We start from the raw sequence: 44677 nt of genomic DNA on the forward strand, positions 1-44677 counted from the left end.
GGATGCATGTTGATGAATTGCCCCGCCGAACTGCAATTGACCCGAACCAGAGATTAACACTTTCAACTACGCCTACTGAAGTCTCGATGCGAATCATGGATTTGTTTTGTCCGGTAGGAAAAGGACAACGAGCGCTGATTGTCGCTCCGCCGAAGACAGGGAAAACAATTTTAATGCAACAGATGGCAAATGCAATCAGTATTAATCATCCAGAAGTTCATCTGATTGTCCTCCTCGTTGATGAACGGCCTGAGGAAGTGACCGACATGCGACGAAGCATCAAGGGAGAAGTATTTGCAAGTTCGAACGATAGCGAGAGAGAAAGTCATGCTCGGCTTTCGAGGTTTGTCCTTGAATATGCAAAGCGAAAAGTCGAGGTGGGCAAAGACGTTGTCATTCTGCTCGATTCGTTGACACGGTTAGGAAGAGCATTTAATCTCGTTCAGCAAAGTAGCGGAAGAACATTATCGGGAGGAATAGATGCGCGTGCGCTTGAAATTCCAAAACGAATATTCGGTGCGGCACGTGCGCTTGAAGGAGGCGGTTCACTTACAATCGTTGCAACTGCACTCATCGAAACAAATTCGAGAATGGATGAATTGATATTTCAGGAGTTTAAGGGGACGGGAAACATGGAAGTTGTACTTGACCGTGATTTGGCAAACGAACGTATCTTCCCGGCGATTAACATTCCTGAATCGGGAACACGGCGTGAAGAACTTCTCTTTGGAAGAGACACCGGGAAACATCAGGCATTACGTCGGGCATTACATCGTATGAAACCGAAAGAAGCGATGTTGAACATGCTTAAGGCGATGGAATCATATCCGACCAACAGAAAATTACTCGCCAAACTTACCAACACCCGCGAAGACGAATGACGTTTTCGTTTTCCGTTCCGTCTGATTTCAATCTCAAGAGTACGATTCAAAGCCATGGATGGAGTGATTTGCCGCCGTTTGAAGTTCAGAACGATGGCAATCAGTTTTCCCGATGCTTCGAGATGCTCTCCGGAAAGATACTTCCTGCAACAATAAAGATTGCAAAGAAAGAAAAACGGCTTACCATCATAACGGAAAAAGATTGTGCTTCCAATGAGAAAAGAGAATTGACAAATCAAATACAAGCGTGCCTGCGGCTTGATGAAGACTATTCTGATTTTTATTCTGAAGTAACGAAGTACAAGCCGTTTCAATGGGTACTTACATTTGGTGCGGGAAGGTTGATGCGCGCTCCAACTGTGTGGGAAGACGTTGTAAAAATGCTCTTCACAACAAATTGCAGTTGGGCGTTGACGAAGATAATGGTACAGAATTTATGTGAGAAACTCGGCACAGAGGTTTTCAGTCTTCAGCCTACGGCTCGTAGAGTTTCCAGTTATTCTTTTCCAAAACCGGAGGCGATTGCTGATTGTTCAGAAAAATATTTAAGGAAGGAAATTCGTGTCGGTTACCGCGCTCCGTATTTACTCGAACTGGCGAACCGAGTTACTAAAAATGAAATTGATTTGGAGAGTTGGAGAACGACACACCTCCCGACAAAGGACTTGTTTGATGAAGTTCGTTCTGTCAAAGGAATCGGACCGTACGCGGCGGGAAATATTCTCAAACTGCTTGGTCATTACGATTACCTCGCGATTGACAGTTGGTGCAACAAGCAATTCTTCGAGAAGCATCGGAACGGACGGAGAGTTTCTGACAAAACGATTGAGAAATTCTATAAGCCATTTGGAAAGTGGCGGGGCTTATTTTTCTGGCTTGATGTAACGGAACACTGGTACAAAACAGAGCGAATATTTTAAGACAATCATAAACTACTCAATCATCTTTGTGCCACTTTGTGTTCCCTTCGTGTACTTCGTGGTAATAATAATTTGAAACTACATTACATCTCTTCCAAAAAGTAACTCTAAAATCACACATGTTAGAAACGTATCGTCGTTCTTTGAAAATGCCGGAGGCGGAAGAGTTGTTCGATTTGATGTTCTATCGCACACTTGCGTACTTGCTTGTTGTTCCGCTTTCTAAAACTCCAATCACTCCGAATCAGGTAACGGTACTATCTCTCGTTGCAGGACTTATCGCTGCATATTATTTTTCGACTGGAGTACCGACGGCGTTAATGCTGGGAGCGATTTGGTACGCGCTCGCCAACATCTTAGATTGCGCAGACGGACAACTTGCACGTATCAACAAAAGCGGAACACCGCTTGGCCGAGTTGTTGATGGAGTTGCTGATTACATTTCAAGCGTGGCAATTTTTCTTGGAATCGGCTTCGGTTTGGAAGCGCAAGGGAATCCTCAATGGTTGCTTGTTATCGCCGCTGGAATCAGTAGTGCCATTCATGCAATCAAGTTTGATGAAGTTCAAAGCGCTTATATTGCATATGCGAAAGGGGAGACTGGGGTAACAGGGAAAGAAATTGAAAAGTATTCTGCTCAATTAGAAGTTCCAAGTATTTCACCTGTGAAACGACTTACCCTGACGTTATATTTGATGTACCTGAAACTCCAACGAAACACTCAAACCTCAAAACCCGAAACTCAAACTTCAGTCAGGTTTTGGAGTTGGCTCGGACCGACGACAAACAGAACATTGCTCATTGTTGCCGCGCTGTTCGGAAATATTTATGTGTTCCTTTACGGAGTCACCTTAGTAGGGAATGTGTACTTCTTTTTACTTTCAACATTCATGCGAAGACGATGAACGCGTGGGCGCAGGGTGTAGAGTGCTGGGGCGAATAATAATTCTCCCATGCACTCAACAAATGAACAGAAAATGAACCGTCCAAGTCCAATACAGTTTTTCAGAGAGACACTCAAGTCAGACAAATACTACGCTGATGAACTCATCAACATTTATCTGCTGAGACCGCTTGCCGCGATGTTTGTCTGGTTGATTTATCCTACCGCAATCACTCCAAATCAAGTTACTCTGCTTGCGATTGTTGTTGGGTTTGCCTCAGCATATACTTACACATTCAATACACCGACTGCCATTGCGAATGCCGGCTTGCTCGTTGTGGCGAAAGATATTATTGATGATGCTGACGGACAACTTGCACGTGCAAAACAAATGTATTCACGGCGTGGTCGCTTCCTCGATTCCATCGGTGATTTTGTTGTTGATGTGGCAATCTTTTCTGCAATTACATTTGTTGTGTATCGGAGCGAGCCATCGTTAGGCACGATTCTCTTGGGTTTGCTTTCGCTTGCGGGAATTACGCTGAGAGTTTCTTACCACGTCTTTTATCAGGTTTCGTTTCTCCATCTCGAAGAGCGATACAAACTGAATCGTATCACTGAGGAAATTACCGAGGAAGACAGAAGGGGAGACCAAATTGCGTTTCGGTTACAACAACTCTTTGTTTTGATTTACGGGTGGCAGGACCGACTCATGTACAAGTTGGATGCGTGGTGTAGAGGAAATATTTCCTCTAATGAGGAACTCCAACGATGGTACTGCGATAAATTCGGGTTGCGACTCTCAGGATTGTTGGGATTCGGGACGGAGTTGACGTTGTTGGGTGTTTGCTCGCTTTTCAATCAGTTGTATTTGTACTTTCTTTTGAATGTATTTTTGATGAACGGGATTTTGTTGTTCAGTGTGATGTACCGGAGGGTTGTTATCAGGAAGCAAGTATCTCTGATGCACTGAGAGGAAGCCAGCCACCTATCTGTTTAGAAAATATGTTCTGAATTCAGCAATTTCTTTATTTTCGATTTCAACATATTTATTGAATATTTTATCGCCTACTTGTTTCTGAAGCGCCGAGATGCCTACATCAATCAATCGTAATCCTTGTTGAGTGAGTAAAATATTATCGAATGGCAGTCCGCTTATGTTTGAAGGTCTTTGTAAATCACGGTGAACAAATCCTGCACGATGCAATTCCTGTAAATCATTTTCAAAGACCTCGAGCCACAGTTCCCGTATCTCTACTTCATACGACCTGAAATCCAGAGGGTAGAGGCGTTCCATGACCAACATTTCTGCTTGTAGTGATTCATTAAAATCCAACCGGATAAATTTTACAACCAGATTATTGATGCTGTTAGCAAATTGCATTTTCTCTGCTTCGCTCCCAATCTCAGAACGGGTGTCGCCAAGGAATAATTTCCCTACCTCTGTTTCACTTAATACGATGACAGTGTTATTAGCACCGGAAGATAATTTACGTGGGTATTTCATAGAACTGTACTATTGCTGTTTAAAATATATTCGTTTGTTTCAATCTATTATATCTGCATCAACATACTGTGTGTGTTGGTGAATGTTTCAAGTTGTTGAGCGGTTAACGTTTTTTGGGGTGCGATGGCTAGGATTATTTGCACTCGTGTTTATACAAGATACGACACCGATACTATTGTAAACCCAATGTTAACGGCAACTACGGATTGCAGGACGCGGAGCGTCTGTTTTGGCATTGCTACGCAGGAGCGTAGCAACGAGAAGAACCACTGTCCGCCCGCTATCGCTAAGCCCTTGTTAGCGGCTGCCATACTTCTCGTCTGAATACTATTGATTGTCATTTTGGTTTATCAGTGTCTTGGCAAATTCCATTTCTGTGTCAATCCCTTTTGCTTTGTCGGTTATGCTAATTGCTACGATTTTATCAGGGATAATTCCTTTGTTCCAATCTGTTCCGCACGGACAATAGTTTACCTGATTGGCTACAAGAAATCTCAATCCGCTATTTGATAACTTAAATTCAATTGGTTCGTCAAAAAAAAATTGAGTGCCGCCTGTTTCTTGTCCAATGAGAGTTCCCAAATTATAACACTGAAATGTGGCAGCCATTACACTAGCTGAAGAAAAAGTATTTCGGTTCACAAGCATATAAACATTGCCTTTAAAAATATTTGAGTTGGTGTGTGATTGTTCAAGATTGTCCGAAAATGTTTGCGTATAAACTGTATCGGATTTTGGAGTTGAATAAGGAGAATACTTAACACTCCGTTTTGCATATTGAGTAAATTTATTTGTAGTGAGATACGCAAGCAATGTGTCACCATGAAATGTTGAGCCACCCGGATTATCTCTTAAATCAATAACAAGCGATTTTATTTTTTTGTCATTGATTGATTTGAAAACTGTGTCGCAGAAAACAGCAAACTGCTCTTTGTCCTCACAGGCATTTATATCTATTACAACAGTTGAATTGTCAAGATACTTTGAAGTAAAATAAGGTTGATTATTTTGCGGAAAGCTGTCTAATGCTATTCCCAAAAGTTCAACTTGCTTTGGCAAATTGTCTGGAGTTCTAAGTTCAAGAGTAAATGTTTTGTCGAAACCGTAAACAGGATACAGTATGCGATGAAAGAAGAAAGCCATATAATCACTTTCGCTTTCTTGCAGTTCCCTGTTAATCATCAAATGCAAAGTGTTTACTATTTCTGTTGCCGATACTCCATTGACAGAAATTATTTCGGAATACAAAGGGAAAGGAGTGGATGATAGATTTTCGGAAGCATAAATTTTATTGTCCTTAATAAACACTTTTAATGGAATGAATAAACCACCCTGTTTTGAAAATTCTTTGCTATAAGAAAACGGAAATCCAAGCATTGAATGTGCGTCCTGTAACAGGTTGAAAAGCGGAAGCAGTCGGAAATAAAACTCCACAGCGTTCAATGGATTGTCTATACTGTTATAAATGTTTTGGTAAACCAAGTCAAATTCTGCTTTAGTGTGTAAGTGATACAAATTGTAGTGAGCAGTGTCTAACTTTCCGTAAAGAGATTTTAAGTCAGATTTCAAGTCAGATGGCGAAATTGTTTGAAAGGCATAGTTGTGTTGTTGCCGGCAGCCGAAACAGACAGTCAAAAAAGAAATTATGATTAAAATGTTAATTCGTTTCATACTGTCAAAGTTTGATAGGTCGGTTCATCGTTGCACTGTCTCCGAATGGTTGCCGCTAACAATTAAATATACGCTATCTGTGCATCCCAAAGTAGGCAAATCCAAAACACATAGCGCAGGAATGCGCAGGTTTACGATGAAGTGAATAGCGGTTATTATCATACATTATTTACTGGGTGATTTAGTTCTGTCTTCTGAATAGAGTTTGTCGTAAAGTAATATTGGTTCCGTTTTATTTCCCGTAAATATACATCATTCGTTTTGTCAATCAAATTTGCTCTTGGTAATTATGAAGCGCTTTCATGATACTCTTTGCCGTACTGCCATGGTGTAGACATGACAGCAGAGTAAGTAACGCAACTATTTGATGTGCGACGCGGAACGTCTATTTTGGTATTCCTACGCTGGCGTAGCAACGTGAAGAAATCTTCAAAAGGCAACGCCAATACTTGTTGTAAATAAATCATAAGTTAGGTTTGAAGTTGTATAAGGGGAGATTACTTCAGTTTTTTGGTTCTTGTATCCAATATCAACTACAATAGATATTGTGTTGTAGATGGAAACTCTTAATCCAGTTCCAAGATGTAACATCATTCCGCCAGATTGTATGTCACCTTTTTTGTCAGCAGTAGAAGAGTAACCAACATCCAAAAAGATAAGAGGACCAACATCACCAGATAAAAAGTATGTTCGTATATCAAAAAAAGTTGGAATCATTGTGATATTCGGATAGCGTTCCACACCAAAACCAACACCTATAGCGAGGTAATCGTTTTCTTGAAGTCCATGAATTGTTTTGATGGAGAAAATACTTTTTGCACTACCATCAATCATTGGACCTGACATTAGTCCTAAACTAACAATGCCAAAATAACTTCTTTTATTATTTCGTTCATTATTAATTGAATCAAGATTAGGTGTGTTATCCGCGTTAATGACATGATAAGTTTGGCGTTTATATATAGGTGATGCTTCCTTGTGAGTTGCGACTAGATTATTAACAGTAAAAATATTCTTATTAGCAGATTCATTTTGAGCAATATTGTCTTGTGCTGAAATCGAGCAGGTGAGAAGTACTACAATAATGAGAGAGAAAATTGATTTCATTGTGGTTTCATTTATTAATTAGTCTCGTTTATTAGTTACTTATTTCATTTCATGTAAATATACATCATTCATTTTGTCAATCAAATTTGGTTTTGGTAGTGATGGGGTGTTTCAGGTTTTAAATTCATTTCGAGAAACATCCCCCTTGGTCCCCCTTCAAAGGGGGAATACTTTTTACAGTTGTTCAGGGTTCATGATTACTATTAACGTTGAGGGATATCTCCCTTGTTCCATCCCGAAATAAATTCGGGACTAGTTCTTCAACAAGGGAGCATGTTTAGTTCTGAATTCCGTTGAGGGGCTGTTTCAAAGGTGCGAACTCCTTGGGTGTCATTCATACGAGAGCAGGAATCCATGTCACTTTCGACGATTCCGGATTCCCGTTGGCACGGGAATGACAAGTATAAAGACTTTTTAGATAGCCTTTTATCAGAGGAAGTTGATTATTTCTATGGATTGGAGTGGGCGGAGTTTTTGAACCGGTGCAGCTAATATAGCAGACTATACTGGCGGTTTCGATTGTGTGTCTCGCCAAGTCGATTGTATGTCTGGCGAAGTCGATTGTATGCTTTGCCAAGTCAATTGTATGCCTCGCCAAGTCGATTGTATGTCTCGCTAAGTCGATTGTACGTCTCGCCAAGTCGATTGTTTGTCTTGCCAAGTCGATTGTACGTCTCGCCAAGTCGATTGTACGTCTAGCGAAGTCGATTGTATGCCTCGCCAAGTCGATTGTATGTCTGGCTAAGTCGATTGTATGCTTTGCCAAGTCAATTGTACGTCTCGCCAAGTCGATTGTACGCCTCGCCAAGTCGATTGTACGCCTCGCCAAGTCGATTGTTCGTCTCGCGAAGTCGATTGTATGCCTCGCCAAGTTGATTGTATGTCCAGTGAAGTTGGGTTATTTTGTGGAAATGCCTGTATTTTGGTAGTTTTGAGTGGATTTTGGTATTGCGGAGTTTTTTGTAGAACCTTTGACCGCCAAGGTCACGAAGTTGAGACTAAATTTTGAAGAGGGTTGGTTGTATTTTGGGCTGGGAAGATGAATTACGTTTGCGGAGCATATTTTTTCTATGTTGGATAATTAACGTATTAGTTCATTTTGTCAAATCGCTTGTAATGGTCTTGAATAAGATTGTCGGGTTAAAATAATCAATTCATCTTTTTTGGGGTTCGTTCCTTTTCTTATGAGTTTGCAGTCTCACACGTTACATTTACATTTTTTTTCTTTCAGGATTCGTTTCTGTTCCATCGTCGAATGAACGAACGTGCGTTGGATTGCTTCTCCCGTTGCTAATTTGCTATCGAGCGGAGTGCGGTGGAGGTAGCCGCGACGTTTCATCTCTTTCACCAACGCTTCGTGCCGGTTGAAGAGCGCTTTTGTTTTTCCAATCCATCGTAGTGTTTCGGGATGGTCGGCATATCCTTTTTTATTTTTTGTGATGATTGTCCAGACAGCATGGAGTTCGCGATGCTCGCCAAGCAAGTGTTGGCGGCAAAGCATTTTCGGTGGTAGATCCCAGATGCGCATAATCAATGCAAAATTAGAAATTAAAAATTAAAAATGGAAAAAGTAAATCAGTAATCAGTAGTCAGTACGAGTTATTGTTTTACAATTCTGAGTCGGTCGAGGTTGTGTTCGACAAATTCATCGTCGTATTGTTTCGCTAAATCAAAATGTTTTTTTGAAAATTCAATTTTAGACATCGCGTTAATCTTTTCTTCACCAAACTGTTCAAGTAAATCCCGGGTTGCAAGGTTATCAATTAACATATCCCAGAAGTTTTGGATGTTGTATTCATCAATAAAGTCCCTCAACTCCGTATCCATATCAAACGTAGGAAAGAAGCTCAGGAGAGATTCATCAAATTCAATCCACTTCGTTTGTCCGGCGAGAGCAGCGTAACTATACACTTGTTGCTCGATATCTTCAACATCTTGTTCCATTTCCTCATCAGTTGCCGCGTGGCTGTTGACAAGCCACTCTCCGAGAAAGACTGTTTTCAGCAATGCTTTGTACTGGTCTTTTGAGAGTGTTATTGTAATCTCGTCTTTGTTTGTTGGTAGTTTGTGGATGTTCATATCAAAGCAAAATGAAAAATAGTTATTGGTTATCTGTTATTCGTTTTTGATTATTGGTCAATAGTCATTGGTCATTAGTCATTAGTCATCAGTCATTTGTTTGTAACCCGTAACCAGTTATCTTTGACCTATTATAAAAGAATAAATCCGAAATCTCCAATCCGAAATCCGAAATCATTCATTAATGACCCAGGGTTCTAAAAGTTTCTCATCCAATCCTTCGAGGAAGCGGGAAGGTTTGGAGAGGATGACTCCTGTTTCCCGTTCATAAATATTGATTGGATAAGTGATGATGAGATTTTCTTTCGCACGTGTGCATGCAACATACATAAGTCGGCGTTCTTCTTCAAGTTCTTCGGGATTGTTTGCCGAATGGATGGAAGGGAAGCGTCCATCGAGAGCATAGATGATGAAGACGGAGTTCCATTCGAGTCCTTTTGCGCTGTGAATGGTTGAGAGCGTGAGGAGTTCGTCATCGGGCGTGGGCGCGCTCATGTCGTAAATGCTTTCGGTTGGCGGTTCGAGCGCTAAATCGGTGAGGAGTGCACTCGTGTCAGAATATCGGGCGGCGATTTGCTCGAACATCTCAAGGTCTTTTCCACGTTTGATGAAATCATCATAATGATTTTTGAAGATGGGATGATAGTAATTGATGATTCCTGCAACTCGTTCCGATGGTGAATTCTTTTCCGAGAGAAGTTTTTTGAAGGTGCTGAAGAGTGTTCTGACATTTTCGGGATATCCTTGATAGTGTTCCCAAAAGTCGGAGGAGTTTGAAGGAAGTTTTCTTGTGATGATATCGTCAATAACACGCTCTGCAGTACGGGGACCGACGCCATCAACCAACATGAGAATGCGATTCCAAGCGACAACATCGCGGGGATTATCAAGCACACGCAAGTAGGCGATAATATCTTTGATGTGCGCTGTTTCGATGAACTTGAATCCGCCGAACTTTTGAAACGCGATTCCGGCTTTGGTGAGTTCGATTTCCAAATCGAATGAAAGGAAGGAGGAGCGAAATAAAATGGCAATGTCTTTCAATGACAAGCCGTTTTCTCTCAGTTCAAGAACTTTCTGCACAACGAAGCGCGATTGGAGGTTTTCGTTCTCCGCAACGACGAGTTGCGGGAGCGAACCGCCCGGTTTATTTGTGTAGAGGAGTTTGGAGTATTTGTGACGCACTTTACTTGTGAATTACTTCATAGTGAGAGGTACTGGATTTATGGAGTACTGGAGTTATGGATTATTGGGCTAGAATTGTTGTATGATTGAATTCAATGTAATTCTTTTTGCAAGATTTGGTTAGGTGACAAGTTGCGCCGCAAAATGTATTGCGGCTTTAATTTGTTCGGTTGTAAGAAATGGAAATTCTTCTTTGATATCATCAAAAGAAAAACCTTCCTCAAACATTTCAATAATAATGTAAACCGGAAAACGTGTACCGTTAAGTACCGGAAGTCCGTCCATTATTTCTTGATCTATTGTAATGAATTCTGGTTCCAAGTGTCGCACTAAAATTCTTGAAAAATGTATCTATTTATTTCTAGAAAATCAACAATTTGTTAAGGTGTGGGTTTACTAATAAGTTGAAACTCTGCAATTAGTATCAATCCAAGTTCAGACTCACGCACATACGATTGAAGGAGATGAATTTCGCCTGATGAATACCAAAATGGAAATTTCTGAGTTTCGCTTTTTTGTTCGTGTGTGACGATGTTGTACTCGAACGGTTCGGTGACGTCAACAATTTTCTCGAATTGTTTCGGCTTGGTGATGTTTCCGAAAAGCAACATTGGCGCATCATCAAGGCTTCGCTTTGAAACCATGAGTGAATTCAGACAACGTGCTTCGTCTGCCTCAGATGCTTTGTCGGGGATACGTGTGCAAACGGTGATAACATTGCTGATTCCCAAATCAATGATGCCAATGAGCGCAGATTCGAAATTATAAGACTTCAATCCAGAGTATGTGATGTTATCGTGCGAGCGAATCGGGTAACTGCTAAATAACGCATTGCCCGTTTGCCGACCGGAGAGTGTGATGTTTTCTCCGAATGCTTTATACATTCCCATTTCTTTCGCGAGTTCTTCAAACGTATCTGTTCTATCTTTTATTTCCGGATAACGAACGACTTGTTGAACAGCGACGATGTCCACTTTTTCTTTCTTGAGAAGCGCGGCAGTTTTCACAACATCTTTTCGTTCGATTTTTTTTGATAATGTTTTCAAATCAAAACTTGCTGTGCGAAATGTCAGTTCTTGTACCAATGGCTTTTTTGTCAATGGAGGAGGTGGAGGTGGCTGTGTTGTTTCTTCGCGTTTGATTTCTTTCGGGGGGCAACCGGTCAGAATGAAAGTTAAAAGTAAAAAGTTAAAAATTACAACTATATTTTTGAGATTATTCAGTTTCATAGTTACTCAATTCCTGCTTGTAAGATTGCGTTGGCGACGTTTAAGATTGGCTGAGTGCTTCGATAGTTTTCTTCGAGTTTGATGATTTTACAATCGGTAATCTGTTCGGGAAAGTCGAGGATGTTCCGAATGGTCGCGCCGCGGAACGCGTAGATTGCCTGTGAATCATCACCCACGACCATGAGATTATTGTACTTCGATGCAAGTGATTTGACAATTTCCGATTGGAGTTTGTTCGTGTCCTGAAATTCATCAACCATAATGTATTTGCATTGGTCGGCAAGAATTTGTTTGACGCTTTCCTGCGTGTTCAGGAGTTGCAAAAGATTGATGAGTAAATCATCGTAGTCCATGAGATTGTGAGATTTCTTATACAACACATACGCCTTACAAACGTTTCCAATTTCTTCTTCGAGTTCTTTGTAATGTGGATAATCATTGACAAGTAAATCGCCGAGAGGTTGCATCATGTTGACCGAACGACTGTACAAATCGTACAGAGTTTCTTTCTTCGGGAAACGTCTTTGTTTGGTGTCGAGTTTCAATCTTGTACGTATGAGGTTGATGACATCTTCAGCATCTCGTTGGTCGAGAATGGTGAAATTACTATCGTAGCCGAGGAGCGAGCCGTATTTTCTCAAAACAGAATTTGCATACGCATGAAATGTCCCGCCGCTGACATTTTCGCATCGGTCATCAAGTAAAATGGAGGCGCGACGAAGCATTTCCTGTGCGGCTTTCCGTGTAAATGTAAGAAGCAAAATGTGTTTCGGATTCACTCCAAGTTCCACCAAATATGCAACACGGTAAACAATTGTTCGTGTTTTTCCTGTCCCAGCACCTGCAATTATCAGATGCGGACCATTCACGGAAGTAACCGCCTCGTATTGCGACACATTCAACTCGTTCTTGTAATCAATAAGAAAACGATGCGGCGTGATGACGTGGAGTTCTGTCGATTTTTTGAGGGTGAAGGTTTTCAATTGATTTGTTGACGGTTGATAGTTTACAGTTTTCGGTTTCCTGTTTACAGTTAAAAAGTTGGCTTTATTTGAAGTTCACAATGATTTCGATTTGTGGTGCAAAAGTAGAAAAGAGTCTTTGTCTCAACTACTTTGTACTTAATACTCAAATTCTACGGCGAAATATATCAAATGAAGGAGGAATAGACAAGGTTGTCTTGGTTGTTGAGAGTGAATATAGTACATTCATTCCGGTTGAAAAATACTCTTTTTATTGATATACTTTGATGTGAGAATGACCAATTATTCTGAAGTAAACAAGCAAGGGTTTATGTTTGATGATTCAAAAATACGCCAAGCAGATGCCTCGTACAAATCATTTCCTTCTTTCAATGAATGGGCTACCTGTTTTGTGAATAATGAGCGGTGGGAAAAATATTCGACTATTCTAAAAAGAAAGGATGAAATATCAGCCGAGATGTTGGGCCGTGCGCAAGAGATTGTCAAACGAGCGGCGGCGATTGATACGGGTGCAATTGAAGGATTGTATGAAGTTGACAGGGGATTTACTTTTACGGTTGCAACACAAGCGGCAATGTGGGAATCGCTCCTTGAAAGCAAAGGTCAAAATGTGAAAGCGTTGTTTCAATCCCAACTTGAAGCGTATGATTATGTTTTGGATTTCGCTACGAAACGAACTCCGATTGCAGAAGCATGGATAAGAACACTTCACTCTGAAATTTGTAAACCTCAGGCAACCTACCCGGTTTATACTACCGTTGGTATTCAGGAGCAACCTCTTCCAAAAGGAAAATATAAAGTTAATCCGAATCATGTCATGCGTTCGGACGGAAAAATTCACTCGTATTCACCCGTAGATTTAACTCCTGCAGAAATGCACAGGTTTTGTAATGAACTGAACAGTGAAGCATTTCAATCTGCTCACCCAATTTTACAGGCATCATTTGCACATTATGCTTTTGTCGTAATTCATCCTTTCGCAGATGGAAACGGAAGAGTGGCTCGTGCGTTAGCGTCCGCTTTTACGTACAGGGCTTACTCAATTCCTGTTTTAGTTTTGATGGATGAAAGAGAAGCGTATTACGACACTTTAGAAGCGGCTGACAATGGAGACTATCAGAAGTTCATTGATTTTGTTTTGGAGAGAGGGATAGATTCAATAAAGATGATGGAGGAGAGTTTCTCTGCGGCAAAAGCACCGGATGCAAATGGGGCGATTTCAACTATAAAGAGTCTTTATGTTACGAAAGGAGGGTATTCGCATGAGGAAGTGGACAAGATTGGATCTTTATTCTTTCAATCATTTTTAAAAGAACTAAAAGAATTGGCTATTAAATATCAAGTACCTCAACAGATTCGTATTGATGTTCAAACGACAAGTAATGGATATGAAGACAGAAAAAGCATGTACAGAATCCCCATTTCGTCTAAAGTGAACGGAATTTCACTTACATTTCATGCTTCTCCTCCTGCAACCCTAAGTTATTCAGTATCATTTTTATTATTAGTGCCAAAAGATTGTGATAAAGAGGACGAGTTTGTTATAAGGTGGGTATCGTCGAATACTGATTTTAAAGCTCGATTGACAGAGATAGTACCTCAAATTAAAAGTTCACTAACAATCCGCATAAAAATATTTCTAGAAAAAGTATTTGGAGATGTTCTTACAAAGATAGCTATTCAAGCTAAACAAAAAGTAAAGGGTTCAGTCATCTAATTTTTCGAAAATTTGGTCAATTGTAAATCAAGCGAGAATATGCTATATTTGCACAGTTCAAAATAAGAGCAAGAGAGGTAACACGAAAAACAATTCAAAAAGGTCAATAACCTGTAAGGCAGAAATGCCTATCTTGCTGAACTGATGTAGAGCCCGTAGCTCAGTGGTAGAGCATTTGCCTTTTAAGCAAAGGGCCGTTGGTTCGATCCCAACCGGGCTCACTGAAGCAGTTAAAAGTTGAAAATTAGAAGTTAAAAATTTTCATTTTTTACTTTTCACTTTTAATTTTGCATTAATACGCGCGAGTGGTGGAATTGGCAGACACACCATCTTGAGGGGGTGGCGTCCGAAAGGGCATGCGAGTTCAAGTCTCGCCTCGCGCACCAAAGTTTATGAAGTACTTCACACACAACAATCGAACGGTGGGTTTTATGCGTACTATCAGTGTGTTAATTTTTGTATTCATGCTTTCAGTTTCTGCTTTCTCGGATGTGCTAAAAGACGGTTCGTTTCAAGCCACAAGCGATGGTTCAAACGTAACGCTTCGATGGATTACTGAAGATGAATCAAGCGTTGCACGGTTTGAAATTGAGAAACGCTCAGGAACTGACGGAGAATATAAAACGATAGCATCGGTTGAACCGCGTAATCTTTCGATTTATGAATTTGTTGATTATTCGGCGATGAATAAAACAAGTTCGTTGTATCAATATCGAATCAAAGTTGTGTTTACCAATGGAGCGAACCCGTTGTATGTCGGACCGGTGACAGTAACCCATTCGGTTTCCGGCGTAAGAAAAACGTGGGGAAGTATCAAAGCACTTTTCCGGTAATGAATTATTGATGAATTATGAAAGAGCGAGACTGTTGTTTCGCTCTTTTTGTTTTCAAACAAAAGTATGCTCATAAAGAAACCGCTTATCCTCGCCTCTGCCTCTCAGCGTCGTCAGCAATTGTTTCGGCAAATCGGATTGGAGTTTCAAATCCGTGAAAGCGGAGTGGATGAAACATTCGATACAACAAAAAGCGTAAGCGAAAATGTTGAGAGACTTGCAATCGAGAAAGCGCGATTCGTCGGGAATGGTACAGCGAACGCATTCATTGTTGGCGCTGACACTGTTGTTGTCCTTGGTGAAGAAATCCTTGGGAAGCCGAAAGATTTTCAGGAGGCGGTTTCTATGCTTTCAAAGTTAAGCGGACAAACACATCTCGTGTATACCGGGTTTTGTTTATTTGATAAACCTTCGAACAATTACACATCATCTCACGAGATTACAAAAGTTACTTTCAGGAAACTTGGTCAGGAAGAAATTGAAGAATATGTGAAGGCAGGTTCGCCGATGGATAAAGCGGGCGCGTACGGAATTCAGGATGATTATGGCGCGGTGTTCGTTGAGCGGATTGAAGGATGCTACTACAACGTCGTTGGATTTCCGCTTGCCAAGTTTTATCTTGTTATGCAAGATTTTCAAAAACAATTAGGATTACTCTGAATATGGAAAAGAAAATTCGAGTGTTAGTAGCAAAAGCCGGTCTTGACGGGCATGACCGTGGAGCAAAGGTCGTTGCGGCGGCATTACGTGATGCAGGTATGGAAGTAATTTACACAGGACTTCGGAAAACTCCTGAAATGATTGTCGAAGCCGCGTTACAAGAAGATGTTGATGCAATCGGAATCAGTCTTCTTAGCGGCGCACACATGACTATCTTTCCCCGCGTGTTGAACCTGATGAAATCAAAAGGACTGACAGACGTTTTACTTTTTGGAGGCGGAATTATTCCTGATGAAGATGAAAAGCAACTCAAGCAGCTCGGGGTTGGAGAGTTGTTCACACCGGGCGCATCAACGTTGGATATCGTGAAGTATGTGAAAGAATGGGCTGCAACTCACAGACATGAAGTAGTGATTGGTAATTAGTGAATCGTGAATTATTTCCTCAGAACAACTCACGAATCACTACTAACTACTCTCCTACGAGTCGTAGACCAATCACTATTGTGCAGTTCCCGCCAACGCCACGTTAATCGGCGAGGCTTTATTTCCGGCGTTATGTTCGATAGATAGTGTTCCGGTAAAATTACCGCGACGGTCGGGGAAGAAACGTACTTTCACGGAGCGTGATTGTCCCGTCAGAACGCTGTAACCGCCGCCGCCTGAAACAATGTAGAAACCATTTCCCGAAATTCTAATCACTCCTTTGAGTTTATCACCGGAAGAAGGATCATTCGTGAATATATATGTTTGGTCAGAATTTTGTCCCCAGACTATCGAACCAAAATTAATATTCAAAGTCGGAATATTGATTTTTACGCTTGAGTTTTGTGTCGTTGCTTGTTCTTCTTCCTGACATGAAGCAAACAAAAGAAGTATAACAAGCGATAACAATGCAACGAACAATTGTTTCTTGAAGACCCCGATGTTCATAATATTCTCCTCTTATTTTTTATCTCCTTTAAGAAACGGCGCAAGAATTTCAATCGGTAGCGGGAAGATAATTGTCGAGTTTTTATCTGCGGCAATTTCGGTGAGTGTTTGCAAATACCGTAATTGCAATGCAATGGAATTTTGTCCCATAATGCTTGCCGCATCAGAAAGTCGCTGGCTTGCCTGAAATTCTCCATCAGCATGAACATTCTTTGCACGTCGCTCTCGCTCTGCTTCTGCTTGCTTTGCCATTGCGCGTTGCATTTCGATTGGTAAATCAATTTGCTTTACTTCTACGTTCGAGACCTTTATTCCCCACGGTTCGGTGTGCAAATCAATAATTTTTTGAAGTTCCATATTAATTTTATCCCGTTGCGAAAGCAAATCGTCAAGTTCCGATTGACCGAGAATGCTGCGCAATGTCGTTTGGGAAAGTTGTGAAGTTGCAAAGAGAAAATTTTCGACTTCAATGATTGCCTTCTCAGGATTGACGACGCGGAAATAAACAACTGCATTTACTTTGATTGAAACGTTGTCTTTGGTGATAACATCTTGCGGCGGCACATCAAGCACAACTGTCCGCAGACTGACTTTCACCATTCTATCAATCATCGGGATAAGGAAAATGATGCCGGGTCCTTTCGAACCCATGATACGTCCTAAGCGAAACACGACTCCGCGTTCATATTCGTTGAGAATACGAACAGCGTTTGCAACGATGATGATTCCGAAAAGAATTAAAATAATTGGAAAAATTGATAATGCGCCCATTGTTATACCTTTAAATTATTATTGAATTGTCTACGACCCGTAGGGATTTTACTTTTAAATGTAAACCGTTTACTTCTTGTACCTGTACTCTTGAACCGTTTGCTATTTTGCCTTCAATACTCGATGCCGACCAGATTTCTCCGTGAACGCGAATGTTTCCTTCGGGTGATAACTCTGTGATTGCCTCTCCGAGTTCCCCGACAAGCCCTTCACTGCCGGTTGTTGGTTTTAATCGTTGTGCTTTGATGCCCAGACCAATGGCGAAGAGGAAAAATGCCGCTGTACTGACAACCGATGCGAGTATCACTTCCCATGAAATTGAGACAAATTCTAATGTTGAATCAGTTTCAATCAACATAAGCGAACCCAGCGCGAGGGATACAATTCCCCCGATTGTCAGTAAGCCGTGACTGATTATTTTTATTTCAAGAATAAAAAGGACGATAGAAATTATTATCAATGCTATACCGGCATAATTGATTGGCAAGGTATGAAATGAATAAAAAGCAAGCACAAGGCAAATAGCCCCGACAACACCGGGAAAGATTGAGCCGGGATTGTACAACTCGAACAGTAAGCCATACATTCCAAGCAGCATCAGGATGTATGCAATGTTCGGGTCGCTGAGGAGGTCAAGGATTTTTTGTCTGAACGATTTTTCGAATGTTTCGATGGAAGCATCTTTTATTGTGAGAACATGTTTGCCTGAAGGAAGTTCGACTTCAATCCCATCAATGACTTGAAGAAGTTCCCGAACCGATGCGGCGATTGTATCAATAACATTTTTTTGCAATGCTTCTGTTTCCGTAATCGAATAACTCTTTCGCACTGCATCTTCCGCCCATTCGATGTTGCGATGTCGTTTCTCACTGATTGTTCTGATGAATGCGGCGGCGTCGTTCGTGGCTTTTTCAGACATGATGGAATCCATCTGTTCACCGACTGTTACCGGATGCGCCGCGCCGATGTTTGTTCCCGGAGCCATCACCGCAACATGAGCGGCAAGTGTTACAAACACTCCCGCAGAAGCCGACTGCGAGCCACTCGGAGAAACATAGACAATGACAGGAATCTTTGCATTCAGCAAGTCACTAACGATGACACGAGTTGATTTTAACAAACCACCCGGCGTGTTGAGTTGAATAATCAGACACTCAGCATTTGCTTCGACAGCATCCTGAATACTTTCTGAAATATAATCGGCGGAGGCAGGATTGATTGCGCCATCAATCTTAATGACGTGAACTTTTGGAGTGTTAGCGGAAACGAAAGCGCTGAGAACCAAGATGAAGAATATCGAAGCAATCACGTGTTTCATGGCTCAAAGGTAAGCAAAAAAATGTGCACTCACAATTCGAGAATACTTCGTTAGTGGAATACTTTATTTCATGTACAGAGAAGTAATGGAGAGAGTTTGGGTGTGAAAATTTCAATACGGCTGAGTAATCTGTCACTGGATAGAATGCAATAAATCGCCTGCAATAATTCTCAATTGTTTTTGAGTCAGAAAATCTCTACTTTTTGCCCGAATTATTAAACTATGCTGAATGTCTTTCATTAAACAATATCGTGTTATCTCGTTATTGCTTGCTCTGTGGATGGTTATATCCGTGGCGCAGTCACAGACAACGCTTCATGTTCCGAGGGTGAAGTATGAATTTGATGGACTGAAACTCAAACGAACTATTTCAGTGAAACGTCCAAAAGTCGGATTGGTGTTGAGCGGAGGCGGCGCGCGCGGGTTGGCGCAAATCGGTGTGTTGCACGCGTTGGAGAAGCATAACATCCCGGTTGATTTCATTGTCGGAAACAGCATGGGAAGTGTCATCGGCGGATTGTATGCGGCAGGATATTCAACAAGTGAATTGGAAAGTATTGCAACGCACACAAATTGGGACGAAGTGCTTTCATTTACGGAGGGAACGAAACGGACAGAATTGTTCGTCGGGCAAAAGCGAGCGGATGATGTTGGTTTCTTAACGATTCGATTTGATGGACTTCAACCGATTATTCCATCGTCGTTTTCAAGCGGTCAACGACTCATAAATTATTTTATGAACCTGACACTTCAGGCGTTGTATCATCCCGATAGCACATTCGATAATTTGAAAATTCCGTTCCGCGCAGTAGCAGTTGACCTCATCAAAGGCAAGCGAACAATTATTGACCGCGGCTCACTTGCAGAAGCGATGCGTTCGAGCATTACTGTTCCGTTGCTTTATACTCCGCTCGAACGCGATTCGATGGCGCTCGTTGATGGCGGTCTGATTTCCAATATTCCCGTTGATGTTGCAGATTCTGTCGGCTGTGATATTATTATTGCAGTCAACTCAACGAGCGGATTGCGTCGAGCCGACCAAATGACCGCGCCGTGGGAAGTCGCCGACCAAATCATGACCATCATCATGCAACAACCGAACGAGAAACAACTTCAACTTGCCGATGTCGTCATCGTTCCGGAAATAGGGGAGAGGTTGGTTGATGATTTCACCGGATTGGATTCGTTGATTGCTTCCGGTGAACGCGCTACGGAACAATACATCGCTACTTTGCTTGATGTATTGAAATCAAAAAAAGATTTGGAGTACACAACTACGAACGCTACACTGAAGAACGTTCGCATTGAGGTGCAGGGAAAATTTATCAATGAAGATGTGAAGCGTAAACTTCTCTCAGATGGAAATGACGGAATACTTGAATTGCATCAAGTGGAAAATCGTTTGCATGAGTTGGAAGGATCGGGTGAATATGCTGATGTTTCGGCTGAAATTAGTGAGAATGATGACGGAACGAGAATCATGTACAGGTTACAGCCGCAACCGATGATACGACAAGTCGAATTTTCCGGCAATGTTGTCATAACTTCAGACGAAATCCGTTCAGTAATTCAAGAACTTGAAAGCAGAGTTCTGAATTATGAAACAATCCATCGAACGCTTGAGAAGGTCGTTTCGTTGTATCGTCGGAAGAATTTTTCTCTTGCACGGATAACTGATGTGAAAGTGAACTCGAACGATGGGAACATTCATTTTACAATCAATGAAGGAATTGTTCAGGAAGTAATGTGCGAAGGAAATGTGCGTTCTAAAGACTACATCATTCGCCGTGAGTTTCCATGGGAGCATGGCGATGTATTCTCTATTCAAAAAGCAAATGCAGGTTTGATTAACATCGCAAGCACAGGTTTGTATGAATACATATTGTTGGATATACGGTACAGGAATGAGCAACCGGGAATCATTCTAAAAGTAAAAGAGCGTAGCGCCGAGTTGCTTCGCTTCGGACTTCATGCGGATAACGAACATGGAATTGTGGGAATGCTTGATTTACGTGATGCAAACTTTCGTGGCGCAGGTGAAGATTTGAGTTTGTTGTTGCGGTATGGTTTTCGTGACCGGGTTGCACGAGCCGAATACCGTGCAAACAGAATTTTCAACACATATCTAACATTCAATTTCAAAGGATATGTTACATCCCGCGATGTTTTCACTTACAAAAGTGAACCGTCAGGCTCCGTTGTGACGTGGGAAAGAAGCGAGAATGGCAGATTTCGTGAGACAAAAATCGGCGGTTCGTTCACGTTCGGAAGTCAACTTGCTCGGCTTGGCGATTTGACGGTTGAAATAAGAACCGAACAACAACGTATTTCAGGAATTTCCGGTGTGGGGTACAATGAGGAAGACCATCGCTTTGTCGGATTGAAGTTGCAAACGACGCTCGACACGGAAAATAAATTTGTCTTCCCGACAGAAGGAATTATGCTGACGTTATCGTATGAAACCGCTCTGAAAAGTTTGGGAAGCGAAGTGTCGTTTACAAAAATCAATGCCTCGTGGAGTGCGTATCATACATTTTTCAACCGGCATACAATTCATCCGCACGTTCGTGTCGGATTTGCAGATGAAACTTTGCCATTGAGCGAGCAGTTTAGTTTTGGTGGATATAATTCGTTTTTCGGTTTGCAGGAGGATGATAGCCGAGGGCGGCAAATATTCATCGGCAGTTTTGAATATCGTTACACATTGCCGTTCAGAATTTTATTTGATACCTACGTCAGCGCGCGGTACGATTTAGGGACAATCTCCACTCTGCCGGAGGAGTTGAAGTTAAGCACGTTCCGTCATGGACTCGGTTTCACACTCGGGCTCGATACGCCAATCGGAGCGGCAATGTTTGGTGCAGGCAAAAGTTTTTACTTCCGCCGCGACCTTTCCGATTCTCCAGTGAGTGTCGGTCCGCTGTTATTTTATTTTTCGATTGGTCCCAATCTGTAAGCGATGAAACCCGGCTTCACGATTCTCGAACATCCTGCCGACATGGGAATTGAAGCGACAGGCGAAACACTTGCACAAGCATTCGAACAAGCCGCAATGGGAATGATGTCCATTATTCTTGATGTCTCAACGGTTGAGAAGAAAGATACCAGAACCATCAATCTTCGGGCAGGCGACATCGAACAACTTCTTGTAAAATGGTTGACGGAGATTCTGTACTTGTATGATGGACAACAGTTCGTGCCATGTTCTTTTTCAATACAGAAACTGAGTGAAACAAACCTTGAAGCAAAAATCAACGGCGAACAACTTCAACAGGAAAAACATCGAACGAAATTGGATGTCAAAGCGGTGACGTATCATCAATTAAGTATCAAACATTCTGTTAATGATGTTACACTTACTGTATTTCTTGATATTTGAATTGATATCAAAACATCACTTTTTTTTAACCGCAAAGACCACAAAGAAGACGCAAAGTGACGCAAAGAAAAATTACATAAAGTTTTTTTGATACATGAAACTCAAAACTCAAAACCCGAAATCCGTAACCCCAAACCCGAAACCTCAATGAAGTACGACTATGCTAAAAAAGATTGATAACTACCGCCACATCATCCCGAAAGAATACAAAAAAGGAATGCTCATCGAAGGAATGATTTACGCAGACGATGAGATGATTAAGCAAATTGAAAAAGACCAAACGAAAGAGCAAGTGGCAAATGTTGCTACGCTTCCCGGATTAGTTGGTCGTTCACTTGCGATGCCGGACGCGCATCAGGGTTATGGTTTTTGCATTGGCGGAGTTGCCGCTGCTGACCCGGATGAAGGAATTGTTTCTGCAGGTGGAGTTGGTTTTGATATCAACTGCGGCGTGAGATTGCTCGCATCAAAATTTGAACATCGGGATATAACTGCAAAACTTCAGGAACTACTCAATCAACTGTTTAGAGATATTCCGTGCGGGACGGGGAAGAAGGGATTGTTGAACATTGCAAAGAACGAATTAGATAATGTGCTTTTGAAAGGCGCACAGTGGGCAGTTGAACAGGGTTTCGGTGTTGAGCGGGACATAGCACACATCGAAGAGTACGGAAAAATTCCAAACGCGAATCCCAAGTGGGTAAGTAATCGTGCGAAGGATAGAGGGCATCATCAACTCGGAACGCTCGGTTCGGGAAATCATTTTTTGGAGATTCAGGTTGTCTCCGAAATTTATGAAGAAGACACAGCACGGCATTTCGGACTTCACAAAAATCAAATTGTTGTGTTGATTCACAGCGGTTCACGGGGTCTCGGTCATCAGGTTTGCACTGATTATCTCGACGCTATGCAGGATGGAATGAGGCGTTACGGAATTTCTGTCGTTGACCGTCAACTTGCATGCGTTCCAATAAAATCGAAAGAGGGGCAGGAATATTTGCAAGCAATGGTGGCGGCGGCGAACTTTGCGTTTGCCAATCGTCAGATGATGACGCACTGGACACGGGAAGCGTTCCAACGCGTACTCGGCAACGGCGAGTTGGATATTGTGTATGATGTTTGCCATAACATTGCAAAGTACGAAGACCACGAAGTTGACGGAAAGAGAAAGCGCGTTCTTGTTCACCGCAAAGGCGCGACTCGTGCGTTTCCGAAAGGACATCCCGCATTGCCGGAAGAATTGCGCGACTTCGGTCAACCCGTGTTGATTCCCGGAAGCATGGGAACATGTTCATACGTTCTTGTCGGAACAGAACAGGCAATGAAAGAAACATTTGGCTCGTCGTGTCACGGCGCGGGCAGAGCGATGAGTCGAACCCGTGCGAAAAATGAAACGACGGTTGATGAATTGATGAAAGAGATGAACAGCAAAAATATTTTAGTGCGCGGTCAAACGCGTTCAGGATTGACGGAAGAAAAACCGGATGCGTACAAAGATGTCAGTCAGGTTGTAGAAGTAGTTCACGGCGCGGGAATTGCACGGAAGGTTGCAAAGTTATTGCCGGTGGCGGTGATGAAGGGGTGAATTAATCGAAAGTTGTAAGTTTTTAGCCACAGGCAGATGCGCTTTAGGCGTAATCTTTTCGCGATTTATAATATGATGATGTTGGAGACAGGAACTTCAACACTTTAGTACTTCTCCAAACGCATGTTTACATCAAAGCCAAAAACTCCTTTGCCGGAGTCAGTATTATTCCGGAAGTATTTATCGTCGTTGTAAATCCTTCGGGTTTTCTTACAACCTGAACCGTGTAACGAGGTTTCAAACGTTCAGAGAAATACCGTAGACTGGGGTCAATATCACGCGCTGACAATTTCGCTTCGATTAAGGCGTATGGTTTGCGTTGCTCTGTAATCAAAAAATCTACTTCCCGTTTCTCACGGTCGCGAACGTAGTAAAGGTCAAACTCTCCAAATCCACTGTCTGTCCATGCTTCCACGAGTTTATGTAAGTGAAGTGCGGTAAGATTTTCAAAGCGTGCTCCTTCGTTTTGTATCTCGGTGCCATCAAACAGGTATATTTTTTCTGCTTGTCTAAGTGTTCGAACGAGCCGACCGGCAAACGGTTTTATCTGGAAAAGATAGTAGAGTCTTGACATTGTCTCTATCCAATTCTTCACCGTCGTAAAGTTGACACTCAAATCTTCACTAAGCGAGTTAAACGATAGTGGAGAACCGACACGTTCAGTAAGTAACAGCGCGAGAGTTTCAACCAAACCAATATCTCGTATTCGCGTAAGGTCACGAATATCTTCCCGAAGCACAAGTTGTCGGTGTGCTTGTCTCCACCGTCGCAATCGGGTTTCACTTTCGGCGAAGAGCGGTTCAGGAAATCCGGTGAACATCTCAAGTTTTTTCAGATGCTCTTCTGCTTCCTTTAGAGGATGATGTAGGAGAAGTGTTTTCCAAAAAACATCCGGGCTAAGGATGTATTCTCTGCTTGGTGTAAGAAGTTCTCCAAGTGTAAATGGATGAAGTCGAAAGAGATTGTATCGTCCGAACAATGAATCGCCGCCACGTTGGTAGATATCAAGACGGCCACTTCCTGTTACAATGATTTCGATATTCTTACCATGCTCATCATACAATCCTTTCAGGAACCGTTTCCATCGCGGAAACTTATGGATCTCATCTAAGACTATTCTTGTTTTTGTATCGCCCGCCTGTGTTTTACCTCTCTGCCAGAAATCGCCGGGATTACGAACAAGAAGTTTCCGATGTGCGTCAATATCCCAGTTGAAGTACAGTTCATTCATACCGGATTCGACAAGCAGTCGCTTAGCGAGCGTAGTTTTTCCCACTTGTCGCGGTCCGGTTATTAATGCCATTTTTTGATCTTCACGAAGGAACTTGACGAGGTCAGTGTTGAGATAGCGCAGTCCTGGAGTTTCCATATACCTATAAAATTGTCATGACAAATTTACATGAATATAGAAAATTGTCATGTGGTTTTCAAGCGGAACTTCTAATCTTTTCCTATCATTCCAATAATCCCAAGTGCTGTTTTTTCCCCGCTCATCACACAATCCCCAACCGAAATCCCGCCTCGATAATTACTGCAAATAAACGCGCCACGGAAATTTGCCTCGAAGCGTTCGATTGCGTTTAACACTTTTCCATAGCCGAGATTGTATTGAGGAATCGCTTTCTCCCAATGGAAGAGTTTAGTAAAAACCGGAGCGCCGTCAATTCCCAAAATGTCATGTAACTCAGAAAGGATTACTTCTGTTTTCGATTCTCTACTCTTTGCTGTAAGTTCGGGAGAACGTGCGCCGCCAAGGAATGTTGTCAGTGCGACATGTCCGTCAGGTGCGCGGTTTGCAAACAGCGTGGATGACCAAAGTGAACCCAAAATTTTCCTTTGCTCTTTTGCCGGAATCAAAAAACCAAATCCATCCAGCTCTCGTTTGATTTGTTCTTTCCGAAATCCCATGAACGCAACTGTTACGGGCGGATAATAAATTGATTCAAGGGTAGCGGCAAACTCCGGGTCAATCGGTCGAATGATGTTTGCAGTTGCAGAGGCAGGCGAAGCAAGCACAACTACTTTTGTTTCGAGTGTGGTTTTCGTGTCGCCTTGCTTGTACGAGACGTGATAGATTGGATACTTTCCAACTTTCATCGGAATGATATGTTCAACCGAGCATCCGAGTTGAACCGAATCGCCGAGATAGGTTGCCAACGCTTTCGGTAATGTTTCCATCCCATTCTTGAATGAAAATAACTTGGCTCTGTCTTTCGCTACTTCCTTCCGTGCTTTTCGTTCTTTGCGCGAGCCAATCATTCCTTTTATTAAGCCGCCGTACTTTTCTTCAAGCGCATACAGTTTCGGAAACGCATGTCGCACGGAAAGCTGTTCAGGATTTCCAGCGTAAACTCCGGCGACAAACGGGTTAATCGCATAGTCAAGAAATTCGCGACCAAGTCGTCGCTCGACAAACTCCGCTATGGACTCTTCCTTTGTCGCTCTTCCGACAAATGGTTCTTTCAGTAATCGAAGTTTTGCGCTCCACGAAAACAATTTCGTTTTCAAAAACGCAGGCGGACTCATCGGCAACGAGTGAAGCACACCATCTCGAAGAATGTACCGGTTGTTTGCCAACTCATTCCCATACACAACTTCATCTCTGATTCCCAATTCATCAAACAATTGAGCAAACAGTGGAGTCGTTGCGAGCGCGCTGTTCGGTCCGGTTTCAATCAACCAACCATCTTCATGAATTGTCTTCATCGTCCCGCCGACTTCGTTGTCTCGCTCAAGCACGAGAACGTTCATGCCTTGTTTTTTTAAGAAGTAAGCAGCGACTAAGCCGGAGATACCTGCACCAGTGACGATTACTGATTGATTCATTTCGGATTTCGGATTGCGAATTGTCAATTTCGAATTAGTGATAGGTTATATACGAGTAACTGATAACCGATAACGAGTAACATTTTTACTTTTTCCTTTTGACTTTTTAATTGATTGCTCGTTTTAAATTTTCTCAAGCACCAATTGACTGAGACAACGAATGAACTTCGGAGAAGAGTTGAGAGCAGGCATCATCTCAAACTGCTCAATGCCAAGTTTCTCCGCTTCTTCTCTTGTCTCAATATTGATTTCGTGGAGCGTCTCGATATGCTCGGTCACAAAAGCGATGGGAATGATGAGTAGATTTTTCTTCCCTTGCTTTGCCAAATCATGAATTGTATCATCAAGCGATGGCTTCAACCACTCCGCAGGTCCGACTTTGCTTTGATAGCAGAGAACATGCGGCAAATTCCATTTTCCTTTTTCAACAACAAGTCGAACTGTTTCTTCGATGTGTTGTTGATAGGGGTCGCCTGATGAGATGACGCTGACAGGAACGCCGTGTGCGCTGAAAACGAGATTACAGGTTTCGGGTTTCAGGTTTGAAAAGTTTTGAAGTGTCGCTTGAATGTTGTCAACGATTGCTTCGATGTACAATGGGTGATTGTAGTGATTGAGTAGAGTTTCTGTCGGGATTCCGGTATAGTCAAGCCGCTTGCATTGGCGTTTCCATTCGTTGATGCTTGAGCCGGTTGTCGTTTTCGAGTATTGTGGATAGAGTGGAAGCAAAATAATTTTATCGAACTTCTCCTTTTTCATTTCTGTAATTACTTCTTCCGTAAATGGATGCCAGTACCGCATCGCAACAAAAACTTTTGCGTTTATCTCTTTATCCAATTCCGATTGAAGAGCGTTTGCCTGTTCTGATGTCAGTTCAAGAATGGGCGATTTACCTCCAATCTCTTTATAATGGTGAGCGGCAATCGGCGCGCGCTTGCGGGAGATTCTTCGTGCAAGAAATTTTCGTGCAAGAAACGCTCCTGGAAAATCTATGATATCCGGATCGCAAAAGAGATTGTACAGAAACGGCTCAACCGATTCGAGAGAATCCGGTCCACCGAGTTGAAAGAGGACGACTGCGATTTTTTCTTTGTTCATTATTTTCAAACCGTCATTCCGATGTATATCGGAATCTATTTCCTGTATACGTGGACAGATGCTGAAACAAGTTCAGCATGACGGGACATTTGTTGTTGATGAAAATTTAACCCATTCTTTGGGATGCCTTAATACTTCAATGAGTTCTTCTTCACGCGAACCTTCTTCCGGTTGAACATCATACAACCATGTTACCTGCGGCGGCAATGAGATGAGAATTGATTCCGTTCGTCCCTGCGTTTCCAAACCGAAGAGTGTACCTCTGTCATACACAAGATTGAACTCAACATATCTTCCACGACGAACCAATTGCCATTCTTTTTCCCGCACGTCCCACGGTTCATTTCTTCTTCGCTCAACAATTGTCACGTACAGATTGTTGAAACAATTGCCGACATCCTGCACAAAGGAAAAGAGTTGCTCTAAGTTTTCTTTTTGATAATCAAAGAAAATTCCGCCGATGCCCCGTGCTTCATTTCTGTGTTTGATGAAGAAATATTCGTCGCACTTTTGTTTGAAGCGGGGATAAAATTCCGGGTCGTGTTTGTCGCACACGGTTTTTAATGTTTGATGAAAGAAGCGTGCATCTTCTTCAAACAGATACCAAGGGGTCAAATCAATTCCGCCGCCAAACCACGCCTGACCGTTTTCCAATTCAAGATAGCGCAGGTTCATGTGTGTTGTCGGAATCATCGGGCTGAACGGATGAATGACAAGCGAAATTCCTGTAGCAAATATTTTCTGTGGAAGAACGGCAAGCGCGTCAGCAAGTCTTCCTGTAAGTTTGGAAGTGATTGCCGAAAAATTCACTCCGGCTTTCTCGAACACTCCGCCATGTTGCAACACACGAGTTTTCCCGCCTCCGCTTTCGTGATGTTGCCAAATGTCTTCGATGAAATGTTCTTTGCCATCAGCCGATTCGAGTTGCCGGCAAATGTCGTCTTGAAGTTGTTGGAAGAACTGTTGGGATTGATGGTTGAGCATGTGCAGTGGTTTGTGGTTCGCGGTTACGGGTTTTATTTCTTTAACCAACCGACAGAAAAACTCTTAGCGACTTCGTGGTAAATGAGCCACGAAGTCACCAAGACACAAAGATTACATTCCTCTCAAAATCCGCTCGATTTTCTCCGCGTGCATAGTTTCATCCACGATGAGTTCTTCGAGTTTGATTTTGAGTGCGGTTTCACCGACTGAGTCGGCTTGCTGTGCGCGGAGCGTATAGTTTGCAACCGCTTCTTTTTCGAGTTTCAAATCGTACTGTAACATGCCTTTCACATCTTTCGGGCATTTGTGTTGTTTCGGTTCGGTTGTTGGTTTGCCGCCGAGCGAGGAGATTTTCTCAGCGAGGAAAATTGCATGAGTCATCTCTCCGGTAATTTCCGGTTGAAGAAGTTCACGCAGTTCCTCGCCATCCCAACCTGTTGCAGTTGAACATTGATAGAGGTAAAGGATTGACGCACCAAGTTCGTTTGCAAGGTCTTCATTCAATCCGTTGATGAGTTTTTTCGTTTTGTCAGTCATTGGTTATTCCTTAATTGTTGTTTCTGTGTAATCCCTGCCCGCTTCGGCGGGTGTTGTTAATGGTAAATGACACTTTCTTCTTTTACTGCTTGTACAAATTCTTTCACATGTTCAACCGGAACATCGGGCAAAATGCCGTGACCTAAATTAAAAATATGTCCGGTTCCTTTTCCATATTTGCTGAGAATATTTTTCACTTCCTGTCTGATGCGTTCGGGCTTTGCATATAAAACTGTCGGGTCCATATTTCCTTGCAATGCAACTTTGTCGCCGACTTGCGTTCGTGCTTGTCCGATTTCAATCGTCCAATCAAGTCCGACGACATCGCAACCGCTTGATGCAATCTTTGTGAGTGAGTGCCCGCAATCTTTACAGAAGACAATCACCGGAACTCCATCGTGTTTTAACTCGGCAATAATTTGTTTGATATATCGAAGCGAAAATTCCTCGAACGCATCTTGCGTGAGGATTCCGCCCCACGTATCGAAAATCTGAACTGCCTGCGCGCCCGCTTCAATCTGTGCATTCAAATATGAAGCAACCGACGATGCAATTTTTCCAAGCAACTTGTGCGCAAGTATCGGCTCGTTGTAAATCAATTCTTTGATGAAGCGAAAATTCTTCGAACCTTTTCCTTCGACCATGTACGATGCAAGTGTCCACGGCGAACCGGAAAATCCGATAAGCGGAACTCGTCCGTTCAATCGTTGTCGTGTCAATCGGAGCGCATCCATCACGTATTTAAGTTTTTCGTTCGAGTCGGGGATTGCAAGCTTCTCAATGTCCGATGCAGAACGAAGAGGCGACGGAAATCGTGGTCCGCCTTTGTTCTCTTCAACGAGGAGTTCCATGCCCATCGCTTCCGGCACGACGAGAATATCGGAAAAAATAATTGCTGCGTCAACATCAACAAGGTCAACAGGTTGAATGGTTACTTCTGCCGCAAGTTCGGGAGTTTTGCAGAGCGTGAGAAAATCGGCTTTTGCACGAACTGCTCTGTATTCAGGCAAATACCGCCCGGCTTGTCGCATGAACCAGACTGGGGTTCTTTCGGTTGGTTGTCTGAAACAAGCGTTAAGGAAGATTTCGGATTTCGGATTTCGGATTTCGGTTTGATAATTCATTGAATTTCGGATTTCGGATTGCCAATTTCGGATTGGCTTATGTTGATAATTGATTTAACGAGCGATTCGATGGTTGATTGTTTTGCAGTTGAAATTGATTTGAATCCAGTTGAAGTTGCTTGTTCAAATGTTACGGGACCGATGACAACTGCAGGGATTGTGAGAACTTCTCTGAGTTGACTGGGTGTAAACATCGAACAGAAGTTTTTTATTGATGATGGACTCATGAACGTGAGGATATCTATTTCATCATTGAGTATTTGAGTTTTAACCATCTGAACTTCTTCGGTGTTTGGTTGAATTGTTTGATAGACTGTAACAGAATCTACCGTCGCTCCGAGAAGTTTGAGATTTCCGGGAAGCATATTATTTCCGAGATTTCCGCGGGGATGGAGAAACGTTCTGCCTCTGATGTCCTGATGTTGCAACGCATTTGCAAGGTCAAGCGATGTGAACTTCTCCGGCATTAAGGTGATTTTCAATCCGTGCTTTTCCAACACCGTTTTCGTCTTCTCGCCAACAACGCAAATGATTTTTGTTTGAAGTGATTCGACAGCGACATTCTTTTCTGTCAATCGTCGAAAGAAAAACTCAACACCGTTTGCGCTTGTGAAGATGAGCCCGTTGTACATATAGAGCGATTCAATCGCTGTATCGCACTCATTCCATGATTCGGGAGGAACAATCTCAATCATGGGAAACAGTACCGGGATGAATCCGTTATGTTCAAGCAAACGAACGAGTTCGGTTGCTTGGTGTGCAGCGCGGGTGACGAGAACTCTTAGCAATGCAAAATTAAAAATTCAAAATGAAAAAAGTAATTAAGAAGTTAAGTAGAAGTAGTTGAGAATGACAACAAAGAACTTTGTACGAATGACTAATAACCAATGACCAATGACTATTAATTATTGACGCATATCCCACATCTCACATCGTTCGTATCGAATCAAGTATTTCTTTCCCGCCCGATTGAAAAAGAGTTTGTGCAAGTTGCTGACCAAGTTTCTCTGCATCATCAGGCGCGCCGTGAATTTTCCCTCGCACAATTTTCTTTCCGTCAAGACTTCCAATGAACGCATCGAGATGGAAAATGTTTTCCTCAATTCGTCCGTACGCGCCGATGGGAATTTGACAGCCGCCTTCGAGATAACGTAGCAACGCACGCTCACCGGAAGTAGAGATGAATGTTGGTTGACTGTTCAGCGTTTCAATTATTTCGGATGTCTGTTTATCGTCGTGTCTGATTTCAATTGCAAGCGCGCCTTGTCCTACCGCAGGAAGCATTTTATCAAGTGGCAATTCTTCTGTAATTCTGTTATCGAATCCAAGTCGGACAACTCCGGCGCGGGCAAGCAACATTCCATCCCAATCGGATTCATCGAGTTTTGAAAGTCGAGTGTTGAGATTACCGCGAACATCCACGATTTGAAAATCAGATCGCCAAGCAAGTAATTGAGATTTTCTTCTCAAACTGCTTGTGGCAATTATCGCGCCTTGTGGTAACTCTTCTATGCTTGTATAATTCTTTTTCTTGTTAGCAATGAAGACATCCCGAACATCTTCCCGCTTGCTGATTGCACCTATGCACAATCCATCGGGTAACTGTGTCGGTAAATCTTTCAAACTATGAACGGCAGCGTCTATTGTTTTGTCGAGCATTGCCTGCTCAATTTCCCGTGTGAACAATCCTTTGTCACCAATTTTTGAAAGGGGAGAGTCGAGGATTTTATCGCCTGTGGTTTTGATGATGTGAATTTCGATGGAAAGTTTTGGAAACTTTTTTTCCAGTTCTGATTTCACCCACTCAGTTTGCCAAAGAGCGAGTTGGCTTCCGCGACTTCCGAGAATCAGTTTATTGTTCATGTGTTACTTTTTTATCCAATCCGAACAGTGACCGAAGGATGTGAAGTTTGTGTCGTGTTTCATCTTCGTTTGTAGTGGTACCATTTTTGAGGTTCACCATTGGCTGATGCAAAATTTTGTTGACAATTCTGTTCGTAATTAATTCGACTTCCTGAAGTTGCTCGTCGGAGAAATGATGACGATGTTTTTCCAACTCGCCGCGACGAATTGCTTCGACACTTTCACGTAATTGCTGAATTGTCGGAGTAACTTGCAGAGAATTATACCAGTTGCTGAAATCAATCAATTCATCAAGTATGATTTGCTGAACCTTCGGGACTTCTGCCTTTCTCCGTTCAAGGTTGACATCTATGATGTGGCTGAGTGCGTCAATATCGTGGTAGAACACGTTGTCAATTTTATTACATGCAGGGTCAATGTTACGAGGCACTCCGATATCAATGATGACGAGCGGGCGATTGCCCCGTTGTTTCATTGCTTGTTTGATGTCGGTGGCTGTGAGAATATGTGTCGGGATGTTGATTGAACTGACGATGATGTCTGCGTTCTTCAATTCGTTAGTAAGGTTGGAAAACTCGACGACGCTTCCTCCGAATTTCCCGACAAGTTCTTCCGCACGTTCACGCGTTCTGTTTGCTACGAGTAATTTACCGAGTTTCTTTTCGAGCAGATTTTTTGTTGTCAGTTCGCCTGTTTCTCCCGCGCCGATGAGTAATGCGGTCCGTTTTGATAAATCATCAAAAATCTTTGAAGCAAGTTCAGTTGCGGCATAACTGACGGAGACAGCGCCTTCTCCGAGCGCGGTTTCGGTGCGAACGCGTTTTCCGACGTGGAGCGCTTTGTTGAACAATCTTGTCAACGTTACTCCGGTAGTGGAAATTTCCCGTGCAAGTAAAAATGAATCTTTGATTTGTCCGAGAATCTGAATATCACCAAGAATCATCGAATCAATTCCTGAAGCAACGCGAAGCAAATGTTTCACTGCATTGTAAGAGGATAGATGGTAGAAATTCTCCGGCTTGACAATTCCCGAAATATTTTTTGCTGTGGCAAGTGATTGCCAGAGGGGCGTTCCGTTCGGGTATTCGTTTTTCGGCACGAAGTATAATTCTGTTCGGTTGCATGTTGAGACGAGAACGACCTCGTTGAACTTCTGTCCTTTCGTAGATGAAAGAAATGTACGTAGTTCTTCATTCGAGAAAGAAAACTTTTCCCGTACTTCAACCGGTGCAGTCCGATGATTAATTCCCAAACAAATGAGGTTAATCATTCGCACCCTTTGACTGCATACACCCTTCGACTTCCTGCCCGTCCGGCAGGCGGGCGCTCAGGGTGACGACGATTTTAGTTCTCATATTCGTGAGCGCGTTCATCATTGGAAATTATGGAAGTTACTGAACACCATGTTAATCACGGTCATCGAAAACAACGCAATAACAAATCCTGTAATTGAAAGGACCATGATTTTTCTTCCTTGCCATCCCGCAACTTTCTTTGCGTACAATCCGGTTGCGTACAAAAGCCATGTGGCAACTGTTCCGAATAATTTGGGGTCGGTGATGAAAGAGGCATCAAACATAATCATTAAAAGAATCAATCCAAGAACGATGGCAACAGAAAGGAGCGTGAATCCAAACCACGTTGCGGTGTGACTCATTCGTTCGAATACTTCAAGATTAGGAAGGCGATTGTAAAAGACACCAAAGTGACTTGATTTGATTTTGTGGTACAACATCAAATATAAAAATCCATAAACAGCAGAGATTGCAAGTGCGGCATACCCAAGCAACGCGCTTGTAACATGAAATCCGAGCAAGTTGCTTCGAAGTATTTCGGGAACGGCAGGAGTTTCTTTAATGAAGATGGAGGAAGTCAGTTGGAAGAAAAACGGAAGCATGAGAATAAAGTAGCCAGTAGTGCTGTTCTTTATTTTCATCTCGATATAAAAATAAACAACCGTAATAGTGAAAGCGATGAGAGAAAATATCTCAAAAATCGAAGTGATAGGGAAATGCCCGAGAATGATAGTTCGAACGATGATGTAAGAAACATGGACTCCGAGAGTCAGTATAAGAACAGGGGTTTTGGCTTTTTCTGCAAACTTGACGCCACTGTAAAATCCTTTACCGTAAAGCCAAATAGTTAAAGCGAAGAAAAAAGGAAGAACGATTTCGAAACTGAGAATAGATACTGACATTTATCAAGGTTGATATTCAAATTCTGATGAAGATAGCCAAATCACTAACGTTTACCAAAGTTATCATCAAATCTGCCACTGATAATTGCACTAAACATGCCAAAAGAAGAACTTTAGAGAAAATGAAAAAATGTTTGAAATTCAGTTGCAACTACAACGGTTCTTTTTTATATTAGCAACGCATAACCCCATTTGCCTTTATAATTATTGTTATTAATCATGCAACAAACGTTAGCCTTCATCGAAACAAACAAAGAGCGGTATCTCAAAGAGTTACAGGAATTTCTTGCTATTCCAAGCATCAGTACAAATTCTGAAAACATACCAGACATTAAACGATGTGCCGTATGGGTCGCTTCTCAAATGAAATCCATAGGGATGGAAAATGTCAAAGTCATGCCAACTGCCGGTCATCCGGTTGTGTATGCTGACTGGCTTCACGCTCCCGGTAAACCGACCATGCTTATCTATGGTCATTACGATGTGCAACCTGTTGACCCTATTGATTTATGGACGACGCCACCATTCAAGGCAACGGTACGTAATGGAAATTTATTTGCTCGAGGTTCAGCAGATGATAAAGGTCAGGTGCATATTCATCTGAAAGGGATAGAAGCATGGATGAAGACAGTCGGAAAATTGCCAATCAACATAAAAATGATAATTGAGGGTGAAGAAGAAATCGGAAGTGAACACCTTGAAGGATTTCTGAAAGAAAATAAAAAACTTCTCAAATCCGATTTAGTCATGATTTCCGATACATCAATGTTTGCGCGCGGAATTCCATCGGTATGTTATGGATTGCGCGGGCTTTCATACATGCAAATTGATCTGGTCGGACCGAACAAGGATTTACATTCCGGTTCGTTCGGTGGTTCGGTGCACAATCCGATTCAGGCGCTTGCTGAAATTATTTCTCAACTCCATGATAAGGATGGAAGAATTACTATTCCCGGGTTTTATGATTCAGTAAGAAAACTCAGTAAAAAGGAAAGAGATGCTTACAGCAAACTTCCGTGGAACGATAAAACCTACGCAAAAAGTTTGGGTGTTCAGGAGTTGTATGGAGAAAAAGGATTTACAACGTTAGAACGATTGTGGGCGAGACCAACATTAGAATGTAACGGAATATGGGGCGGGTTCACCGGCGAAGGTGCGAAAACGGTTCTGCCCTCGAAAGCATCGGCAAAAATTTCTATGCGCTTGGTTCCAGACCAGGACTCAAACAGCATTGCAAAATTGTTTGAGAAGCACATTAAAAAGATTGCACCGAAAAGCGTGAGCGTTACTGTCCGATATTTACATGGCGGCGAGGCGGCAATTACGCCCATCGAACATCCCGGAGTCAAAGCCGCAGTTAGCGCATTAGAAAAAGGGTTTGGAAAGAAACCTCTCTATCAGCGTGAAGGCGGGTCGATACCGATTGTTGTTCAATTCAAAAAAGTACTTGGTCTTGATACGGTATTGCTCGGATTCGGTTTGCCGGATGAAAATGCGCACGCACCGGATGAATTTCTGAACTTGGATAATTATTATGGCGGCATCAAGACGGTAGCACATTACTATCAGGAGTTACCGAACTTCATGAAGAAGAAAGCATAAACACATCCATCAATGAATATCTTTAATGATTGTATTACAATTTTTGTGGAGAAATAATGTTTGATTCAAAGATCAAAACGTTGATACTATTTATCTTTGCATCTGTATTTTTACTTGCGTTAAATTCATGCGAAGAAGAACCGGAGAATTTAAACGACACGAAACCGTTTGTCTCGATAGTTTCACCCGGTAGGAGTTCATACATCCTCACAGATACAACGGTTGTGATTGAAGCGTGGGATGATGTTGGTATTACTCGTGTGGAATTATATCTAAATCATAAATTAGATTCAAGCAGAGTATTTACAGAATCTCCGTATCGTTGGTTTATGCCGATAGATTCTTTACGCGATAGTATAGCATATTTACTCTATGCCAAAGCATACGACGTAGAAGGAAACATAACAAAGTCGCAGCCCATTGCATTTACTGTTTCGAAGTTTTTAGCTCCGCAAAATCCAACAATTCACTACATCACGAAAGATTCACTCGAACTCCGATGGGAAGACAAAACGAAGTGGGAGAAGAATTTTGAAGTTGAAATGAGTAACGATGGAGTTAATTACAGTGTTATTCAATCGTTGAAAGCGAACAAAATTAAAACGACTGTCTATGGTCAGTTCAGGCATTCTTTGGAATATTATTTCCGCATTCGTGGTATCCGAGATACGATTGTCAGTCCGTATTCAAAAACTTTGAAAGTGTATTATGGACCGGACGGTGAAAACCTCTTTGCCGGAGGAAGTTTTGATTATGCTGGAGGAAAAGTTGCTAAATATTTCGCACACTTCGATGCAGAAAAATGGTCAGCAGTTACCTCAAGCGTTAATGACCGTATTCTGGCTATGGCTTCGTTCAATGGCGAATTGTATGTTGGCGGAGTATTTACTAAAGCAGGAGATACTGCGGCAAGTTACATAGCCCGTTGGGACGGTTCAACGTGGAATAAAGTCGGCGACGGATTTAACGGAAGAGTGTTTGCACTCAAAGTCTATAACGGTGAATTATATGCGGGTGGATTATTCACTCAAACAGAGACCGGTTCTGCAACATTCAATTATGTCGCACGATGGAACGGAAGTCAATGGCGACCTGTTGGTTCAGGATTCAGTTATGCAGTTTATGCGCTTGAAGAATATAAGGGAGATTTAATAGCCGCAGGAGAATTTTCCCGTGCCGGAACAGAACTTGTCAACCGTATTGCAAAATGGGATGGTGAGGCGTGGTCAAGGTTAGACCTTGGACTTGACAGAAAAGTGCTTGCGCTTGCAGTCTATAACGAGGAATTGTTTGCTGGTGGATTATTCCAAACTGCCGGTAGTGATGAAGCAAAATATATTGCCTCATGGAACGGAAGCAGATGGATGTCTGTTGGAGATGGATTCGATGCAGATGTGTGGTCGCTCACTGTGTTTAATAATGAATTGTATGCCGGTGGCGGTTTCATGAAATCCGGTTCTACCAACACGAAACGAATTGCACGTTGGAGCGGCTCGACATGGTTCCCGGTCGGAGATGGAATTGACCCGGAAAAGACCGGCGCATCGTATGTGTATGCGTTCACCCGATTTAATGGCGGTTTATACGCAGGCGGAGATTTTGATTTTGCAGGAAAAGCAGAATCAAAAAATCTCGCTCGTTGGAACGGTGTTACCTGGGATGAAGCAGGCGGTGGGACAAATAACGTTGTCTATTCGCTTGCGACGTATAAAGCAGATTCATGGAAATGGATTCTTCAACCGTAGTTTCTATTTTTCCGTGAATCATTTTGAAAATCTACACCAAAACAGGAGATAAGGGAGAAACGTCTTTATTCGGAGGCAAGCGTGTAACGAAGGATGCGCTTCGTATAGAAGCGTACGGAACAGTAGATGAACTTAATTCAATGCTTGGTGTTTGCCGTTCATTGAATAGTGTGCAGGAGATTGATTCCATCCTGAATGATTTGCAACAGTCATTATTTACTCTCGGCGCCGATCTTGCAACGCCTTCAGACGTACAAAACAAATCTGTAACACGCATTCAGGAAACGGATATTCGTCCTTTAGAACACACCATTGATTCCATTTCTGAAAAACTTCAGCCGCTGACAAGTTTTATTTTACCGGGCGGAAATCGTGCCGCGGCTATGATTCATTTAGCAAGAACCGTTTGCAGAAGAGCCGAACGGCTTGTCGTTCAACTTTCACACGAAGAAGAAATCAACCGGGAATCAATTGTTTTTCTCAATCGCCTTTCCGATTTATTGTTCGTGCTTGCACGCTACGTGAATGCGCTCTCCAACACTTCCGAAGTGAAGTGGAATTCCTAATCCATTCTTACGGAACTAACTTACCATCAATTCAGTTTTATTTCAGTATTATTTATGTGGAAATCATCAGAAGGTAGCACGAAGCAACTTGTTGAACTGTGTGCAGGATATTTTTTCTTTTATGTACTGACCGGAATCAGCGCGAAGTTTTTCACTGCAACGGGTGATGTGTTCTCTCTCAAGATGGGGCAAATCGGATACATGGTCTATAACACTATTGGAGGTACGGCAACTGCGTTACTCATAGTTTTTGTCATGGGGTGGTATAAAATGAAATCGAACAAACTTGTTCGACTTGGTCCGCTCACGATTCCACAGGAAACGTATTACATTATCCCGTCCGGTTTTATGACGGCGATAATTATTCCGGCGACAACGTTAATGTACACGTTTCCAATGTCCGTGATGGTAGCGATGGTGATTATGCGGGCGAGCGTTATCGTCATCAGCCGCCTGGTTGATGCAGTACAGATTTCACAACGGATTTTAAAGAAAAAAGTTTACGCGCAGGAAAATTATGCCGTGTTGTTTGCATTGCTCGCGGCAGGTGTGAACCTCTTTTGGATTCAACCCGGCGATTTTGATTTTCTCGATAACACTGCCGCGGTAGTTATTCTTGTCAGTTATATTATTGCGTACGCAATCAGGATTTACATCATGAATTATTTTAAGAACACCCGTGCAAAAGGTGTTCCGCTTGATAATCAGGGATTTTTCGGCGTAGAACAGATTGCGGCGTGTTTTTTCATTCTCGCCATCAGCATTATGGTTTTTTTCGGGGCAACAACATTCGGTTGGAATGTCCCTCAGGTAACACAATTTCATGATTCACTTGTGCAATTTGCGCCTGATTGGGGTTGGGCTGTGTTAAGCGGGACTGCATTCGGTATTGTTGCATTCTTTTCAGTGTTCCTTTTCATGTTCAAAGGAAGAACGGCAACGTTTGCCGGATTAGTGAATCGTCTTACTTCGCTTGCCGCCGGAACGGTAGCAACGCTTCTCTCTGCATTATTATTAGGAACACGCTTCCCGAGTATGCACGATTGGCTTTCGCTCGGATTTATTTTAGTCGCGGTTGGATTTCTTACCGTAGCAGAACGGAAACGAACAGCGGAGTTAGCGGCGATGAAGGAGATTTAGTTTTTCTACTTCATTTTAATACTCACTCCAAATCTAAAACTATCTTAAGATTTTCTCTAACTCTTAAAATATCGTCAATGTGAAGCCGTGAAACTCGTTTAACAAATCTTTTATTATCAATTGCTCTTATCTGGTCAATCAAGATATCACAATCTTCATTAAGTCCCGATTTGTGTTTTTTGATATGAACTCTCAGTAACTTGAACTGCGGTTTGACATTCGTGGTAAGAGGACAAATGATAGTTGAAGGATGGTTTGTGTTTAAGAGATTCGTTTGAACAACTACGACAGGTCTGATCTTACCAGGTTCCGTTCCGACTCGAGGATTTAGGTCGGCGAACCATATATCAAATTGTTTGATACTCATCTTCAAGTGCCTCAAACTCAGCTAATACTTTCAATGATTCATTTCTTGCCATGTCAGATTCCTTTGCTAATTGTTTAGCAAGCAGTTTACGCTTATAAATTCTGTTATAAAATTTAACAGCATCGATGAAATATCTGCTTCTATTTGTTTTGACTTTCAAGAGAATCTTTTCAGTTTCTTCAAATGTATCATCGTCTATTTTTAGTGAAAGTGTTTTCATTTGTATTTGATTTAATTGAGATAATGGAGAGAAAGAGAAGATTTATTTCAACTATGCCTCACCGAAATAATATCTCCATCCTTCACAATATATTCTTTTCCTTCAAGTCGCCATGTGCCATGTTCCTTTGCCTTGGCGAATGAGCCGTGCTTAATAAAGTCATCGTTGTGAACAACTTCTGCACGGATGAACTTGTTGTAAAAGTCTGAATGGATTACTCCGGCGGCTTCCTGAGCGGTCATTCCTTTTTTGATTGTCCACGCCCGGCACTCGTCTTCACCTACGGTGAAGAACGATTGCAGTCCGAGTAAGTCGTACGATTCACGAATTAAACTATGAAGAGCTGACTCTTTGATTCCGTAATCGCTCATAAACGCGGCGGCATCTTCGTCCGAAAGTTCCGACATTTCCATCTCAATCTTTCCTAAGAACGAAATGACTTTTGTATTTTTTCCTGCTTTCTTTTGTGCAACGGAAGAGACCAATTCTTCCCGTTTACTGACTTGTGTTTCATCGAGATTCAACACAATAAGCATCGGCTTGATAGAAAGTAATTGATATGTCTTTAACAGTTGCAATTCTTCTTTCGTGAAGTCGGTTTCTCTCAATGGCTTTTCCTGTTGTAGGATGTGAAGACATTTTTCCAATACAGGTAATTCGCGCTTCATCAATTCATCCCCGGTTTTCAGCATTTGTTTGTTGATGCGTTCGATGCGCGTTTCAAGAATTGCCATATCCGATAGAAGAAATTCATTCTCGAACGAGGTGACATCTCTCATCATGTCCACTGTGCCATCCGGATGCGGAACCGCATCGTTGGCAAATAAACGGACGACTTGCACTAACGCGTCATTGGTTTTCACATTCCCAAGAAAGTTGGTCGTGAATTGTGTTGAGCCGCTTTCCCCTTTCTGAAGTCCGACGACATCAACAAATTCGATGGCGGCAAGTACTTTGCTCTTTGGCTGAAAAATGTCCGAAAGTTTTTCCAACCGGGCATCAGGTACTTTAATAACTGCGTGGTGCGTTTCTGACTTCGAGAACGAAGAAGAATCGAGATGAGTTTTGGTAATAGTCTGAAAAAGAGTTGATTTTCCTGAGTAGGGCAAGCCTACAATTCCGATTTGCATGTTTTCCTTTGTGGTTATTGAACGGGAAGAATATAAGAAATTTTCTACTGTCTGAGCAGAACTTTGGTTTACGTTCTTGTAAACATTTTTCTTTTTCTCCCGATTCTGAGTATTTTCATCTCGCATTTTCAATTTTTATGATAACCTATCAATAATTTGATGTTCAGTAACCGTCCCTTTAAATTGACTGACAGGAAAATTCCGTATTTCTATTACTTACTGTCAATGACCTTCTATCTGTTGTATTTTTTCGGTTGCTCAACTCCTCCGCCGGAAATTATCAAACAAGAGAAGCCAAAGCCAACAAAAAGCGAGTGGGTAGAGCAAACGCTTGCACGGCTAACACTCGAAGAGAAAATCAGTCAGATGATTTTATCGCGTTCCTATGGTTACTATTACAGTAGCAAGAGCGAACAGTATTGGTTGTTGCATCATCTTGTTGAGGGACATAAAGTTGGCGGGTTGATATTTTTTCAGGGAGATGTATATGAAACGGCGGAGATGATAAATCGTTGTCAGGAGTGGTCTGATATTCCGTTGTTGGTTGCGGCAGATTTTGAATGGGGAAGCGCAATGCGCATTCGTCGTGGAACGAGATTTCCTGAGGCGATGGCAGTCGGTGCGACTCGTGACACTTCACTGGCTTATCAAATGGGAAAAGCAATCGGGAAGGAGACTCGTGCGATGGGAATTCATCAAAACTACGCGCCCGTTGCCGATGTGAACAACAACCCGGATAATCCTGTCATTAACACACGCTCGTTCGGCGAAGACCCGAAGTTGGTTGCAGAAATGGCATGCGCGTTTACGTCGGGAATGCAATCGGAACATGTTCTTGCGACGGCGAAGCATTTTCCCGGTCACGGCGATACGCATGTTGATTCGCACATTGATTTACCGAGCGTGAACGCTTCCCGTTCACGCCTCGACAGCCTCGAATTGTATCCGTTCCGTGAATTGTTCAAACGGAATGTTGCTTCGGTGATGGTTGCACATCTTACTGTTCCTTCAATTGACTCAACGAGAGGATTACCTTCGACTCTTTCCAAACCATTCATCACCGGATTACTAAAACAGGAACTTGGATTCAACGGTTTGGTTGTTACCGATGCGCTTGACATGGGGGCTATTGTCAACAAGTTCGGTTCTGATTCGACTGCGATTTTTGCAGTTGAAGCCGGAACAGATGTGTTGTTGATTCTGCCTGATGAAGATGCGGCAATTGAAGCGTTGATGCACGCAGTTGAAACCGGAAGAATTTCAGAAGAACGAATCAATTATTCTGTTAGGAAAATACTTGGTTACAAGTTTGATTTGGGTTTGGTGGAAAATCGTTTTGTTGATTTAAAAAACATCCGGGAAGTCGTTGCAACACCTGAGCATCTTGGAATTGCAAAGCAGATCGCCAGAAAATCTATTACGGTTCTGAATAATGATTTGCTTCCCTTCATCCTTCCGTTCGATAAATCGAACGACAATTTTACCACCAAAAAGATATTGAACATCGTGATTGCTGATGTTGAAAGTTATCGGACGGAAATACAACGGAATGGAAATCCGTGGACGAACGAACCGGTCGGAAATTATTTTACAGCACAATTGAAGAGAAGAACAAGCAATGTCGAGCAAGTTACTGTTGACCCATCGTGGAATAAAATGAATTTTGATACGCTTCTGAAGAAAGCGAAAACTGCCGACATTATTTTGCTTCCGATATTTTCCAAAGCCCGCTCGGGTTCCGGCGCGGGCATGTTTGGAGTCGGAAGCGACATTACGAACTTCATCAAGCAACTTTCTGAATTGAACAAGCCAACCGTGGCGCTCGCGCTTGGAAGTCCGTACGTGTTGAGCGTTGTGCCGAAAGCAAATGCGTACCTTTGCTCGTACTCCGATTGTGAAGCATCAACCGAAGCGATTGTTGAAGCGTTGTTCGGGGAAATTCCGACGAGTGGAAAACTTCCGGTGAACATTCCCAACATGTTTCCTTTCGGTGAAGGAATCAATCTCTTGCAATCCGTTCTGCGAAAGGATAAACCGGAAAATGTCGGATTCAATTCAGATAGTCTTGCGTTGGTAGATTCAGTCATCAATAAAGCAATTAGAGATACCGCTTTCCCCGGCGCGCAGGTGTGTGTCGTCAAAGATGGAGCGATTGTGTTGAATAAGTCATACGGGAAGCAAACGTACGGAGGAACCGTTACAGGTTACGGGTTACAGGTTACAGGTTACAACGTTAAGGATTCAGTAATCATCAATCGTGAATCATCAATCGTCAATCAGACAATCTATGATTTGGCTTCTCTCACCAAAGTCATCGCAACAACTTCCGCTGTAATGAAATTGAATGATGAGCAACAACTTGGTCTTGACGATTTGGTCGTGAAATATATTCCTGAGTTTGGGAATCATGGAAAGGAGAAGATAACGATACGGAATTTGTTGTTGCATAATTCCGGTTTGCCTGCATTTAAAAGATTGTATGCGACATGTAAATCTCCGCAGGAAGTACTCGACTCGGTGTTTCAAACAACATTGATTTACAAAACGGGTGACTCAACAGTGTACAGCGATTTCGGATTTATTACGCTTGGAAAAATTGTAGAACGAATATCAGGACAATCACTGGATGAATATTGCAGAAAGAAATTCTTCGAGCCGCTTGGAATGAAACAGACCATGTTCAATCCGTCGGAATCGCTCTGGACAAATATCGCACCAACAGAATATGATTCGATATTGAGAAAGAAACTTGTTCGAGGAGTTGTTCACGATGAGAATGCCTACACGCTCGGCGGAGTTTCCGGTCATGCAGGATTGTTCTCTACTGCTAGCGACCTTGCCAACTTCATGCAAATGCTGATGAACAGAGGAAGTTACAACGGCGAACAATTTCTGAAACCGGAAACAATAAATCTTTTTACCACAAGACAGGGAAAGGGAAGTAACCGCGCACTTGGCTGGGATACGAAAACGGTGGATGGATATAGTTCGGCGGGGAAGTATTTCAGTGAGAAATCATTCGGGCATACTGGGTTTACCGGAACTTCTATTTGGGCAGACCCGGAAAGAAATATTTTTGTTATCTTTCTGACAAATCGTGTGTATCCAACAAGAGCGAATACAAAAATTACAGGAGTGAGACCGGCGGTTCATGAGGCGGTTATTCGTTCGTTAACTGATTTCAAACCTAATAAATAAAAGGAGTAATATGAAGAGGCTTGTACTTTGTAATTTGTACTTGGTACTTTGTGTTTATAGTTTCACGCTAGCACAAGACAGTGTTTCGATTTCGGATTTCCGGTATCCTGAAACGAAGGCAATAGATTGGAAGGGAGGAATTAGTGGCAGTTTTGGCAATAGTAAGACTGAAGCGGCTCCGTACTCATTTTGGTTTCCCAATGGTTTCAGACAACAGAACTATCTATCAGGTGGAATGTCGTTGAGTAGTTCTTTTATCTATTTTCATACGAAAGATAATCACGACCATTCCTTATCAATGAGTTATATTCAAAAGGTGTGTAAATATTTAGGGTAGAAAAACCAGATTGAAAAAAAAGCGGCGTATCTGTATCTTAGGAAAATAAATTCACTACAACTTAATAACCTAAGGAGATACGCCAATGAAAAAATATAAAAAA

Annotated in this window: 43 protein-coding genes and 2 tRNA genes (1 of these 45 running past the window's edge); 19 read left to right on the forward strand and 26 right to left on the reverse strand. The window is 42.3% G+C overall.

The window, feature by feature from the left end; translation table 11 throughout:
* The 4 genes from rho to HY960_09600 all read left to right on the forward strand — a co-directional run.
* Positions 1-881, forward strand: partial view of a transcription termination factor Rho gene (gene rho / locus HY960_09585; GenBank protein ID MBI5215995.1) — the 3' portion only. 283 nt of this gene lie to the left of the window's left edge; only the last 881 of its 1164 coding nucleotides appear in the window; its start codon lies off the left edge, out of view; its stop codon occupies positions 879-881.
* Positions 878-1801 carry a hypothetical protein gene (locus tag HY960_09590; protein ID MBI5215996.1) on the forward strand — a complete coding sequence of 308 codons (924 nt, stop codon included), beginning with the start codon at positions 878-880 and terminating at the stop codon, positions 1799-1801. Before rho ends, HY960_09590 begins: the two co-directional genes overlap by 4 nt.
* Before the next feature lie 119 nt (positions 1802-1920).
* A complete protein-coding gene (locus HY960_09595) occupies positions 1921-2706 on the forward strand; it encodes a CDP-alcohol phosphatidyltransferase family protein (GenBank protein MBI5215997.1) in 786 nt (261 codons plus the stop codon).
* 72 nt (positions 2707-2778) lie between these two features.
* A complete protein-coding gene (locus HY960_09600; protein ID MBI5215998.1) occupies positions 2779-3657 on the forward strand; it encodes a CDP-alcohol phosphatidyltransferase family protein in 879 nt (292 codons plus the stop codon).
* A gap of 15 nt (positions 3658-3672) precedes the next feature.
* Here HY960_09600 and HY960_09605 read toward each other — a convergent pair whose 3' ends face one another.
* The 10 genes from HY960_09605 to HY960_09650 all read right to left on the reverse strand — a co-directional run bounded on the left by HY960_09605 (position 3673) and on the right by HY960_09650 (position 12445).
* On the reverse strand, positions 3673-4191 hold the full coding sequence (locus HY960_09605; GenBank protein ID MBI5215999.1) for a hypothetical protein: 519 nt from the start codon (positions 4189-4191) through the stop codon (positions 3673-3675).
* A 149-nt stretch (positions 4192-4340) separates the two neighbouring features.
* Positions 4341-4532: a hypothetical protein gene (locus HY960_09610; GenBank protein MBI5216000.1), complete on the reverse strand. Its 192-nt coding sequence runs from the start codon at positions 4530-4532 to the stop codon at positions 4341-4343.
* The gene (locus tag HY960_09615) at positions 4519-5862 is read right to left on the reverse strand and encodes a hypothetical protein (protein MBI5216001.1); all 1344 of its coding nucleotides are present in this window, start codon (positions 5860-5862) and stop codon (positions 4519-4521) included. Before HY960_09615 ends, HY960_09610 begins: the two co-directional genes overlap by 14 nt.
* Before the next feature lie 429 nt (positions 5863-6291).
* A complete protein-coding gene (locus HY960_09620) occupies positions 6292-6969 on the reverse strand; it encodes a hypothetical protein (GenBank protein ID MBI5216002.1) in 678 nt (225 codons plus the stop codon).
* Positions 6970-8167: 1198 nt separating this feature from the next.
* On the reverse strand, positions 8168-8497 hold the full coding sequence (locus tag HY960_09625; protein MBI5216003.1) for a pyrimidine dimer DNA glycosylase: 330 nt from the start codon (positions 8495-8497) through the stop codon (positions 8168-8170).
* 71 nt (positions 8498-8568) lie between these two features.
* Entirely contained in the window at positions 8569-9048 is a 480-nt protein-coding gene (locus HY960_09630) for a hypothetical protein (protein ID MBI5216004.1), read from the reverse strand.
* A 174-nt stretch (positions 9049-9222) separates the two neighbouring features.
* Complete coding sequence (locus HY960_09635; protein MBI5216005.1) at positions 9223-10233, reverse strand: ATP-binding domain-containing protein; 1011 nt, start codon at positions 10231-10233, stop codon at positions 9223-9225.
* A 120-nt stretch (positions 10234-10353) separates the two neighbouring features.
* Positions 10354-10554 carry a DUF433 domain-containing protein gene (locus HY960_09640; GenBank protein ID MBI5216006.1) on the reverse strand — a complete coding sequence of 67 codons (201 nt, stop codon included), beginning with the start codon at positions 10552-10554 and terminating at the stop codon, positions 10354-10356.
* Between the two features lie 59 nt (positions 10555-10613).
* Complete coding sequence (locus tag HY960_09645; GenBank protein ID MBI5216007.1) at positions 10614-11462, reverse strand: endonuclease/exonuclease/phosphatase family protein; 849 nt, start codon at positions 11460-11462, stop codon at positions 10614-10616.
* Between the two features lie 2 nt (positions 11463-11464).
* Positions 11465-12445: an ATP-dependent helicase gene (locus HY960_09650; protein ID MBI5216008.1), complete on the reverse strand. Its 981-nt coding sequence runs from the start codon at positions 12443-12445 to the stop codon at positions 11465-11467.
* A 274-nt stretch (positions 12446-12719) separates the two neighbouring features.
* Between HY960_09650 and HY960_09655 the strand changes: the two genes are divergently transcribed.
* The 6 genes from HY960_09655 to HY960_09680 all read left to right on the forward strand — a co-directional run bounded on the left by HY960_09655 (position 12720) and on the right by HY960_09680 (position 16080).
* On the forward strand, positions 12720-14162 hold the full coding sequence (locus tag HY960_09655) for a Fic family protein (GenBank protein ID MBI5216009.1): 1443 nt from the start codon (positions 12720-12722) through the stop codon (positions 14160-14162).
* 149 nt (positions 14163-14311) lie between these two features.
* Positions 14312-14383: transfer RNA gene (locus HY960_09660), tRNA-Lys, on the forward strand.
* Positions 14384-14461: 78 nt separating this feature from the next.
* Positions 14462-14548: transfer RNA gene (locus tag HY960_09665), tRNA-Leu, on the forward strand.
* Positions 14519-14995 carry a hypothetical protein gene (locus HY960_09670; protein ID MBI5216010.1) on the forward strand — a complete coding sequence of 159 codons (477 nt, stop codon included), beginning with the start codon at positions 14519-14521 and terminating at the stop codon, positions 14993-14995. The genes HY960_09665 and HY960_09670 overlap by 30 nt, the downstream gene beginning before the upstream one ends.
* Positions 14996-15061: 66 nt before the next feature.
* On the forward strand, positions 15062-15655 hold the full coding sequence (gene maf, locus HY960_09675) for a septum formation protein Maf (protein MBI5216011.1): 594 nt from the start codon (positions 15062-15064) through the stop codon (positions 15653-15655).
* 2 nt (positions 15656-15657) lie between these two features.
* Positions 15658-16080, forward strand: coding sequence for a cobalamin B12-binding domain-containing protein (locus tag HY960_09680; GenBank protein MBI5216012.1), 423 nt, complete (start codon positions 15658-15660; stop codon positions 16078-16080).
* Positions 16081-16155: 75 nt separating this feature from the next.
* On the opposite strand, the gene HY960_09685 is transcribed toward HY960_09680, so the two are convergent.
* From HY960_09685 to HY960_09695, 3 genes are read right to left on the reverse strand one after another with little or no spacing between them, the layout of a single operon-like run.
* Complete coding sequence (locus HY960_09685) at positions 16156-16587, reverse strand: hypothetical protein (protein MBI5216013.1); 432 nt, start codon at positions 16585-16587, stop codon at positions 16156-16158.
* 12 nt (positions 16588-16599) lie between these two features.
* A complete protein-coding gene (locus HY960_09690) occupies positions 16600-17358 on the reverse strand; it encodes a slipin family protein (GenBank protein ID MBI5216014.1) in 759 nt (252 codons plus the stop codon).
* Between the two features lie 10 nt (positions 17359-17368).
* Positions 17369-18676, reverse strand: a complete 1308-nt coding sequence (locus HY960_09695) for a nodulation protein NfeD (protein ID MBI5216015.1) — start codon at positions 18674-18676, stop codon at positions 17369-17371.
* Positions 18677-18905: 229 nt separating this feature from the next.
* Here HY960_09695 and HY960_09700 point away from each other — a divergent pair, with 229 nt between their 5' ends.
* The 3 genes from HY960_09700 to HY960_09710 all read left to right on the forward strand — a co-directional run bounded on the left by HY960_09700 (position 18906) and on the right by HY960_09710 (position 23640).
* Complete coding sequence (locus HY960_09700) at positions 18906-21632, forward strand: BamA/TamA family outer membrane protein (GenBank protein MBI5216016.1); 2727 nt, start codon at positions 18906-18908, stop codon at positions 21630-21632.
* A gap of 3 nt (positions 21633-21635) precedes the next feature.
* Positions 21636-22055 carry an archease gene (locus HY960_09705; protein MBI5216017.1) on the forward strand — a complete coding sequence of 140 codons (420 nt, stop codon included), beginning with the start codon at positions 21636-21638 and terminating at the stop codon, positions 22053-22055.
* A gap of 160 nt (positions 22056-22215) precedes the next feature.
* Positions 22216-23640 carry an RtcB family protein gene (locus HY960_09710; protein ID MBI5216018.1) on the forward strand — a complete coding sequence of 475 codons (1425 nt, stop codon included), beginning with the start codon at positions 22216-22218 and terminating at the stop codon, positions 23638-23640.
* Between the two features lie 127 nt (positions 23641-23767).
* Here HY960_09710 and HY960_09715 read toward each other — a convergent pair whose 3' ends face one another.
* From HY960_09715 to ccsA, 10 genes are all read right to left on the reverse strand, one after another.
* Positions 23768-25009 (reverse strand): ATP-binding protein, encoded by a 1242-nt coding sequence (locus HY960_09715; protein ID MBI5216019.1) that lies wholly within the window; start codon positions 25007-25009, stop codon positions 23768-23770.
* Positions 25010-25080: 71 nt separating this feature from the next.
* Complete coding sequence (gene hemG / locus HY960_09720) at positions 25081-26466, reverse strand: protoporphyrinogen oxidase (protein MBI5216020.1); 1386 nt, start codon at positions 26464-26466, stop codon at positions 25081-25083.
* 123 nt (positions 26467-26589) lie between these two features.
* The gene (gene hemH, locus HY960_09725; GenBank protein MBI5216021.1) at positions 26590-27564 is read right to left on the reverse strand and encodes a ferrochelatase; all 975 of its coding nucleotides are present in this window, start codon (positions 27562-27564) and stop codon (positions 26590-26592) included.
* A 72-nt stretch (positions 27565-27636) separates the two neighbouring features.
* Positions 27637-28548 carry an oxygen-dependent coproporphyrinogen oxidase gene (gene hemF / locus HY960_09730; protein ID MBI5216022.1) on the reverse strand — a complete coding sequence of 304 codons (912 nt, stop codon included), beginning with the start codon at positions 28546-28548 and terminating at the stop codon, positions 27637-27639.
* A 111-nt stretch (positions 28549-28659) separates the two neighbouring features.
* Complete coding sequence (locus tag HY960_09735) at positions 28660-29085, reverse strand: ferritin-like domain-containing protein (protein ID MBI5216023.1); 426 nt, start codon at positions 29083-29085, stop codon at positions 28660-28662.
* Positions 29086-29141: 56 nt separating this feature from the next.
* On the reverse strand, positions 29142-30209 hold the full coding sequence (locus HY960_09740) for a uroporphyrinogen decarboxylase (GenBank protein ID MBI5216024.1): 1068 nt from the start codon (positions 30207-30209) through the stop codon (positions 29142-29144).
* The gene (locus tag HY960_09745; GenBank protein MBI5216025.1) at positions 30206-30997 is read right to left on the reverse strand and encodes a uroporphyrinogen-III synthase; all 792 of its coding nucleotides are present in this window, start codon (positions 30995-30997) and stop codon (positions 30206-30208) included. The genes HY960_09740 and HY960_09745 overlap by 4 nt, the downstream gene beginning before the upstream one ends.
* Before the next feature lie 139 nt (positions 30998-31136).
* Entirely contained in the window at positions 31137-32072 is a 936-nt protein-coding gene (gene hemC, locus HY960_09750) for a hydroxymethylbilane synthase (protein MBI5216026.1), read from the reverse strand.
* Positions 32062-33342: a glutamyl-tRNA reductase gene (locus HY960_09755; GenBank protein ID MBI5216027.1), complete on the reverse strand. Its 1281-nt coding sequence runs from the start codon at positions 33340-33342 to the stop codon at positions 32062-32064. Before HY960_09755 ends, hemC begins: the two co-directional genes overlap by 11 nt.
* Positions 33343-33444: 102 nt before the next feature.
* Entirely contained in the window at positions 33445-34269 is an 825-nt protein-coding gene (gene ccsA / locus HY960_09760; GenBank protein MBI5216028.1) for a cytochrome c biogenesis protein CcsA, read from the reverse strand.
* A 219-nt stretch (positions 34270-34488) separates the two neighbouring features.
* Here ccsA and HY960_09765 point away from each other — a divergent pair, with 219 nt between their 5' ends.
* From HY960_09765 to HY960_09780, 4 genes are read left to right on the forward strand one after another with little or no spacing between them, the layout of a single operon-like run.
* The gene (locus tag HY960_09765) at positions 34489-35871 is read left to right on the forward strand and encodes a dipeptidase (protein MBI5216029.1); all 1383 of its coding nucleotides are present in this window, start codon (positions 34489-34491) and stop codon (positions 35869-35871) included.
* 56 nt (positions 35872-35927) lie between these two features.
* Positions 35928-37616 carry a hypothetical protein gene (locus HY960_09770; protein MBI5216030.1) on the forward strand — a complete coding sequence of 563 codons (1689 nt, stop codon included), beginning with the start codon at positions 35928-35930 and terminating at the stop codon, positions 37614-37616.
* Between the two features lie 23 nt (positions 37617-37639).
* Complete coding sequence (locus tag HY960_09775; protein MBI5216031.1) at positions 37640-38182, forward strand: cob(I)yrinic acid a,c-diamide adenosyltransferase; 543 nt, start codon at positions 37640-37642, stop codon at positions 38180-38182.
* Positions 38183-38236: 54 nt separating this feature from the next.
* Positions 38237-39322: a hypothetical protein gene (locus HY960_09780; GenBank protein ID MBI5216032.1), complete on the forward strand. Its 1086-nt coding sequence runs from the start codon at positions 38237-38239 to the stop codon at positions 39320-39322.
* A 22-nt stretch (positions 39323-39344) separates the two neighbouring features.
* Here HY960_09780 and HY960_09785 read toward each other — a convergent pair whose 3' ends face one another.
* The 3 genes from HY960_09785 to ychF are packed head-to-tail and all read right to left on the reverse strand — an operon-like array spanning position 39345 to position 41039.
* Positions 39345-39689 carry a type II toxin-antitoxin system PemK/MazF family toxin gene (locus HY960_09785; GenBank protein ID MBI5216033.1) on the reverse strand — a complete coding sequence of 115 codons (345 nt, stop codon included), beginning with the start codon at positions 39687-39689 and terminating at the stop codon, positions 39345-39347.
* The gene (locus tag HY960_09790; GenBank protein MBI5216034.1) at positions 39670-39909 is read right to left on the reverse strand and encodes a hypothetical protein; all 240 of its coding nucleotides are present in this window, start codon (positions 39907-39909) and stop codon (positions 39670-39672) included. The genes HY960_09785 and HY960_09790 overlap by 20 nt, the downstream gene beginning before the upstream one ends.
* A gap of 47 nt (positions 39910-39956) precedes the next feature.
* On the reverse strand, positions 39957-41039 hold the full coding sequence (gene ychF / locus HY960_09795; GenBank protein ID MBI5216035.1) for a redox-regulated ATPase YchF: 1083 nt from the start codon (positions 41037-41039) through the stop codon (positions 39957-39959).
* A gap of 225 nt (positions 41040-41264) precedes the next feature.
* Between ychF and HY960_09800 the strand changes: the two genes are divergently transcribed.
* Both HY960_09800 and HY960_09805 read left to right on the forward strand, forming a co-directional pair.
* Positions 41265-44237 (forward strand): serine hydrolase, encoded by a 2973-nt coding sequence (locus HY960_09800; GenBank protein MBI5216036.1) that lies wholly within the window; start codon positions 41265-41267, stop codon positions 44235-44237.
* 10 nt (positions 44238-44247) lie between these two features.
* The gene (locus tag HY960_09805; protein ID MBI5216037.1) at positions 44248-44574 is read left to right on the forward strand and encodes a hypothetical protein; all 327 of its coding nucleotides are present in this window, start codon (positions 44248-44250) and stop codon (positions 44572-44574) included.
* Positions 44575-44677: the final 103 nt, after the last annotated feature.

It is taken from the genome of Ignavibacteriota bacterium (genome assembly GCA_016212665.1).
GTDB lineage: Bacteria > Bacteroidota > Ignavibacteria > UBA10030 > SZUA-254 > FW602-bin19.

Bases quoted from the DNA above. Each gene is read 5' to 3' on its own strand.
- HY960_09590 (MBI5215996.1), top strand. From the start codon at position 878: ATGACGTTTTCGTTTTCCGTTCCGTCTGATTTCAATCTCAAGAGTACG.
- HY960_09595 (MBI5215997.1), top strand. From the start codon at position 1,921: ATGTTAGAAACGTATCGTCGTTCTTTGAAAATGCCGGAGGCGGAAGAG.
- HY960_09600 (MBI5215998.1), top strand. From the start codon at position 2,779: ATGAACCGTCCAAGTCCAATACAGTTTTTCAGAGAGACACTCAAGTCA.
- HY960_09605 (MBI5215999.1), bottom strand. From the start codon at position 4,191: ATGAAATACCCACGTAAATTATCTTCCGGTGCTAATAACACTGTCATC.
- HY960_09610 (MBI5216000.1), bottom strand. From the start codon at position 4,532: ATGACAATCAATAGTATTCAGACGAGAAGTATGGCAGCCGCTAACAAG.
- HY960_09615 (MBI5216001.1), bottom strand. From the start codon at position 5,862: ATGAAACGAATTAACATTTTAATCATAATTTCTTTTTTGACTGTCTGT.
- HY960_09620 (MBI5216002.1), bottom strand. From the start codon at position 6,969: ATGAAATCAATTTTCTCTCTCATTATTGTAGTACTTCTCACCTGCTCG.
- HY960_09625 (MBI5216003.1), bottom strand. From the start codon at position 8,497: ATGCGCATCTGGGATCTACCACCGAAAATGCTTTGCCGCCAACACTTG.
- HY960_09630 (MBI5216004.1), bottom strand. From the start codon at position 9,048: ATGAACATCCACAAACTACCAACAAACAAAGACGAGATTACAATAACA.
- HY960_09645 (MBI5216007.1), bottom strand. From the start codon at position 11,462: ATGAAACTGAATAATCTCAAAAATATAGTTGTAATTTTTAACTTTTTA.
- HY960_09655 (MBI5216009.1), top strand. From the start codon at position 12,720: ATGACCAATTATTCTGAAGTAAACAAGCAAGGGTTTATGTTTGATGAT.
- HY960_09670 (MBI5216010.1), top strand. From the start codon at position 14,519: ATGCGAGTTCAAGTCTCGCCTCGCGCACCAAAGTTTATGAAGTACTTC.
- maf (MBI5216011.1), top strand. From the start codon at position 15,062: ATGCTCATAAAGAAACCGCTTATCCTCGCCTCTGCCTCTCAGCGTCGT.
- HY960_09680 (MBI5216012.1), top strand. From the start codon at position 15,658: ATGGAAAAGAAAATTCGAGTGTTAGTAGCAAAAGCCGGTCTTGACGGG.
- HY960_09685 (MBI5216013.1), bottom strand. From the start codon at position 16,587: ATGAACATCGGGGTCTTCAAGAAACAATTGTTCGTTGCATTGTTATCG.
- HY960_09690 (MBI5216014.1), bottom strand. From the start codon at position 17,358: ATGGGCGCATTATCAATTTTTCCAATTATTTTAATTCTTTTCGGAATC.
- HY960_09695 (MBI5216015.1), bottom strand. From the start codon at position 18,676: ATGAAACACGTGATTGCTTCGATATTCTTCATCTTGGTTCTCAGCGCT.
- HY960_09700 (MBI5216016.1), top strand. From the start codon at position 18,906: ATGTCTTTCATTAAACAATATCGTGTTATCTCGTTATTGCTTGCTCTG.
- HY960_09705 (MBI5216017.1), top strand. From the start codon at position 21,636: ATGAAACCCGGCTTCACGATTCTCGAACATCCTGCCGACATGGGAATT.
- HY960_09710 (MBI5216018.1), top strand. From the start codon at position 22,216: ATGCTAAAAAAGATTGATAACTACCGCCACATCATCCCGAAAGAATAC.
- HY960_09715 (MBI5216019.1), bottom strand. From the start codon at position 25,009: ATGGAAACTCCAGGACTGCGCTATCTCAACACTGACCTCGTCAAGTTC.
- hemG (MBI5216020.1), bottom strand. From the start codon at position 26,466: ATGAATCAATCAGTAATCGTCACTGGTGCAGGTATCTCCGGCTTAGTC.
- hemH (MBI5216021.1), bottom strand. From the start codon at position 27,564: ATGAACAAAGAAAAAATCGCAGTCGTCCTCTTTCAACTCGGTGGACCG.
- hemF (MBI5216022.1), bottom strand. From the start codon at position 28,548: ATGCTCAACCATCAATCCCAACAGTTCTTCCAACAACTTCAAGACGAC.
- HY960_09735 (MBI5216023.1), bottom strand. From the start codon at position 29,085: ATGACTGACAAAACGAAAAAACTCATCAACGGATTGAATGAAGACCTT.
- HY960_09740 (MBI5216024.1), bottom strand. From the start codon at position 30,209: ATGAATTATCAAACCGAAATCCGAAATCCGAAATCCGAAATCTTCCTT.
- hemC (MBI5216026.1), bottom strand. From the start codon at position 32,072: ATGAACAATAAACTGATTCTCGGAAGTCGCGGAAGCCAACTCGCTCTT.
- HY960_09755 (MBI5216027.1), bottom strand. From the start codon at position 33,342: ATGATTAACCTCATTTGTTTGGGAATTAATCATCGGACTGCACCGGTT.
- ccsA (MBI5216028.1), bottom strand. From the start codon at position 34,269: ATGTCAGTATCTATTCTCAGTTTCGAAATCGTTCTTCCTTTTTTCTTC.
- HY960_09765 (MBI5216029.1), top strand. From the start codon at position 34,489: ATGCAACAAACGTTAGCCTTCATCGAAACAAACAAAGAGCGGTATCTC.
- HY960_09770 (MBI5216030.1), top strand. From the start codon at position 35,928: ATGTTTGATTCAAAGATCAAAACGTTGATACTATTTATCTTTGCATCT.
- HY960_09780 (MBI5216032.1), top strand. From the start codon at position 38,237: ATGTGGAAATCATCAGAAGGTAGCACGAAGCAACTTGTTGAACTGTGT.
- HY960_09785 (MBI5216033.1), bottom strand. From the start codon at position 39,689: ATGAGTATCAAACAATTTGATATATGGTTCGCCGACCTAAATCCTCGA.
- HY960_09790 (MBI5216034.1), bottom strand. From the start codon at position 39,909: ATGAAAACACTTTCACTAAAAATAGACGATGATACATTTGAAGAAACT.
- ychF (MBI5216035.1), bottom strand. From the start codon at position 41,039: ATGCAAATCGGAATTGTAGGCTTGCCCTACTCAGGAAAATCAACTCTT.
- HY960_09800 (MBI5216036.1), top strand. From the start codon at position 41,265: ATGACCTTCTATCTGTTGTATTTTTTCGGTTGCTCAACTCCTCCGCCG.
- HY960_09805 (MBI5216037.1), top strand. From the start codon at position 44,248: ATGAAGAGGCTTGTACTTTGTAATTTGTACTTGGTACTTTGTGTTTAT.